This window comes from Rhizobium gallicum bv. gallicum R602sp (assembly GCF_000816845.1).
GTDB classification, from domain to species: Bacteria; Pseudomonadota; Alphaproteobacteria; order Rhizobiales; family Rhizobiaceae; genus Rhizobium; species Rhizobium gallicum.
In genome coordinates, this window is record NZ_CP006878.1 from 57,672 (window position 1) to 114,247 (window position 56,576).

Sequence of the window (56,576 nt, forward strand, 5' to 3'; positions counted from 1 at the left end):
GGGCGTCGACGACGACAATACGCGTGCCGTCGCCGCAAATGGTGGCGGCCCATTCGGCGATGGCGGACGCCCCTTGCCTCACCGTCTCGTAATAGCATCCGGTGATTTCGGCCCGCGACTGCGGCCCGAGCACGCGCAGCAGGTTCGCGTCTATCATCGGCGTCAGCGGATGATTGCGCATGCCCGACTCGTCCAGCGGCACGTCGCCGACGAACAGGTTGCCCTTGTAAACCGTCCGGCCGTTGGCAGGGAAGGCGGGGCAGGCGATCGTTATGGATTGGCCAAGCTCCGCAAGCATCGCGTCGGCGACCGGGCCGATGTTGCCCTTCGCCGTGGAATCGAACGTCGAGCAATACTTGAAGTAGTACTTCTGCGCGCCACGGCCACGCAGCCATCGCAGCGCGACCAAGGACTGCTCTACCGCCATTTGCGGAGGTGTCGTTCGAGTCTTGAGGGCAACAACGATTACGTCGGCGTCAATGTCCCGGTCGTCTTCTGGAACGCCGATCAGTACCGTCGTTTTGAGGCCGGCGCGCGCGAAAATGTTCGCGACGTCGGTCGCTCCCGTGAAATCGTCGGCCACGCAGCCGACCAGCAAGTTTCCGGCGACCACCATGGATCACCTCATGATGAAGGGGTTGGCGACGTCTTCAGCAGTCGAGATCATCACGCTCTTCGTCTGCATGTAGTTCTGGATCGAGGCGATGCCATTCTCGCGACCGATGCCGGAGTGCTTGTAGCCTCCAAGGGGAGACATATAGCTGATGACGCGGTAGGTGTTGACCCAGACCGTACCCGCCTGGATGGCGGCCGAAACTTTCAGGATACGACGCATGTCCTGTGTCCAGAAGCCCGCGGCCAGCCCGTAATTGGTGTCATTGGCAATATGCACGGCTTCCTCATCGCTGTCGAAGGGGATGACCGCCAGAACCGGGCCAAAGACCTCCTCCTGCGCGATGCGCATGTCGTTGCGGACCCCGGAGAAGATGGTGGGTTCAACGAACCAGCCCTTGGACAGCTCGGGATTGTCCGGCCGCCCCCCGCCGAGAACGCATTCGGCACCTTCGCCTTTTGCGATGTCGATATAGCTGAGGATTTTCTCGAGTTGCGGCGGTGTCGTCACCGGGCCAACCTGCGTCGACGTCAATAGCGGATCGCCCATTCTCGCTGTTTTTGCGAGGTTGACGATCTTCTCGAGGAACTGGTCGTGGATCTTGCGCTGCACGAGCAGTCTTGAGCCCGCGATGCATGTCTGTCCGGTGGCAGCGAAGATGCCGGAGATCACCCCGTTCACGGCATTGTCGATCTCCGCATCGTCGAAGACGATGTGCGGGCTCTTGCCGCCGAGTTCAAGCGTAACCTTCTTGAAGTTGCGTGCTGCAAGCTCGCCGATCTTGCGCCCGGTGCCTTCGCTTCCCGTGAAAGCGATCTTGGCGACGTACTTGTGGGTCGTCAGCGTCTCGCCGACGTCCGCGCCGAACCCTGTGACGACGTTGAAGACGCCCGCGGGAAAGCCAGCCTGTTCAACGAGCTTTGCGAACTCAAGGGTCGAAGCAGACGTGAACTCCGAGGGCTTTGCCACGAAGGTGTTCCCTGCGGCGAGAGCCGGCGCCAGCTTGTAGGCGAGCAGCAGGAGAGGGGAGTTCCACGGCGTGATCCCGACGCAGACGCCGAGCGGCTCGTTTCGAGTGAAGTTGAAGGTGTCCGCCTTGTCGATCGGGATGACCGCTCCTTCGATCTTGTCCGCCAGCCCGCCGAAGTAGTAGTACCACTGCGGGATGTACTTGAGCTGAAACAGCATCTCGTTGATGAGCTTGCCGTTGTCCGTAACCTCGATCGTCGCGAGATGCTCCGCATTCTCGGCGATCAGGTCGCCAAGACGCCGAAGAAGATGTCCGCGGGCGCTCGCGGTGAGCTTCGGCCACGCACCGCTCGTGAAGGCGCCGTGCGCAGCCTCGACTGCTCGTTCCGCGTCCTCCCTGCCGCCCTTCGGAATAGCGGCCCAGGTCTGCCCGTTGAAAGGGTTCTTCGTCTCGAACGTGTCTCCGTTGGCAGCGTCTTCCCACTTTCCGTCGATGAACATCTTGTATGTCTGCATTGTCTTTCTCTCTTCTAGCATCCGAGTTGTCGGGCGAGGTCTTCGAGATCGTCGGCGACGTAATCCCAGCGCTGCTCGGCTGTGAGGTCGGTGGTCTGACCCTCGCCGTATTCGGTGGGTCGTGCGATGAATGCGGTTTTAAGGCCAAGGCTGCGCGCGGCGGCAAGGTCGTAATTGTGGGCAGCGCACATCATGACGGCCCCGGGCTCCAGATAAAGGAGTTTGCAGACCCCGAGGTAGGTCTCCGGATCGGGCTTGTAGTGCTGGAAAAGCTCGCAGGAGAACACGTTGTCCCAAGGCAAGTCGGCATGCTTTGCCATGTTGACGAGAATGGCGACATTGGCGTTGGACAGCGGGCCGATGATAAACTTCGACTTCAGCCGGTGCAGCCCGCGCGATGCGTCGGGCCAGCCGTCCAGGCGATGCCAGACCCTGTTGACGTGCATCATCCGGTCGTGCTCGAGTTCGGCCAGTCCCATCTCTGCGAACACTGCCTTCAAGGCATCGAAGTGGAGTTCGTCCAGGTTCGTCCACGGCAACTCGCCGCTGCGCACGCGCGCCTTCTGGGGATTGTAACGGTCTCGCCAGCGGTCGACGAGGCCGGCCCAGTCGATCTGCAGGCCCTCCGCCGCGCCCCAGGCGGTGAGATCGCGGATGATTGAACCCCGCCAGTCGACGACCGTGCCGAACGTGTCGAAGACAATGGCCTTGACGCTGCTAGTCATCTACCGGCCTCCTTCTTGTGGGACGAAACGCGCTCGAACGTTTCCACTCGCTTTTCGGCCACCCAGTCTCGAACCATCGCGTCAAAGCCCAGGAAGTGCGGCGTCTTCAGGTGGAAGTCGAAATCGGCTTTTGAACCGTAGACTTCATAGAGGTAGGTGCGCTCCGGCCGCTCAGGGTCGCGACAGACATCGAAGACTTCGCAGTTCGGTTCGTCGCGCAGCGACGTCGCCGCATTCTCGGTCATCGCCGAATGGAAATTATCGGCGAATTGGGTTCGAACGACGAATTCTACGACTACGACAAAGCCTGTGGATGCCGAACTCATGCGACCTCCTTGCGGACGGCACCTAGAGCGCCGATCACGCTGCGCGTCATCTCCGCGCAATTGGCGCTCCCGCCATACTCCATGGGAACCGCGGTCTTGGTCGACAGGGTGCGCTCAACCGCCGCCTCGATCAGCCTGGCGGCGTCAGCAAGCCGCTGCTCGCCGTGCTTCACCGCCAGCCAGTCGAGCATCATCGCGCCCGACAGAAACATTGCGCTTGGATTGGCGACGCCCTTGCCCGCGATGTCGGGAGCGGTCCCGTGTGCCGGCTGGAATAGGCCGTGGGTATCACCGATGTCCGCCGAAGGGGCCATCCCCATGCCGCCAATCAGGCCGGCCGCAAGATCGGAAAGTATGTCGCCGAACATGTTCTCGGTCACCAGAACGTCGAGCGTCCAGGGCTTCTTCACCATGTTGAGCGCCAGCGCGTCGACATAGGCATAGTCCTTCTGCAACTCGGGGTGCTTCGCGGCGACCTCGTCGAAGACCTTCCGGAAGAAAGCCATCGAACTGAAGACATTCGCCTTGTCGACGCAGGTCACCGTGCCGGGCTTGCCGCGGCGTTTGCGCTGCGCGGCCAGCTGGAAAGCGAATTCGGAAACGCGCTCGGTGCCGGCCCGCGTGATCTGCATCGTGTCGTAGGCCTCCTGGTCGTTCAGGACCTCGCCACGGCCACGCGCATAAAACAGGCCTTCTGTCTGCTCGCGGACCAGCACGAAGTCGATTCCTTCGGCGCGAGGATCGGAAAGCACTTTCGGGAGACCGGGAAACCACCGGATCGGACGGACACCCGCAAACAGGCCGAACTCCATGCGCAGGTCGAGCTGCGGAATGATTTCCGTTCCGTCCGGGAAGCGGATGTCGGGCCAGCCCATCGCGCCGAAGAGGATTGCGTCGGATGTCCGGCAGGCCTCGAGCGCGGCGGCGGGCAGGGCCTCGCCGGTCTCCGCGTAGTGCTGCGCACCGGCCTGATGCGTCTCGAACACGAGCGGTGGCGCGCCCGCCTGGCCGACCGCGGCGTCGATCAATTCCAGGCATGCAGGCATGACTTCCCTGCCGATCCCGTCGCCGGGAAGGACTGCGATCTTGAGAGTGTTGTTCAACGATGACATTTGAAACCTGTCCTAGAGGTGGTTGAGGCCGAGGCGCTCGAGGAGGTCAAGCAGTTCCTTGCCTGCCCGTTCCCGGTGCGCCTTGTGAATGTTTCGTGCCTTTTCGCGGTCGCCTTCGCGGATTGCTTGCACGAGTTCTGCATGTTCGCGGGTTGAGTTAACCGGCTTGGGACGCATCTTCAGCGTCACCATCCTGACGCGATGTGCGCGGTCGATGAAATTGAGGACGACCGACTTGAGCATCTGGTTGCCGCCAAGTTCGAGCAGTTGCTCATGAAATCTCGCGTCCGCCTGCGCCCAGCGCTCCAAGTCATCTTGCGAAAGCGCATGGTCCATGTCGGCCGTCGCCTTTTCGAGACCCCGGAGTTGATCCTCGGAAAGCTGGCGGCTGGCGGCCAGCTCTGCTGCCGTACTTTCCAGCGACGTCAGGATTTCGTAAATTTCCTTCATGTCAGAAATAGAAATCGGCAGGACCCGCATTCCATGCCTCGGGATCACCGAGACAAGTCCGTCCTGCTGGAGGCGCATGAGCGCCTCCCTCACGGGCGTCCGGCTCATTCCCAACTGGGACGCGACTTCCTGTTCGGTTGCCTGGTAACCGGGTGCCCACTTGTTATCCAGGATGAGCTGCCGCAACCGAAGGTGCGCTGTCGCGGTCATTGTTTTCGCGAAGGCGTCCTCTTTGATCTCGGAGACCGGTGCTGTCTGTTTCCTGGTCGGCATTTTCTTTCCCTTCAAGCAGGCTGATTTCTCAGGAGCCTACATATTTTCGCCAGCTATGTTCAGGCTGGTATCCGAGAACGCTCTTTGCTTTGTCGATGGACAGCAAGGTTTCGTTCTTCCCGATCTGCTTCTTGAACGAGACCCCCGGATACCACGTCCTGACGAGTTCCTCGTTGGAGGTGGTCATGACCCCATCGTCGTTTGCGATGATGAAGACCTCGGCACCTTTGCCGCTCCACTCGAGCGAGCGTCGGATCGCCTGTGCCCCGTCGCGGGCGTCGATATAGGTCCAAAGGTTGAAGCGTCTGCTGCCAGGGTTCTGCTCGAAGGCCGGGAAGTCGGCATACTCGCTCTCATCCATAACGTTGGAGAAGCGTAGGCAAACGATCTTGAGCTGGCTGTCCCATCGGCAATACTGCTTTGCCATCTCCTCGCCGAGATGCTTCGAGAGGGAATAGGACGTTTCCGGGCGCGACTGGTAATTCTCGTCCGCCGGCAGATAGTCAGGCTTGATCTCGTAAGGAATGCCGAGCAGGGTCTCGCTCGACGCCCACACGATGTTCTTGATGCCGAGCAATCGGCATGACTCGAAAACATTGAAGGTCGAGATGGTGTTGACCCGGAAAACGTCAGCAGGTGCAACTCGTCCCGGCATCGGCACAGCGGCCAGATGCACGACGGCTTCAGTGTTGCGATTGTGGTCCCAATCAAAGCCACTGATCGCCTCGATCGTGGCGCGCATGTCCTCGAAATCGACCTTGACGAAGGGGCAGAGGTTTTCTGGCGGCGCGATCGTATCCGCGTTGATGACGTCGTGGCCGCTCTCAACCAGATGCTTGATCGTGGCTCTACCCAGTTTGCCGCTGCCGCCTGTTACTAAAACTCTCATATCGTAATACCTCCGTAGAACCTTCCAGGTTAGCGGCTTCGGCCGACCGCCACAGCCAGGATGATGAGCATTCCGCGCGCGATGAGCTGCTGGCTGTAGTCGAGGCCGCCAAGAATAAGACCGTTGTTGATGACACCGATGAGCAGGGCGCCGACGATGGAACCGATTACGGTGCCGCGTCCGCCGAATAGGCTGGTGCCGCCGAGAACCACGGCTGCGATGACAGATAGCTCGTCGCCTTCGCCAAGCTGGAAGCGTCCAGACTGCAGGCGTCCAGCATAGAGCATGCCCGCGATCGCAGCGGCCATCCCCGTCAGTAGCAGCACCTGGAACTTGATTTTCCGGACATCGACGCCGCTGTAGCGAGCTGCGATCGAGTTTCCGCCTGCCGACATGACCTTGCGGCCGAACGGTGTCTTGCGGAGCGCGATATGGGCGATGATACCCAGAATGGCGACCCAGACAACGAGGACGGGAACAGGGCCGATGTTGCCGGAACCAAAGATGAAAATGAACGTGTCGTTGATGATCGGAACAGGCGAGGTGCCACTCACCCACATTCCGACCCCTCGCGCGATCCCCATCATGCCGAGCGTCACCAAGAACGACGGGATGTTGAGATAGGCAGTCAGGCCGCCGTTTATGGCGCCTACCAGCAGCCCGAGGCCTAAGCCCGCGAGAATGCCGGGGAATAGACCATACTGGCTCAGCACCAGGCCAGCGACCACCGACGACAGTCCCGCAATGGCTCCGACGGAGAGGTCGATCTCGCCCGCCGAGAGAACGAACGACATTGCCATGGAAACGATGGCGACGATCGCAGTCTGCCGCAGGATGTTGAGCAAGTTGTTCGAAGATAGGAATCCGCGATCCTGCAGCAGGACGGCGAAGACGATGAAGATGACGACGAAGCCGATGTAGACGACGTAGTCGCGCCAGTTGCTGTGCCACGGCCGCATGTGGGTTGCTGCATCCGCCTCTGTATTCAATGTCTTGGCTTCAGTGGACATTTTGAGTTGCCTTCTGAATTGCGACCTGCAGACCGAGTTCGGTGCGGATCAGCGGAGATTGGGTTTCGTCGCCGGCAGTCGTGGCCCAGCTCTCGATTTCGTCGCGCTCGATTTCGCGCGCGAGTCTTCCGTTGTTCATGACAAGGATGCGGTCGCTCGTTGCCAGAAGCTCGGCAGGTTCCGACGAGATGACGATGACGGACTTCCCGGAGGAGGCGACGGTCCGAATGAGTTCTACGATCTCGGCCTTTGAACCGATGTCGACGCCTGCTGTCGGTTCGTCGAGAATGACAACCGAGGGATCAACCGCCAGCCATTTGGCGATAACGATCTTCTGCTGGTTGCCGCCTGAAAGGTTCCTGACCTTGTTGTCAGCGGACGGCGTCTTGATCCTCAGTTGCTTGATGAGATCGGAGGTCAGCGTCCCCTCGCGTCGACGGTCGATGAAGGGACCGCGGACGAGCTGACCGATCTGCGGCAGTCCAAGATTGTCGCCGACGCTGTGCTCGACAACCAGACCTTCCTCGTGGCGGCTCTCCGGAACAAGCACGATGCCAGCCTTGATGGCATCCGAAGGCGACTTGAACTCAACGGCAGTGCCGCCGAGTTCTACGGTTCCCCCAGTTTTCTTATCGACGCCGAAAAGGAGGCGGGCAAGCTCGCTCCGGCCCGCGCCCATGAGGCCTGCTATTCCCACAATCTCGCCCTTGTGGACGTCGAAGCTGACATCGTTGGGTTTTCCCGAGGGGCCCGAAAGGCCACGTACGCTCAGCGCGGGTTTGCCGTTGCGATCAATGGGGCGCGCCTGGTATTGGAAGCCGGTGACACGCTTGCCGACCATGTGCTGCACGATCGAGTCGAGCGTGAATTCGGATGTCTTCCCGGAGGTCACGTTCTGACCGTCGCGCAGTATCGTGATCTCGTCGGCGATGGTCATGATCTCGGTCATGCGGTGCGAAACGTAGATCACGGCTGTTCCCGCCGCAGTGAGCTTCTTCAACATGCCGAACAGAGTGTCGGCTTCCTGTGCGCTCAGCGACGAGGTCGGTTCGTCAAGGATAAGGATCCTGGCGTCCTGGTGGATGGCCTTGGCGATTTCGGTCAGCTGGGCCTGACCGGGGCTGAGTTCAAAAACAGGTGTCCTCGGATCAACCCTGAGGTTGAGCTGGCCGATGATTTCGGCTGCCTGTGCGATTTCCCTGCGCTCGTCGACCAAGATCGACAAGCGTCGGGGCTCTCGGTTGAGGAAGATGTTCTGGGCGACCGAAAGGGTGGGGATAAGGCTGAGGTCCTGGAAGATCATCTCGATGCCGAGCCTGCGGGAATTCTCCGGAGAGCTTGACGACATGTGCTCGCCAAAAACCTCGATGGATCCCTCCGTGGGTGTGACCACACCCTGCAGGATCTTCAACAGGGTGGACTTGCCGGCACCATTTTCGCCGACCAGCGCATGGATTGTTCCGGTTTGGATCGCCAGGCTGACGCCGCGCAATGCGTGCACGCCGCCAAACGATTTCCTCACGTCGCTCATCCTGACGGCGACGACGGTTTCGGTGACTGCTTGAGTGTTCATGGTCGTTGTCCGCCGCTTTGGGACGGGGAGCGGCCGGAGCCGCTCCCGCGCACCGTTAGTTCATTGCGTCGGTGAGAATCGTCGGTGCCTGGTCGCCGTTAGACTGCGGCCACGCTTCGATCAGGTTATCGCGGGTCACGGCAAGGGCCGGGAGCACGACGTAGGGAGGTGCGTCCTTTCCGAGAAGGGCGTATCCCGCAAGGATGCCCTCGGCATAGCCGGCGCCGTACGGACGCTGCGAGCCCGTTCCCTTGACGTAACCCTTCTTTGCCATGTCGATCGAGATGTTGACGCCAAGGTCGCAAGTGGTGATGACGAGGTTCTTGGACGCGCCCGCTGCGCGCGCCGCTGACAGAACGCCTTCCGTTGGAACGTCCCACACCGCCCAGATGCCATTGAGGTTCGGGTGCGCCGTCAGCATTGCGGAGGCGACGCGCTCGGATTCGCTTGAGAAATCGGGGCCTCCGACTCCGGTCTCCTGCACGACCTTGATATCGGGATAATCCTTGATCGCTTCCTTGAAGCCGACAACGCGTTCTTTGGTGGCAAAAAGGTCGGACGCATGCGGGATGAGACCGATTTCGCCCTTGCCGTCGAGCGCCTTGGCCATGAGCAGTGCGGCGACCTTTCCCATGCCACGGTTGTCGGAAGAGACGAGGCTCACATAGTCTTTGCCAGCCTTCATCCCGGCGCCGGTCTGGTCAAGGAATATGATCTTGATGCCAGCGGCAGCAGCTTTCTTGTATGCTGCGGCCGTGGCTGACTGTTCGGCGGGAACGGTGATCATGACGTCAGGTTTGAGCGCCATGACGCTTTCGATGTCTGAAACCTGCTGCTCCGCGCGATATCCAGCATCAGTCGTCGCAACGATCTCGACGCCGAGCTCTTCCAGAGCCTTCTTTTGCCCGGCCATCTGGGCCTTGGCCCAGTCAGACGCCGTGTAGTGCATCACAATCGCCGCTTTGGCATGCTTCGCCTTGATCTTTTCGATCTCTTCGGCAGATAGCTTCAGGTCGCTCGCGAGGGTCGCTTTCTCGCCATTGGGCCCGTTTGCCGGGTGACTTTCAATATCCTTGATCTGTTTATCGATATCGACCGCGAAAGCGCTCGGCGCATAGGCTGCGCTACCGCCGAGGGCAGTGGCAAGGGCGATCATCTGTAGGGACTTGCGCATGGTCAAAGGCATCTTGGTTCCTCCCATTAAGGCCTATTGAGCTCCTCGAATGCAATAACGTATACGTTAACGCATTTATAAAAGGTGTCAACTGAAGAAATGTCCAGAAGCATAGCGAACCGGCTCGGGCATCCCGGATTTGGGGTTTCAATCATCATCGAATGCCCAAGGCGGTTGCTGTTACGTGATCATGTCGTCCGTTCGCCACCAAATGAATCAAAGCAGCTCGCCCTGTGAAAGCGACTTGGGCTGATCCCTCCGGCTCCCGACAGCCAACAAATGATATTGCGCAGATCCGGAGGTATAAGGTATGAGGTATGATGCCTAACGACATTTTGGCGACGCCGGAATGTGATTTTGTCGGGTTTCTGAGGGAGGAAGAATTGACAGCAGCAGTTTCGATCCGCGATCTCGCGAGCGCTATCCGAGTCCTGTCAATCGACGCGGTTGAGGCCGCAAAGTCCGGGCACCCCGGAATGCCCATGGGTATGGCTGATGCGGCGGCGGTGCTGTTCGGCCGGCACCTCAAGTTCGATCCAATCGAACCTGGCTGGCCGGACCGCGATCGTTTCGTCCTGTCGAACGGCCATGGCTCGATGCTGCTCTACAGCCTTCTGCACCTCACCGGGTACGAAGACATGACGATTGAGGAGGTTCGCAACTTCCGCCAATGGGGCTCCAAAACGCCAGGTCATCCCGAATACGGCCACACCGCTGGTGTCGAGGCGACCACCGGGCCGCTCGGACAGGGGATCGCGTCGGCTGTCGGAATGGCGATCGCGGAGCGGCGCCTATCAACGGAATTTGGCGCAGCACTTGTCGATCACCGGACCTACGTCTTCTGTGGAGATGGATGTCTCATGGAAGGCGTTGGTCAGGAAGCTGCTTCGCTGGCCGGCCACCTTCAGCTCGGCAAGTTGATCGTCCTTTACGACGATAACTCCATTACCATCGACGGCTCGACCGCAATCGCGTTTTCGGAAGATGTGCTCGCGAGGTTCGACGCATACGGATGGCACACACAGCGCGTTGACGGTCATGATCCGGACGCGATCGACGCGGCGATCTCGCAGGCGAAGGCGGAAGCATCCAGACCATCCCTCATCGCTCTGAAAACCATCATCGGATACGGCTCTCCGTCAAGGGCGGGAACAAGCTCCGTACATGGTGCACCGCTCGGCGCCAGCGAAGCCGTCGCGACAAAGGCAGCCTATGGCTGGACGGCGGACGCTTTCGAGATTCCTGCTCCGATCCTCAAGACTTGGCGCGAAGTCGGCGCGAAGGGTGCCAAGGCGCGCAAGGACTGGCAAGCGCGGCTCGAAGCAGCGGGCGCAGATGTCAGAAGTGAGTTTCAACGCCGCACCGCCGGCTCATTGCCGGCGCGATACGAAGAAGCGGTGAACGCCGCCAAGGCAAAGCTACTCGACAAGCCGCAATCAGTGGCAACGCGTAAGGCAAGCCAGATCGCACTGGAAGCGCTGACGGAGCTGCTTCCCGAAATGATCGGCGGTTCCGCTGACCTCACCCACTCTAATCTGACCCGGGTTCCGGCCGTGGACAGCGATTTCACCGCCGCTGCAGGCGGGCGGTATGTCAGCTATGGCGTGAGGGAGTTCGCCATGGCCGCCGCGATGAACGGCATGGCGGCTCACGGCGGTGTCATACCCTATGGCGGCACGTTCCTTGTCTTCTCCGATTATTGCCGCAACGCCATTCGTGTTGCGGCTCTGATGGGCGTCCGCTCTATCTTCGTGATGACGCATGACTCGATCGGTCTTGGCGAAGACGGTCCGACGCACCAGCCCGTCGAGCATCTTGCCAGCCTCAGGGCAATGCCGAACTTGCATGTATTTCGGCCCGCCGACACCATCGAGACGCTGGAATGCTGGGATCTTGCAATAACCAGCAAGAACACGCCGTCGGTTTTGGCGCTCTCGCGGCAGAATGTTCCGCAACTGCGCACCGAGCGTGACGGCATCGCTGCGCACGGGGAGCCTATGTGCTGCGGGAAGCCAGCAGCGAACGTGCCGTCACAATCATCGCCACCGGAACGGAAGTCGCGCTTGCGATCCAGGCTGCCGAGGAGCTTGAGGCGAGAAACATTCCCGCCGCTGTCGTCTCGATACCGAGCTGGGATCTCTTCGAACAGCAGCCCAAGGATTACCGCAGCTCGGTCCTCGGCAACGCGCCGCGCATTGCCGTGGAAGCGCTCTCGAAGTTCGGGTGGACCAGGTATGTCGACAGCGAAGAGGACGTGATCGGTATGTCCGGCTTCGGAGCGTCTGCGCCGGCCGAAACGCTGTACGAGCAATTCGGGATCACGCGTGACGCAATCGTCACGCGCGCCCTAGCAAGGATAAGGGGCAAGCAATGAGCGCGCCGGCGACACTCGGAAATGATGAAGCGCGCGTCCAGTATGGTTCTGTCGATGCGTACCTCTCGGCCTGGGCTGGTGAGGATGTGGCCCGTCAGGGGGTGGCGGCTCTAATCAACGGTGTGTTGGATGCCGCCTGTCTTTTATCCGCGCGCATCGCAGCGGGTTCCCTGGAGGGCGATCCGGCCCGCCTTGTCGGATCAAATACCGACGGTGATGCGCAAAAGGCAATCGACATCGCGTCGCACGAGTTGTTCATCGAAATACTCGCACGCGCAGGCGCTGCCAGGGTCCTGTCCGAGGAGGCTGACGCGCCAGTCATGCTCAGTGGGCATCGTTTCGCGGTCGCGATCGATCCGATCGACGGTTCAGGCAATGTCGGGCTTGGCACGCCCGTCGGGACGATCTTCTCGATCATGCCTCTCAACGAAGCTGATGATCCCTTTTTAGCCCCTGGAAATCGACAGGCCGCGGCCGGTTATGTCTCATTCGGCAACACGGTCGATTTGGGCTTGTCGGTCGGAGAGGGTGTGCTGCTGGCGACGATGCATCCCCAAACCGGCGAGTTCCTGATCGTCAAAAGGCAGGTACAAATACCTCGCGAAACGTCCGAGCTTGCATATAACGCTTCCAACCACCGTCACCTTCACCCTGCCATGAGCCTGTATCTTCAGGATTGTCTTGCTGGCAAGGAGGGAACGCGCGGCCGCGATTTCAACATGCGCTGGCTCGGATCGGCAGTCGGAGAGCTCCACCGGATCCTGATCAGGGGTGGTGTGTTCTTCTACGCCGGCGACAAGCGGCCGGGTTTTGAAAATGGGCGCCTTCGCCTGGTGTATGAAGCAAACCCGATCGCGTTCCTGATGGAGCAGGCCGGCGGACGGGCCACCGACGGCACGACCGCAATTCTGGACAAGATCCCAACCTCTCACCATTGCCGCACGCCGCTCGTTTTCGGTTCGGCGACGGAGGTCGACCTGATCGCAAGCTATCTCGATTCCAATCCAACCAGCGAGTGACACGTCATGGCCAGGATCACTCTCCGCCAGCTGCTGGATGATGCCGCCGATCACGGCTACGGCGTCCCGGCATTCAATATCAACAACATGGAGCAGGCGCTTGCCATCATGGAAGCGGCCGACGAAACGGATTCGCCCGTCATCCTGCAGGCGAGCCGCGGGGCGCGGGCATATACTAACGACATCATGCTCAAGCACATGATGGACGCTGTGACGGAGATCTATCCCAATATCCCCGTTTGCGTACATCTTGACCACGGAAACGAACCAAGCACCTGCGTCACTGCGATCCAGCATGGCTTTACGTCCGTGATGATGGATGGGTCGATCCGTGCCGACGGCAAAACCGCGGCGGATTGGGACTATAACGTCAAGGTCACAAAAAGCGTCAGTGAAACCGCTCATTGGGCGGGGGTTTCGGTGGAAGGAGAGCTCGGCGTCCTGGGCTCGCTTGAGACCGGCACGGGCGATGCAGAAGACGGTCATGGTGTAGAGGGCAAGCTCGATCCGCATCAGCTTCTGACCGATCCGGAGGAAGCCGCGAAGTTCGTCGAAGAGACCAAGGTCGACGCGCTTGCCGTCGCAATGGGCACCAGCCATGGCGCCTACAAGTTCTCACGCCGACCGGACCGGGACGTGCTGGCAATGGATGTTATCGAGGCGATCCACCGGAAACTTCCAAATACCCATCTCGTCATGCACGGTTCGTCAAGCGTGCCGGAGGAGCTGCAGGAAATCTTCAATCGCTTCGGCGGGCGGATGAAGCCGACTTGGGGCGTGCCGCTCGAGGAAATACTGCGCGGCATCCGTCATGGCGTGCGAAAGGTCAACATCGACACGGATTGCCGCATGGCAATGACCGGGCAGGTGCGCAGAGTGCTGGCCGAAGATCCGACAGAATTCGACCCTCGCAAATATTTGAAGCCCGCAATGACGGCGCTTTCGAAGCTGTGCCGCGAAAGATTCGAAGCTTTCGGAACGGCAGGGCGCGCAAGCTCCATCAACGTTGTGCCGCTCGCGGAAATGGCGAAGCGGTATCGAGCCGGCTCGCTCTAGTCGGCAAACAGCAATTTAAACGCAAATGTGGTGAAGCGGGACATGACCGATAAGAAAACCCTTTGGATTGGCACTAGCTGGAAGATGAACAAGACGCTTGCCGATGCCGTGCAGTTCGCCCACGGTCTCAGGGCCGCAGACACCACGTCCCATCCGCGCATCCAGCGCTTTGTCATCCCTCCCTTCACTGTTGTCCGAGAAGTGAAGACCACGTTGGCGGGCACGTCGGTGAAGGTCGGCGCGCAGAACATGCACTGGGACGACGAGGGCGCCTGGACGGGCGAGATTTCCCCCGTGATGCTCAAGGACTGCAGCCTCGATATCGTCGAACTTGGTCACTCCGAGAGGCGTGAACATTTTGGCGAGACGGACGTGACGGTAGGGCTGAAAGTCGAGGCGGCGGTTCGCCACGGCTTGATCCCGCTCATCTGCTTAGGGGAGACACTCGACGAACGCGAGGCCGGGCGAGCGCGCGAGGTCCTTGAGCGCCAAGTTCGCGGCGCGTTAGGAAGCCTTTCCACCCTCCAGAAGGACAAACCCATATTGCTCGCCTATGAGCCTATTTGGGCCATTGGCGTCAATGGGATCCCCGCGACAGCGGACTACGCCGACGCCCGCCAAGCCGAGATCATTGCGTTTGCCGAAGCCGTGCTCGGCCGGCGCGTTCCCTGCCTCTACGGCGGTTCGGTCAACGCGGACAACTGCGAAGAGCTCATATCCTGCCCTCATGTCGATGGGCTGTTCATCGGCCGCTCGGCTTGGAAGATCGAGGGCTACCTCGACATCCTCGAAAAGTGCGCGGCCAAAATCTGAGGAGTGATGAAGATGAAAGTTGCAGTAGCAGGCGACAGCGCGGGCGAAGGCCTCGCTAAAGTCCTCGCCGATTATCTCAAGCACCGTTTCGAGGTGTTCGAAGTCTCCAGGACCGATGCCGGTCTCGACGATTTCTATGCGAACCTCTCCGACAGGGTCGCCAACGGAGTGCTCGACGGCACCTACGACAAGGCCATCCTGGTGTGCGGCACCGGGATCGGCGTTTGCATTTCGGCGAACAAAGTGCCGGGTATAAGGGCAGCCCTCACACACGATACCTACTCCGCCGAGCGGGCGGCGTTATCGAACAACGCCCAGATCATTACCATGGGCGCCCGCGTCATTGGATCGGAACTTGCGAAGACGATCGTCGACTCCTTCCTCGCCCAGACGTTCGACGAGAATGGTCGCTCGGCGAGCAATGTTGCCGCGATCGACGAGGTCGATACGAAATACCACGCTCGCTAGCGGAGAACATGTGCAAGCATCTGCTCGCGGTCGACGCGCCAGGCGCAATCAGCCTGGCGATTGAGCGTTTTCCGGCAGTTTCCAGAACCAGCAATCAGGCCGGGCGGCTTACGGTATCCGGGGCTTGGCGTCCGCCTTCAGATGCAGCGCCAGTGATGATCGCAGTGCGACCTGCGCGCTGTCATTTCAACAGGGACGTGCGGAAGTGTTCCATGTTTTCCTCGACGCTCTCGCGGCTGAGGTCACCGGTCTTTCTGTCCCGGATCATCTCAAACATGTGTTCGTGGAGATCGACTGCGCGCCATTTGCCACTGACCTCCAGCGATTTTTGCACCCAAGGCGCGACCATCGTCAGCACGAAGTCGGCGATCACGACGATCAACGGGTTTCCGGCAGCTTTGTATATTGCTCGGTGGAAATCGAGGTCGGCCTTGAGGAGATCTTCGATCGCGGAGTTCGCATCCTCCGACAGCCTTTTTAGTCGGTCGATGCACTCTCTCATTGCGGCGAGGTCTTCGTCCGTACGCCGCAGGGACGCGAGTTCTGAACAGTTGCGGTCGAAAACATATCGCAGCTCCATCAGCATCTCAGGCGTCGAGCTCTGAAGATAGAGCTGAAACATCGCGAGCGGCATCGCCGGAAGGCCTTCGTCCTTACGGATGTAATTTCCAAAGCCATGCCGCGTCTCGACAAGACCCGACACCGCGAGCGTCTTGATCGCCTCTCGGATTGGAGTGCGGCTGATGCCGAGAAGCTGGGCCAGCTCCTTTTCATTGGGAAGCTTGTCACCAGGCCCAAGGTTGCCTTTGGCAATTTCGCCCGTAATGTAGTCGAGCGCTATGTCCAGCCGGCTTGGGATTTTCTTTGGCTCAACAGACAGCATTCCTGGTCACGCTCCAATCAGAAATCGAGAAGGTACGAGGTCATACCGCGTTTTGCCGCTTGCGACAAATGCCGAACGTCGAACTGGCCACTTCTCCAGGTTATTCGCTGATTTGTCCCAGCCGCTTCGAGGCTTTCGGATCGAATGGGAACATGAGGCCAGCGGCCAGGAAGCCGCCGTCGACGTTCAGGGTGTGCCCCGTGATATAGGCTGCATCGTCGCTCGCCAGGAACACTGCGGCGTCAGCGATTTCCGATGGTTCGCCATAACGGCGTTGCGGAACGAGCCGATGATAGGCGTCACGCGTTTCGACCGTGTGCATGACTTTTGAGACCTCGGTCAATATCGGACCCGGTGCGATGTTATTCACGTTGATTCCCGATTCGGCGAGTTCCACGGCCATCACCTTCGTGAGAAGTTCGACGCCGGCCTTCGAGGCACCATAGGCCGAACGCCCGACACCGCCCTTTTGACCGGACAAGGAAGCGATATTGATGATTCTCCCGTAACCCTTGGCGGCCATGATCCGAGCGAAGGCTTGCGCCACGAGGAATGTTCCGGTCAGATTGATCCGGACGACGCGTTCGAATTCCTCTCTTGAGCTTTCGAGAAACAGAGTGGTTGCGCCCACGCCAGCGTTGTTGACGAGTATGTCGACCGTGCCGAACCGGCCAATCGTTTCCCTAACGATCGTCTCAACGTCTTCGTTGACGGAAATATCAGCGCGGACGGCGAAAGCCCGCTCGCCAAGCCGCTCGGCGGCATCGTTCGCCACTTCCAGATCGCGGTCGACGATAACGACATTTGCGCCTTCGCGAACATAGGCTTCAGCGATCGCCAGTCCGATCCCCCGGCCAGCGCCTGTCACCACGGCAGTGCGTCCAGAAAGTCTCATCTCGTCGTCCTCCAATTTTCTCGATATGAGGTATAAGGTATAAGGTATGACCTTGACAGCGTTATGAGCTGCTTCTATGAGTATTGTCAAGAGTGAGGCCCGGCTGATGTATGGAGGAAGATATCATCGGCCGGGATATTGGGAGGATCCGATGACATCAGCTGGCAAGCTTAAGACCGTGTTTTACGGTGACGACTTCACGGGTTCTTCCGAAAACCTGGCGCAGTTCCATCGCAGTGGCGTGAAGGGCAAGCTGTATCTGGCGCGCCCCTCAGCACAGACGGCGGTGACGGACTCTCGGTCTTATGATGTGCTTGGTTTTGCCGGCACCGCACGGGCGTTGTCCGGCGTCGAGCTCGACGAGGAGCTTGACAGTGCGTTTTCGATCATGCGCACCCTCGACAGTCCGCTTATCCAATACAAGATCTGCTCGACGTTCGACTCATCGCCCACCGTTGGAAGCTATGGTGCTGTCCTGGCGCGTGCTGCGGCTCACTTCGGCAAGAGGGACGTTCCAGTGCTCGCCGCGACCCCGGACTTCGGTCGCTACACCTGTTTCGGAAACCATTTCGCGCGCTTTGCCGACAGGATAGAGCGGCTGGACCGGCACCCGAGCATGTCGCGCCACCCCAGGACGCCGATGCAAGAGGCGGATCTGCGCATGCATCTGGCTGGGCAAACGGATAAGGAATTCGTCAACGTCACGCTTCCCGCGATCCGGAACCGCTCGGCAATGGACGAGAGTGTGTTCAAGGCCTTCCAAGAGGGGGCAGGGGTCATTTTCGATGGGCTCGAAAACGCGGATCTTGCGGCTGTCGCCGATCTGCTCTGGGCGCGATATCCCACACGTCCCATGTTCGCGCTTGCGGCTCAAGGCCTGGCGCAACAACTCGGAGCTCTTTGGGCCCGCTCGGGGCTGCTATCGTCGGCCGAGCCTGTAAAGACGGAGATCGTCGGAGTCGAAAATCTCCTGGTGTTATCAGGCAGCTGTGCTCTGCAAACCGGGCGCCAGATCGCTGTGGCCGAAGCTTCCGGGTGGAAGCTTGTCCACTTGGATGTCTCCAGGATCGCGTCCGACGAACAAGCTACGGCGATTGCCCGGGAGGCTGCTCTTAAGGCGATCGAAGGCCTTGATCGTGGCCGCCCCACAATCATCTACACGGCTCGCGGGGAGACCGGCCGCGTGGCCGGCGGCGATGTTCCCGCGGAACGCTTGGGAGCCATCTACTGCGACGTCGCACGTGCCGTGCGCCGCGCGGTTTCCTTGCCGCGGATCGTCTTTTCAGGCGGCGACAGTTCGAGCTATGCGGTGCGGACAATTGGCGCCGAAGCGCTCGAGATTGCCGTTTTTGACGAGGTTCAAAATTGCCATGTCTGCCGCCTGGATGCGCCGGGCGACGCCGAAGTCGATGGCCTCGAAGTCATGCTGAAGGGCGGGCAGATTGGTGCCGATGACTTCTTCCTCCGGGCAAAGGCGGGCACCTCGGGTTATCTGGCGGCGTAAGGAGCGAAAGATGCAAAAGAAAATCATCCTCGAAGCCAGGGTCAACGAATACGCGCCGCGCACATCCAACCCTAATATCCCATACACCGCCGACGAGATCGTTGAGGCCGCCGTTGCAGCCCGCAAGGCGGGAGCGGCGATCCTGCACTATCACGCCAGGACAGCCGACGGCGGTGCGACAAACACCGTTGAGGCAAACGCCGAAATCATCCGCGAAGTCAGGCGGGCGACCGATCTACTCATCCTTCCCACGCTCGGCTTTATCTCGAATGATGCCGACGCCATGAAGCGCATCGACACGGTCGCAACCCTGGCATTGGACCCTGCTACGAAGCCCGACATTGCGCCCATCGATACCGGTTCGGCCAATCTCGAGCTTTGGGATGCCGAGACGCGCAGGTTCGAAAATCCAGAACGTTTGTATCTCAACACGACCGAAAGTCTCGCGCACTACGCGCGTACCTTGGCCGAAAAGGGCGTAAAGCCGAAGCTGGTTTCCTGGTCTGTTGGGTTCACGCGCCGCGCGATCGCTCTGATGGACGCGGGCCTTGTGAGAGGGCCTGCCTACTTTCTCCTGCACCTAACGGGAGGGCGATACATCACCGGGCATCCGCCGACCGAGGCGGGGCTCATGGCGCATCTTGCATTTCTGCCTGACGACCGGCCGATCGAATGGACGGTCAATTGCCTTGGGGGCAATCTGTTGAACATCGCTCCTGCGATCTGCCGCCTGGGCGGCCACATGGCTATAGGAATAGGCGACTATCCCTATCGCGAGTTCGGTATGCCCACGAACGCGGATGTCATATCGCGCGCTGTCGAGATCGCCCAAAAAGTCGGACGTGAGCCCGCTACACCCCAAGAGGCACGCGCGATCCTCGAACTGGACGGCGCGTAGAACCAATACGGCATGCGGCCCGCACAGACGCGGCATAGATTTGGATTTTATGAGGTATGACGTCATATCATGGTCGACGCAGCTGATAAGATAACAGTTCAGGCAACCGCGCAGTCGTCGTCGGCACGCGTGCTTCTGCGGGCCGAGGGCGTGGAAAAGTCATTCAACGGCGTCCCAGCGCTCGTTGATGGCCGACTGACGCTAAAGGCCGGGACCGTCCATGCTTTGTGCGGCGGTAATGGCGCCGGCAAGTCGACATTCCTCAACATCACGATGGGACTGCTCCGCCGCGATGGCGGGATAGTGGAGGTCGATGGCGAGCAGGTCGACTTCAAAAGCGCCGCTGACGCTCTGCGTCACGGCATCGCGATCATCACTCAAGAGCTTTCCCCCGTCCCCGAGATGACCGTCGCCGAGAACCTATACCTTGGCCGCGAACCGAAGCGGTTTGGTGTGCTCGTCAATTTCAGCCAGATGCGCAGGGACGCCCAGGCATTCCTCGATGATCTCGGTTTCGACGTCGATGCGACCAGAAAGATGGGCGAACTAAGCCTCGCCCAGATTCAGCTCGTCGAAATTGCAAAGGCTCTCAGCTATCGGGCGCATATCGTCATCATGGACGAACCGACATCGGCTATCGGCGAACACGAAGTCCATGTCTTGTTCAACGCGCTCCGCAAGATCACTGCCCGCGGTTCCGCCATCGTCTACGTCTCTCACAAACTCACTGAGATCTTTGAGATCGCGGACGAATATACCGTGTTCCGCGACGGCCGCTTCATCGAGACCGGAAACATCAAGGATATCGACCGCCGTCATCTTGTGACGCAGATCGTGGGCCGTGAAGTCAAACTGGTCGAGAAGGGAAAACCTCTCGAAGATGCACCGATCCTGCTTTCCGTCTCGAACTTGGCGCGCGGCTCTCATTTCCGGGACATTTCGTTGGACGTGGCGTCAGGCGAAGTAGTCGGCATCTATGGATTGCTTGGATCCGGGCGAACAGAATTTCTGGAAACAATATTCGGGCTTCATTCGCCGACGAGAGGCGAAATTGTCTTCGACGGCGGCAAGGTCAGGCCAGGCAGTCCGAAGGACGCAATCCAGCGTGGCATGGCGATGGTGACCGAGGATCGCAAGGACAGTGGCCTCGTGCTGTCGGCATCGATTGCCCACAACATCACGCTTTCTTCGCTCGCCTTGATGGCCATCAGCGGTTTCATCCGCGGGGACAAAGAGCGCAGCGCAGTCCAAGACATGATCGTCTCACAGAGGATCAAGTCGGCGTCGCCGGATGTTGCTGTCGAAACTCTGTCAGGCGGAAACCAGCAAAAAGTGGTGCTGGCTCGATGCCTTCTGACGAATCCAAAGCTGCTCATTTGCGACGAACCGACGCGCGGCATCGACGAAGGTTCCAAGCAGGAGATCTACGCGTTCCTGCGGGACTTCGCGGCAAAGGGTAACGGCGTTCTGGTGGTTTCGTCGGAGGCACCGGAGATCATGCAGCTCAGCGACAGGATCGCGATTTTCAAACAGGGACAGCTCCTCAACATCATCGACGGAGCCCAAGCAACGCAACAGACGCTCATGGACATGGCGAGCTGATGAGCGGTCACAGCCCCATCCACGGGAGGATTTGAGTAATGAATACCATCGCTGCGGCGAAACCCGGAAACTTCCGCGCCGGGGAAATGATCAGGCAGTTCAGCATCGTTCTCGTGTTTTTCCTGATCGTCGCGTTCTTCTCGTTCGCAAACCAGTACTTCATGACATGGTTGAACTGGCTGAATCTCGTTCGCCAATCGTCGATCAACGGCATTCTGGCGATCGGAGTGACCTTCGTCATCCTCACCAAGGGCATCGACCTCTCGGTCGGCTCTGTGATGGCGATCGCGGGCATGATCGCCGCCAGCCTCGTGACGGAGACCAACGAGCATTTCGTGCTTTTCGGTATCTTTGCGGGCCTGGCGGCGGGAGCCGGCCTTGGCCTGGTGAACGGCGTGCTTGTTGCCGCGGTCAAGGTCCCTCCGTTCGTCGTAACGCTCGGCATGTTGAGCGTTGCCCGCGGGCTCACCTTGATCTTCTCGGAAGGACGTCCCATCCCGAATCTGTCGGATCCCTTCAAGTGGATCGGCTCCGGGCAGATCATGTACATACCGGTACCGATCGTCATCCTGTTCGTTGTCTTCCTGATTGGCTGGACCGTTCTGAACTATACGACTTTCGGCCGCTATGTGTACGCGGTCGGCGGCAACGAGAAGGCGGCTCGCACGAGCGGCATTTCCACCAAAGTGATCGTCGGCGCGACCTATGTGATCTCGGGTCTGTTGGCTGGTCTTGCGGGACTTGTCCTGACGGCTCGCACCACCGCTGCGCTGCCGCAAGCGGGCATCGGTTATGAGCTTGACGCGATCGCCGCCGTCGTGATCGGCGGGACGAGCCTTGCGGGCGGCCGCGGATCGCTGCTCGGCACACTGATCGGCGCGCTCATCATCGGCACGATCAACAACGGCATGGACCTCATGGGCGTGTCTTCATACTACCAGCAGGTCCTCAAGGGCACGATCATCGTGGTCGCGGTCATCGCCGACCAAATCCGCAAATAAGAAATTTCGGAATTGCCGCCGACGTGGTCGGCGACAATGCCCGGCCATGCAAGGCGTGTTCGGGCGCTTTTAAACCAGAGGAGAGCAAGAAATGCAGATGTTTAGGAGGAGCCTGCTCAGGGCAGGTGCGGGACTGGCACTCGCTGCGGTGACACTGACAGGACCGAAACTGGCGTTCGCGGAAGACAAGATCCGCATCGCGGCGTTGTCGTTCGGCGAGTCCGGCGAATACATGAAGGCTTGGTCGACGGAAATCCAGAACCATCCCGCCGTCAAGTCGGGCGAGGTCGAGATCACCGTTTTCGACGGCAAGTACGACCCGCTGACACAGTCGAACCAGATCGACACTGCGATCACCCAACAGTTCAACGCGATCATCATGTCACCGTTCGACCTTGAGGCCTCGGCGCCGCCGATCGAAAAGGCCGCCGAAGCGAATATCCCGCTGATCGTATCGGCGCTCAAGACGAAGTCGACGAAATACACCGCGTCCATCATCGTTAACGACACCGAAGGCGGCCGGATCATCGCTGAGGAACTCGCCAAGCGCCTTCCGAACGGCGGCAACGTCGTCCTCATGGAGGGTCCGATCGGCCAGTCGGCCCAGATCGAGCGCCGCGCAGGCATCGACGCTGGTCTCGCCAAGTTCCCGAACCTCAAGCTCATCGAAGACAAGACAGGCAACTGGAGCCGCGCCGAGGGTCAGGCGCTCATGGAGAACTGGTTGCTCGCGCACCCGGGTGAGATCAACGGCGTCCTTGCGGAAAACGACGAGATGGCGCTGGGCGCGATCGAAGCCATGAAGAGCGCCGGCATCGATCTCAAGACCGTTCCCGTTCTTGCGATCGACGGCATCCCGGACGCAAAGCGCGCCGTGAAGAAGGGCGAGATGGCGGTCAGCCTCTACAAGTACGCCCGCGCCGAAGGCCAGGGCGCGGTCGACCTCGCACTGCGGGCGATCAAGGGCGAGAGCTACAAGCCGCAGTCCGAAATCTGGGGCTCGCTGATGGAATGGAAGGGCGGCACCGAGAAGGACTACGTCGTGCCGTGGCTCGTGCTCGATTCCACCAATGTCGAGAAGTACATGTAATCGGACAACGGCGGACGGCCCATACAGCCGTCCGCCTTACACCAGGGAAATAGGATCGACCATCATGTTGAAGAGAAAAGTTGGAAAGACCGATGTGACGCTGACCTCGCTAGGGCTGGGTACCTCGCCGCTCGGCGGATGCAATGTCGATGTGAGCTTCCAGACTTTCGAGGCGGTCGTCCTCAAGGCATACGACTTGGGTGTCCGCTATTTCGACACCGCGCCCCTTTACGGCCTTGGAAAGTCCGAGCATTCCCTCGGCCATGTCCTTCGCAACAACGATCTCATCGGCAAGGTCGTGGTCAGCACCAAGGCGGGGCGGATACTCAAGCCGGAAAGCCGCGCAAAGCGCGCCGAGAGCCTTTACGGCATCGACTGGGTGAAGGCGCTGCCATTCGTCGACGACTACGATTATTCCTATGACGGCATCATGCGCGCTTTCGAAGATAGCCAGCAGCGCCTGGGTATGGACCACATTGACATCCTCTATCTCCACGACGTCAGTGGCGAATGGCATCGCGAGGCTTATGACACCCACCTGTCGGCGCTGAGATCGAGCGGCTACAAGGCGTGTGACGAGCTGCGCAGCACGGGCTCCGTGAAGGCCATCGGCCTCGGCGTCAACGAGACGGCGTCGGTCCTGCAGGTGGCGGAGGAATTTGACCTCGACTGCTCCATGGTCGCCGGGCGCTACACCCTGCTCAACCACGGTGCTCTCGACCATTTCTATCCAGAAATGCAGCGTCGCGGCATCGGTATCATTGCGGCTGGCATCTACAACTCCGGCATCCTCGCCGAGGGCAGCAAGTCGATGACAACCACCCGCACCTACGATTGCCAGCCCGCGCCTGAAGCGATCGTTCGCAAGGTCGAGGCGCTCGAAGCCGTCTGCGAGCGCCATGGCGTCTCGCTTGCGACTGCAGCGACACAATTTGTCTACGCACATCCTGCAGTGACCGCGGTGGTGCAGGGAGCGCTGGCGCCCGAACACGTCGCCGCAAACGTCGCCGCGATCTCGACGCCGGTTCCGGCTGCGTTCTGGGCCGACCTGAAGTCGTCCGGTCTCATCCCTGAAGCCGCGCCAGTTCCGGAGGCATGATAGCGATGGATCTGGCTGAGCGCAGGCCCTCGGACATTCTGGTCACCTATCGGATTGAGACCGCCGGGAGCGCTGAGGCCTTGGCGGTCAAGATCGGAAGCGACCAGTCGACGGGTACATTTGTTGACTTGCCCGGAGAGACGCCGCAACTGAAGGCGCGCGCGGCCGCGCGCGTGGTCGCTTTCGAGAAACTGGACTCTGTCGAGGTTCCCTCGCTCCCTGCAGCGGGCGAAGTCTTTAACCGGGCGGAGACAACAATCGCCTATCCCCTGGAGGCCGTCGGAACTGACCTTGCGGCAGTCACCACGGTTGCATTGGGCGGGGTCTGGTCGATCAAGGAATTCACCGGGCTGAGGGTCGTCGGCCTGCAGCTGCCTCCAGAGTTTGAAGGCGTCTACCCGGGGCCTCAATTTGGGATCGAAGGCTCCCGGCGTCTGACCGGCGTCTACAATAGGCCAATCATCGGCACGATCATCAAGCCCGCGCTCGGCCTCACCCCGGACGAAACGGCGCAGGTGGTTGCTGAACTCGTCGCGTCCGGTGTCGACTTCATCAAGGACGACGAGAAACTGATGTCGCCACCATACTCCTCGTTGGAGGCGCGCGTGAAAGCGATCATGCCGATCATCCGGGATCAGGAGCAGCGCACCGGCAAGAAGGTGATGTATGCCTTCGGCATTTCCGACGTCGATCCCGACGAGATGGTTCGCAAGCACGACCTGGTCGTGCGCGAGGGTGGAAACGCCGCCGTCATCAACATCAATTCGATCGGCATGGGCGCTTTTCTGTTCCTGCGTCGGCGGTCGTCCCTTGTCTTGCACGCCCATCGCAACGGCTGGGATCTTCTCACCCGACATCCTGGTCTTGGGTTCGATTTCTCGGTCTACCAACAGCTTTGGCGACTTCTCGGCGTCGACCAATTCCAGATCAACGGCATTGCCGCCAAATACTGGGAGCCGGACGCCTCTTTCGTTCAGTCGTTCCATGATCTCCAGAAACCGATCTTCAGTGCTGCCGACCGCCCGCTACCGGTCGTTTGTTCGGGTCAATGGGGTGGACAGGCGCCTGAGACCTATCGAAGGACGGAGCAGACGCTTGACCACCTTTACCTTTGTGGTGGTGGCGTCGTCAGCCATCCCGGCGGGCCGTCGGCTGGTGTAAGAGCGGTCCGTGCGGCCTGGGATGCCGCGGTCGCCGGAATCGATCTCCATGAATATGCCAAATCTCATCCAGAGCTGGCGCAGTCGCTCGCCAAGTTCGGCTCTAAAACCGTATCAGAAGGAAGATGACAGATGGAATATCGTCAGCTTGGCCGGTCAGGTCTGAAAATTTCGCAACTGGTTCTTGGTTGCATGAGTTTCGGCGTCGCCGATCGCGGCAACCATGCTTGGACCTTGTCCGAAGACGACAGTAGGCCCTTTATCAAAGAGGCACTCGAACAGGGCATAAACTGCTTCGACACGGCCAATGCCTACTCGGACGGCACCAGCGAGGAGATCGTCGGCAAGCTGCTCAGGGAGATGGTGCAGCGTGATGAGGTTGTCATTGCCACCAAGGTCTACGGCAAGATGCGCAATGGAGCGAATGCGGTCGGACTTTCCCGCAAGGCAATCATCGCGGAGGCTGAGGCCAGCCTCAAGCGGCTGGCGACCGACTACATCGACCTCTACCAAATTCATTTCTGGGACAATTCGACCCCGATCGAAGAGACGCTGGAAGCGCTGACCGATCTCGTTCGAAGCGGCAAGGTTCGCTACATCGGAGCCAGCAATTGTTACGCATGGCAATTTGCGCGCGCGCTCTACAAGTCGGACGCTGCCGGATGGTCGCGTTTCGTTTCGATGCAAGCTCAGATGAACCTCCTTTATCGCGAGGAAGAGCGGGAGATGTTGCCGCTCTGTAAAGCTGAAGGGGTGGGGATCATCGCGTTCAGTCCGCTGGCTCGCGGGCGCCTCAGCCGGCCTTGGGAGGAAAGCAGTTTGAGGTCCGAGACCGACAATGTCACCGCTCGGTTCTACGGTCACGCGGACGAGGCGGATCGCCGCGTCGTAGACGTCGTCGCAAAGATTGCAGACGACAAGAATGTTCCACGATCCCTCGTTGCGATGGCGTGGCTTAACACAAAGGCGGGCGTGACGGCTCCTATAATCGGCGCCACGAAGCTACAGCATCTGAAGGATGCCGTCGCTTCCTTGGCCGTCAAGCTAAGCGACGACGAGGTCCGCGAACTCGAGGAGCCATACGTGCCGCACAGCGTAGTCGGCTTGAACTGATTTGGCTCGGCGGGACGACGTTGATACTGTCAGCAGGCACGCGGAGCCGGGCCTCCTGAACCAATGGCATTGGCCGTATCGATCTCTGCTCCGTTCCGGAACCAGCGCGAGGAAAAAAGATGACCGCCACCCGTCGTTTTGACGTCAGCGACAGCGCGATTGAAGCTGCCGCCCGGCTCATGCGAAATGGCGAAGTTGTCGCGTTTCCGACGGAGACGGTGTACGGGCTCGGCGCGGACGCCAGCAGCCCCGCCGGGATAGAGCGCATTTATGAAGCCAAGGGACGCCCGCGGCATAACCCGCTCATTATCCACGTTTCGGACGTGGAAATGGCGCGCAGGATGGCACATTTCAATCCGGAGGCAGAGTTGGCTGCTGCCAGCTTTTGGCCGGGACCTCTGACATTGCTCCTGCCAAAGCGGGAAGACGCGGGGCTCGCAACCGCAGTTACCGCGGGCATGAAAAATGTCGCAATCCGATTTCCGTCGTCAAGCGTCGCCCAGCGGCTGATCCGAGCCGTCGGATTTCCGGTGGCAGCGCCTTCGGCCAATCGCTCCGGGAAGGTCACGTCGACGCGCTTTGCGGAGGTTGCCCGCCAGTTGGACGGACGAATTTCGGGGATCGTAGAAGAAGACACATGCTATCATGGCCTTGAATCGACCATTCTATCTTTGGTCGGTTCTCCGACCATTCTACGCCACGGGTCGGTTACACGGGAGGCGCTCGAAGCATTGCTCGGTCCGATTGACGAGGACAGCGCTCCCCAGAAAGTCTCGGCTCCAGGCCAGCTAAAGAGCCATTATGCTCCGGAAGCCGCAGTTCAGATGAATGTCGATCGTCCTTCCGGCAACATGGTCTGGGTCGGTTTCGGTCCAGAAAGCGAGGGCTGTCAGTTCACGCTGTCTTTTTCTGGTGACCTTCATGAAGCTGCCCGCAACCTCTACACCGTCATGAGTGAGGCCGACGCTTCGGCTGGGCCAAATGATGTAATTGCGTTCGCTCCAATCCCGCTGACTGGCCTTGGATGGGCGATCAATGATCGTCTGCGAAGGGCCGCGGCACCGCGCCCAGCTTAGGCTAACAATTTTCAAATAGTTCGAAAATCTGGATGCCGTTGCATAAAAAAACTTGCTCGAATAGGTATGACCTTATACCTTACACCTTGCCGATTGAGGAGTCGCTGCGGGGGTTCATCAAGAGTTTTGGTGGCGCTAGGGGCAAACGCCTCAACGTTGCATGCAAGTGGACCGGGCCTTACCCGAACAATGACGGCATCGCTGGGGTCAGATCCTCGCGACGCCTCCCATCGACATCTAAGGATTACCACATGACCGAACTCGAAATTAGACCGCTCGGAAAAAGCAAAGTGCAGGTGACTTCGCTGGGGCTTGGCACTGTGCCGCTCTCTGGCTTCAACGCGGATGTCTCCTATGACGAATTCGAAGCAACGATCCTCGCCGGGTACGCGGCCGGAATCCGCTACTTCGATTGCGCGCCGATGTACGGCTTTGGCAAGTCGGAGCATTATCTTGGCCATGCCCTCCGGGCGAACAAGCTGCGCGAAAACGTGGTGGTGAGCACAAAGGTCGGTCGCGTATTGAAGCCCGCCAGCAGGACGAAGAAGCTTGAGACCGTCTACGGCATAGAGTGGATCGACCCGCTTCCGTTTCTCGACACCTACGACTACACATATGACGGCGTGATGCGCGCATTCGAAGATAGCCAACAGCGCCTCGGCCTAGACTATATTGACGTTCTTCTCGTGCATGACGTTGGTCGGGCATGGCACGGCGACCAAAGCGAGTTCTACTGGAATCAGCTGCGGGCCTCAGGTTACAAGGCACTGGACGAACTTCGCTCCAGCGGAGCCGTTTCGGCCATTGGTTTGGGTGTCAACGAGACCGAGTCCGTCGTGGGTGTCGCCCGTGAATTTCCGATCGACTGCTCGTTGATCGCGGGCCGCTACACCCTTTTGAACCATGCCCCGCTTGAGGCCGCGTTCGACGAGTTGCTCCAGCGGAACGTCTCCGTGATCGCCGGCGGGATCTTCAATTCCGGGATCCTGGCGACCGGCATAAGCGGTCCTGCGGCCACTTACGATTACGGCAAGGTTCCTGCGGCCGTCGTGGAAAAGGTCAACGCCATCGAGAGCATTTGTTCGAGATATGCGGTGAGCTTGCCTGCAGCGGCGATGCAATTCGTCTATGCGCATCCGGCAGTGGCGACGCTGGTCATGGGGGCAAAAAGCGCATCCGAAGTCGATCAGAACGTCAAGGCGATCAACGAGACAATACCCGCTGCATTTTGGGACGCTTTGATTGAAGCGAACCTTCTTCCGTCGAATGCTCCGCTGCCGATGGCTGCACGATGATGGCGAGCGGAGGCACCGTTTTCGGCGGCTTCCGCTGTGAAGCGCTCGTGGGCTCGGTTCCATCGCCGGATGCACGCGCATGCCTCGAGGCGCTCGTCAGGACATATGGCGAGCTCCTCGCGATCTATTCCTTCATGCATATGGCATTGAAGGAGAAGAGCATGCGCCTCTTGATGGGCGAACTCGCCGATCGCGCCTCAGAGATAAAGCGATCCGTCCGTCACTCGCTCGCGGGCTCACCCGTTCTCGCGGGGCAGGGCCACGCACTCTCCCATCTTGGACGGGCAGATCGCCTGCTTGTCGAGGCGGAGGAGCACCTGCAGCGCGGTGTCTTGGTTTCGAATGCGGCCCTGCTGGGGTTGCTTTCAAACGCGGCGATCGAGCTGAAACGATCGGCCGCCATCTTAGGCACGTCGACCTTCGACACGACAGCATGCTGTGGAGGGTCCCTTGGACATGGGGAGGAAGACCATGGGAACGCATTCGATCTGGGTGCTTGAATACTCTCGAAGCCCAGTGCACCCAGTCAGCGGGGTTTTTTACGGCGCCCATAATCAGGGCACGATGAACCTGCCGTTCGCATACATTCTCATCAAGACAGGAGATGCAGTCGTTCTGGTTGATGCCGGTCACGACGCCGCCGATTTCGGAGGCCAGATCGCCAATTCGATTGGCGTTACCGGTTGGACGCCTCCGGAAATCGTTCTCGGGGAATGCGGGATCAGGCCCCAGGACGTCACGCATGTCATCCTCACGCACGCGCACTTCGATCACATTGGCGGCCTAAAGTTCTTCCCAAATGCTAAGATTTTCATTCAGAAGAAAGAATTGGAATCCTGGATGTGGATTCTGGCAAAGGGTCGGCGCTTCCGTTCATTGCAGGCCGGACTGAATCCGGCGGATATCTGACCCGGGCAAACATCGAAGGCCGCCTGGAACTGGTGGAGGGAGAGCGGGAAAACCTGGTGCCAGGCGTTCATGTCTATCCGGCATTCGACACCCATACCGCAGGATCGCAATATGTGGTGGTGGAGACCGGCGGTGGAGACGGCAAGTTTATCCTGTCCGGCGACGTCATCTACACCTACAGCAACCTCACGGGTGAGGACGCCACCGATCCCTGCTTTGTGCCGCCGGGCCTTGCCAATGGCAGCCAGTCACGTCTGATCGAGTCCGCCGAGGAGATGCTCAAAATCGTTGGTATGAACGAACGACGAATTGTTCCCATGCACGAGGAGCAGCTGTCAAAAATCTATCCGTCGCGCCTGACGGCTCGCCAGCTCATGCTCGTGGAGATTTGTGTGGCCGACGGAGACGTATCAAGAGTTTGATCGATTTGAAGCAGCGCGAACGCTAAGCTCCATCGTTCACAATCGTCCTCCCAAGGCGATAAGCAGAGAAAAGGCCGGGTGTCAGCGACTCCGGCCTTTTCCAAACACCTTGCCCGCAGCGGTGATCTGCGCGGTGAAGAAGCCCTATATTCCCGCTTTGATGACGGCCCGGTAGTCCGCGATGTTTGCCATGGAGGACAAGGCCTCCATCTTCCGTGCGCGGCTGACGCGCGGGACCATTCTCCATGGCGATGACATTTGCGCTTGAACCTCCAACCCATCCTGTTTCGTTAGAAAATGAGCGCCTTCGGCCATGCATGGAGCGGTGCAATCGCGCCATCATGCGTCTTCACGTGTCCCATCATGCCAGCAGCGTCAGGGGCGTTGTCGAATAGAGCAACACAAACTAACGAAAAATGATGTTTGCATGTGATTTGTAGCGTCGGATCTTGATGTTAAAGGATCGGATTAGTGCGCCGGAGGACTAGAATATGAAGAGAGATGATCGGAGGCAGGCCATTATGGACCTGTTGGTCGCGCAGAGGGTGGTGGATCTGGACGACCTATCCGATCGGTTCGCTGTATCCAAGATGACCATCCACCGGGATCTGGATGATCTTGAGCAGGCAGGGATGCTTCGCAAGGTCCGTGGCGGGGCAACGATCGAGGCAGGAGGCCATTTCGAAAGCGATTTCCGGTTTCGCCAGCAGCAGGAGGGCGAGGCCAAGCGCCGGATGGCCGAGGCCGCCCTTGAACTCGTCGAGCCCGGCATGACGGTGATGGTCAACGACGGATCTATGGCGTCGGTGCTCGGGGAATTGCTGCCACAGAGGAGGCCGCTGACGGTGATCACCAACAATGCGGCGGTCATCGATCGGCTCAAGACGGAATCAGGGATCAACCTGATTGCAGTCGGTGGACGCTATTCGATGAAGTTCAATGGTTTTTTCGGCGTCGTCGCCGAACAGGCACTGTCGCGTCTCAGCGCCGACATCGCCTTTATCTCAACGCCGGCAGTTTCTGGATTGCGCGTCTACCATATGGATGATGACGTTGTCCGCTCGAAGCGAGCGATGATTGCAAGCGCCGCGCGCCGCTGCCTGCTCTTAAACCATAAGCGCTTCAATCATACTGCTCTTCATGTCCTGGCCACCATTGACGAGTTCGAAGTTATCATCACCGACCAGGAGCCGTCAGTCGACATCCGCGCGGCTTTGGAAGGATCCAATGTGCAGCTTAGAGTGGCATCGCAGGAGAGGAAGTGAATATGGCCAACGATCCTTCGGGTAGTTGCCGCGCAAGGCGGCACCTGTCCCCGAATCTCAAGTTGGGCCCTTGATGGGGGAGCCCTTCCACAATCTTCTCCTGTGGGCGTCTCCTATGGACGTTCAACGCGATATCTCAGATGGACGGAGCCGAGGCCAGCGGCTTCGGCGCTGATAAACGTGAGCCTCGCCCCGCCGGCAAGCCCATCCTCGCCGCCCTCAAATATGGCCGGTGTATTCGACTTGCCTCCGATCGCAGGGAAGATGACTAGGCTGACCTCGTCAACAAGACCCGCATTCAAGAAATGGCCATTGGTTCGCGCCCCGCCTTCCAGCATCAAGCGCTTCACACCGAATTCGGTGCCGAGAACATCGAGCGAGTTTTTCAGATCGACGCCATCTTTCTCCGAGACGATATAGGAAACGCCAGCTTGGGTGAGGCCCGCCAGGTAAGCATCATCCACGTCAGATCCTGTCAGGACGACAAGGTGAGCTCCCTCAATGTCGCTCTTGTCCCAGCGTAGCCGACCGTCCTTATCCACGATGACAGCGAACTCCCCGGCGTCCGGGTTGGCGATAGAGATCGGTCGCGCGGCCGTGCCGGTTGCTTGATAGGGGCGGTCGACGGCGTCCGCGAACTCTTCTCCCGTCGCTCTTCCCGAAAGCCAGGCGTCGGCGCCGATCTTCTCATGCAGGCCGTCATAGATCTTCACGAGCTCATCGACCGAATGGCCGGTTGCCTCGGCCCAATCATTGACGATCAATCGGCCATCCAGCGGCGACATCATGTGACAGATTACATAGGGTCTGGGCATTGGATTACTCTCCTCTACAAACATTTCACCGTCAGTGGCCTGCCTTCAACCAGGCTGCGAATTTATCCATCCAGTCGGGGTGCCAGCGTGAAAGCGCCGGCCGGTTCAGGATCATGTCGTCGGCCGCCCAGCGGATCCGTCTGGCGTCTATCTCCGGCGTAACCGCGTTATCAGGACAAATGATGTAAAAATCTTCGTCGAGCAGACGGGCCAGGAAGTATTCCACCAGCTGTTCGGCGGTCCATGCCTCATCGGGCTTGATAGCGCCCTGCGGCTTGAGTGCGATGTTCATGGGCGTCCACGTGTAGCCCGGGACGAGGAGATGAGCCGATACACGACCTCCCGTCTCCTTCAAAAGCTCGTGCGACAGCTGTTCGGTCAGCACCTTGACAGCTGCCTTAGCCACCGAATAGACGGCATTGCCTGGAGGAGTTGTAATTCCTTCCTTGGAGCCGAGGTTGACGACCGCCGAGGGTCGGGCTGCCTTGATCATGTAGGGCACGAAGACGTGTTGTGCGGCTAAAACACCTCCGAAGTTTACATCGATCTGGCGTCGCCACTTTGCAGGATCATCCCAGGGGCCGGCTCCTTGCGTAATGCCCGCGTTGTTTACAAGGATGGCCACGTCGCCAAACCGAGAGGCTGTTTCGTCCTGCAACCTCTTCAGTGCCGATATGTCCGAGACGTCGCCGCTCACAACCAGAGTGTCCGTATCGAGTGACGAGGTAACATCCTCAAGTGCGTCGGCGTCGAGATCCAGCAATGCGAGCTTCATGCCGCGGTCCGCGAGAGCCCTCGCGATTGCCAAGCCGATGCCCTTCGCTGCTCCCGTGATGACCGCAACGCGGCCAGGAGCAACGATGCTGTTCATTCTCTCGCTCATCTTTGTCTTTCCCGTCATTGGACGTCACCGCTGGAAGGTGGGCCGGACACGCCGTCGCGTGGATTTTCTCGGCCGACGGCACCATCGCAAGAAGTGCATCAGCGATACACGGGTGCTTGTGTGCTCGGACCATATCTGCTGGCTGCGAACGACAGCTCAACCTCCTAACAACATAGGGCACTCCGCCGACCACTTGAAGTGAGCTGGATCGCACGCACCGATGAGCCGTGCTCACTCTTGGGTGCCTTCGTGACGTCGGGAGTGCCTCGTCAATTTGGCTACGGACGCGACCAAAAGGTCCCTTACTTCTGGTGTCTGCCAGATCGGTGGTTGATTTTTATTCACCGCCCCGATCGATTTTGCTCATGTAACCAACCGGCTCCACGGGCATTAGGTCACCAGCGCCTCGAGGCGATCGTGGTGCTGATAAAACCAAAGGAGTGAAATCATGACTGGTAATAAACCACTCGCAATGGTCACGGGCGGCTCATCTGGAATAGGCTTCGAGCTTGCCAAACAATTCGCCAAGAATGGATTTGACGTCGCTATTTCAGGCTCAAGCGACAAGGTAAACAAGGCCGCCGATGCGCTACGGAGCCTTGATGCCGAAGCATATCCGTTCAAAGCGGATGCCTCGACATACGATGGCGTCGAGGGGTTCTGGACCTTCACGCAGGGGCTGGGGCGCCCACTGGAAGCCGCGGCTCTGAACGTTGGTATCGGTATCGGCGGCGCCTTCGTCGATAACGATCTCGAGGATGAGTTTCGCCTGCTTGCGATCAATGTGACCGGGACCGTCCATATGGCCAAACGCGTCGTCCAACATATGGTCAAGAACGGCCGCGGCAGGATCCTCATCACCTCCTCGGTTTCGGCGACCCTGCCCACGCCATACGAAACCGTCTACGGCCCGTCGAAGGCATTCGGTTACATGTTCGCGGAATCTCTGCGCGAGGAGTTGCGCTCGACCGGGGTCACGGTGACGGCACTCCTTCCGGGCGCCACCAACAGCGACTTCCACGCGAACGCTGGGATGGACGATACTAAGCTCGGTGGCCAGCAGAAAAACGACAAGACGCTCGTCGCCAAGCAGGGCTTCGAGGCCCTCATGAACGACATCGACCATGTCGTCGGCGGAGACCAGAAAACCAAGCGGCAGGTGTTGGAAAACCGGACAACCCCGGAGCCTGTTAAAGCCGCCCGGCAAGCCGAACTGACCCAACCGCAGTGAAGGAGCACATCATGGCACATCTGAAAGACAAGGTCGCAATCGTCACGGGAGCTTCCTCGGGCATTGGAGCAGCGACCGCCAGAGGATTGGCGGAAAAAGGTGCGCGCGTCGTCCTTGCCGGCCGCAATGAGGAACGCCTCAGTCAGATTGTCGAAGACATCGCCGGTTCCGGAGGTATTGCCAGCTACAAGGTTGCCGATGCCACGGATTTTGAGAGTACCAAGGCCCTCGTCCCGTTCGCCACGACGACGTACGGCCCGGTCGATATATTGGTCAACAATGCGGGCCTCATGCTCTTTTCCTATTGGAAGGATGCCGCGGTCGGCGATTGGAACAAGATGATCGATACCAACCTGCGTGGCTATCTGCATGCGATCGCCGCCGTGCTGCCGTCGATGTTGGAGCGCCGGTCCGGCCGCATCCTGAATATGAGCTCTATCGCCGGCGTTCATGTCGGCGAGGCGGCAGGCGTTTATGGAGCCACGAAGTTCTTCATACGCGGTATCACCGAAAGCCTCAGAAAGGAGGTGGGCGTGGGAAGTGGGATCCAGGTGTCTATGATCAGCCCTGGCGTGATCGATACCGGCTGGGCCGACAAGGTTCATGACGAGACGGGCAGAAAGATCGCCGGAGAGCTCAACAAGCAGGGTATTCCGCCGTCGTCGGTGGCTGAAGCCGTGGTCTATGCACTAGATCAGCCCCCGGAGATCACGATCAACGACATTGTCGTCCATCCAACCCGGCAGGACTGGTAGCCGGCGTTTTCGAAAGCTCAGAACTTGAACCTCCGGGACTGTCAGGCCGCCCGCGCGGAGGTGGTATCCGTTCCAACCGGTGCCGTCTCTCGTGGCTGTGGACAAGATGATCTTCATTGCATGACCATCTAATCCCGGAGGTCTCATTATTCAGCGACCCGGCCCATCTCCCGTCGTCGCTCCCAGGATCCAACATGGATCATTTGAGGTCAAATTTTTGACTGCTTCCTTGGTCATCACATACCAAAGACAGGGCCAGTTGAATAAGGATCGAAGACGCCAGCCGCCTGAAGCAAGGTCGGCGTCGGCGAGAACGATCTTATTCAGTACAAGTGCGAGTATCCATCACTCATGGTATCGACGCGGGCCGATCTGGCCGACCTTGAAACTTTCGTCGCGATCGCGCGGGCGGGGGGGTTCCGAAAGGCCGCCGCGCTTCGCGGCGTTTCCGGGTCTGCCCTCAGCCACTCGATCAGGGGTTTGGAGGCCCGTCTGGGCGTCCGTCTGTTTCATCGGACAAGCAGGAGTATCAGTCTCACCGCCGCCGGCGAAGTACTGCTTGCCGAACTGGAGCCCCGTTTCCTCGGCATTCAAGCTGCGATGGATCTCCTGGACAGTTTCAGGAGCGGGCCCACGGGCAGAGTGAGAGTGACCACGCTGCGTGACGCCGCCGAGCTGTTGATCGCTCCTCGACTGCACAGTTTTCGCAAGAACTACCCAGATGTCGAGGTCGAGGTCAGCGTCGAGGACCGCTTTATCGATATGGTCGCCGAAGGTTTTGACGCGGGCATCCGTTATGGGGGAACAGTTCCCGAGGGGATGATCGCGTCGCGTCTGACATCCGAACTCGAATGGATCGTGGTCGGTTCTCCGGCCTATCTCAACGAACGAGGGCGGCCCGCGCGGCCGGAAGATCTCTTGACGCACGAGTGCATTCGGATCCGAACCGGTACAGACCACGTCTGCAAATGGGAACTTGGCGACGGAGACCGCATGGTTACCCTAGACGTCCCTGGACTGCTCACGCTCGGAGATTCGGAACTATCCATCCGCATGGCGCAGGAGGGAGGCGGTCTCTTTTATTGCCTGCGGGCCCGGGTCGAGGACAAACTTGCGGCCGGTTTGCTCGAAGTCGTGCTGCCGGACTGGTCCTCTACTGGGCCGGGTTTTCATGCATACTACGTTTCGCACCGACAGGTGCCGTCCGCCCTCCGGACGTTTCTCGACCACCTTAAGGCGCCGCTTCCGGACGATTGAAATGACGGCTCGACGGGAAAATCTCAGCGGGCGGAAGTTCGAGTTCCGATAGAAAGTGGCTGCTTGCACCCAGCCTCAGAACGCCTCGAAGCTCTCGATCGCTATGACGGGAACAAGTTTGCTAAGCCAGACGCTACTTGAGTTGTTGTACCGGCGGTGCGAGACCCGCTCTAAATTTACAGCAGACGCCTACAGGGTAGTGGAAACTCGCCGAGGTCCATTCTTGCCTCCGCCTGCGCTTCAAACATAACGAATTCAGATGAAAAAAGCTCATCTATTTTATGAAATATTGCGTTTGAATTAGGAGCTGAAAGCGGAGATGGTTCATTGCGTGGAGGGCATCTGAACCTAGATCGCCTTAGCGCGTAAGATGAGACGCAATACGGTTTACGAGGTCGCCGGACTATGTTCGGCGAGGGAAGAAGTATTGCTCAGATGCTGTATTGGGAGGAGGGCCGAATGAGTTTCCCCGCTGGAAAAACTGTAGATAAACGCGACAATTCTATTCTTGCTGGTCTCGAGCCGGCGATCTTCTTCGGTTTTTTCGAAGAGCTAAGCGCCATCCCGCGCGGTTCTTACAGCGAGAAGCAGGTTAGCGATCACATCGCCGATTTTGCCCGGGCGCGCGGCTTCGAGGTTTACCAGGACGAGATCTACAATCTCCTCATTAAGAAGCCGGGCACGCCCGGCTACGAAAACTCTCCGACCGTCATTCTTCACGGGCATACCGACATCGTCTGCGAGAGCGATGAGGGTGTTGACCACGACTTTAAAAACGAAGGCATCAAACTTCAGGTTATCGGCGATTTCATCCATGGTACGGGGACAACCCTTGGGGCGGACAACACCGTTGGTGTGGCCTTCGCAATGTCGTTGCTGGCATCCGACGATGTCCCACATCCGCCGCTTGAAGTCGTCCTGACGGTTCAAGAAGAAGTCGGCAAGGGCGGCGCGCAACACTTCGACGGCACAAAGCTTAGCGGTAAGCGCCTTCTCGACATGAACTGGCACGATCCCAAGTCGCTGTTCGCCGGCTGCGCGGGCGATATTTCAGTGCGATTTAAGATTCCGGTTCAGTGGGAACCGCGCGTTTCGGAGCAGACCGCCCTTTCGCTGCGGATCTCCGGCCTGAGCAGCGGTCATTCCGAATTTGACATCCATCTTGAACGCGCTAACGCGATCGTCCAGCTCGGACGGCTGCTTCGGATTGTCATCCGGGACACTGGTGCCAGGGTAGCCGAAGTCAAGGGTGGCGTGAACCGTTACGTTATCCCGGGTGAGGCGGAGGCGATCATTTCGATCGATGCCTCGCGGATCGTCGATCTCAGACAGAGAATTGAAGCGGAAGCGGCTTCGATTGCGCTTGAGTACAATGCAAGCGATCCCAACCTCAAGGTCACAGTCAGCGAGTCGGGGAGACAGTTTACTCAAGTCTTCTCGGCTCAGTCCGCCCGGGCGCTGGTCGATGCCCTGAACCTTCTTCCCAACGGCGTCCAGAGCAAGAGCCTTCAGGTCGAGGGCCTCGTTGAGAGCTCCAACACCGTGGCGCTGCTTTCAAGCGATGAAGAGGCCATCGAAATCGTCAATACGGTTCCAAGCGCCGTTAGCTCCCGTCGCTACAACATTGTCGACAAAATTAGGCAGCTGTCGGAACTCATCGGCAACGGCGCGAGCGTGGAGACATTCGCGGATTGCCCGGAATGGCCATACAATCCTCATTCGCGAATGCTTAACGCCGCCAAAGCCGCTTACGAGCGTGAGTTCGGCGAGCAGCCACATGTAGAAGTCTCTCACTCCAGTCTCGAGCTCGGCCTTTTCCGAAAGAAGGTTCTTGACATTGACATGCTGTCGATCGGACCGGAAGCGTTCGACGTCCACACCACGCGCGAGCGCCTCAACCACACGACAGTCGATTTGACCTGGCGGCTTCTCAAGTCGCTGCTCCGCGAACTCCGGACCTAAGGTATTGAAATGCCAAAACTGCCAAGCTACTTCGGCAATTTTCCACATCCGCCCAGCGAAAAGAAGCCTGTCCATCTGACGCGCGATAGCTACAAGATGTTCATCTATACGGGGACGAAGCCGTATTCTAGCGACCTCAACTACCTGCTCGCCAGCACGGACCAGCAGACGACCGGCATCTATCAGCTCGCGCCGGGAAGCAACTTCGACCCGGCGGACATTCACGCGGGTGACGAGGTGTACTATGTCCTCGAAGGTGTCGTGCATCTCCTAAACCCCGAAACCGGGCAGACCGAGGAACTCGGACCCGGTGACGCGGTGCTTATCCCCAAGGGCGCTCCGCATCGCGGCTATAACTTCAGCGACAAGGCTGCAGTTATCCTGTTTTGCATCGCACCCCGTATCTGGGACGAGAATGGCCCTCCGACCGGTTATGACGGGCCGACGCGTCTCTATAAGCACGAAGGGAGAGCGTGATGAGCCTTGAGAAACTCGGAACTTATCCGGTAGACGGCGCACAGGCGCGCAAGAGGGGCGACCTGGTGAAGGTCGCAAAAAGCGATCGTCTGCACATCGTCTCCGGCCGCGATCATCCCGTTCTTGTCCAGTTCTGCGTCAGCAACGATTACATGCACGTCGGAGAGCTAACTATCCCCGTGGGTGGCGTTGGACCGCGCGCGAGCGAACCCGACAGCCATGAAGGGGACGCAGTCTTCTACATCCTGCAAGGCCCCGCGACCTTCTATTTGGCGGATACCGACGAAACCTTTCACATCCGTGACGGCGAGTCTTTCTTCCTGCCGGGCGGCATCAGCTACCAGTGCCTAAACTACGGCTCTAACCCGATCCGGGTGGTCTTCACGATCGCACCGGGACTTTAAGCCGAAAATTTGAATCTCAGTTTGCCAAGTTTCGCCGCGGACCCGTTCCGCGGATGGGAAAGCTTTGTCTTGTCACCACCAGGGAGGATCATGTGACAATTTTTAGACGGACGTTAATCTTCGGTGCTGCTCTCGGGCTCACCGCTTCGCTTTCCTTCAGCCCAGCGCTTGCACAGCAGGCGGACTATTCGAAGGTGTTTCCTGGCATCTTGATGGACAAGGACATTAAGCCCACAGGCCAGGAAGTGAAACCTGTTAAAAAGGATAACCGCCCGCTCAAGGTCGGTTTCCTGCCGACGGCGATGGACACCTACTATCAGCGTGTTCTAGCCGGCGTGAAAGAAGAAATCGACAAGCGCGGTGGCGACGGCGCTATCCAGCTTCTCGTGCAGGCTCCGAGCAGCCAGTCTGCCACGGACGACCAGATCAGAACAATGGAAGCCTGGATCAACGACGGTGTCGATGCGATCGCGGTTGCCCTATACAACGAAGGCGCATTGCTCCCCTCGATCCGGCGCGCGACCGAGGCGGGCATTCCGATCTTCCTCTTCAACTCACCCGTCGCCGATAATCCATATTATGTCAGCGATATTGGCTACGACCAGAGTGACGGCGGTCGTGCGCAGGCGCAGTGGCTGGTTGACACCTATGGCGACAAGGAAGTCAAGCTCGGGATACTGGAGGGCCTGCCCGGTCCGCATACGAGCCAGCGCATGAAGGGCTTCAACGAGATCATCTCGAAGCATCCCAACTTCAAAATCGTCGCTCAGCAGCCGGCTGGCTGGGTTCGTGCCCAGGGCCTGTCGGTGACCGAAAACATGTTTACCGCCAACCCCGACATCGAAGTCCTCGTCGCGCTCTACGACGAGATGGCCCTTGGCGGTCTGCAGGCCCTCAAGGCTAAGGGGCTGAACGGCAAGGTGGCGATCGTCGGCTACGAAAATATGAAGGAAGCCAACGACGCGATCCTCACCGGCGACTTTGCAGCAACGGTCGACACCGGGGCCAAGGAAGAAGGTCGCAACATCATTCGAGCGGTGGATGAGTTCGCGATGAAGGGCAACGCCCTGCCGAAGAAGATCTTCGTGGCGCCCAAAACCTACGATGCGAAGAACATCAAGACCTTCGATCAGAACGACTACGTCTACGTTCAGCAGAAGTAGACGTGACAATACGCGGCCCTGCCTTGCGCGGGGCCGTCCACTAAAAAAGGGCGACCTGAATGACAAACGCTCCGCTGCTCGAGATGAAAGGCATCGCCAAACGCTTCGGCAACACGAAGGCGCTTGATGGCATCGACCTCGTACTCAAACCCGGCGAGGTTCTCGGCCTGGTTGGCGAGAACGGCGCAGGCAAGTCGACGCTGATGAAAATCCTCTCCGGTGCATATGCACGCGACGAAGGCACCATTGCTGTCAGAGGTAAGGTGGTCGATCTGAACAATCCCAAAGACGGGTCCAGGGCAGGCATCGCGATCATCTACCAGGAACTGAGCCTGTTTCCGGACTTTGATGCCGCCGAAAACATATTCGCTGGCAGGGAGCTGCGCCGCGGGCGCTCAAGTGCATCGCCGCTTGACCATTCGGCCATGCGGGCAGCCGCCTCGCGTATCCTGAAGGGCGAGTTAGGCGTGGACGTGCCTCTCGACAGGCCAGTTCGAGAGCTCAGCCTCTCGCATCGGCAGATGATCGAGATCGCCAAAGCCATCAGCAGCAATGCCGATATCATCATCATGGACGAGCCGACCGAAGCGCTCGAGGAGGTCGAACGCAAACAGCTGTTCGCCATCATCAAGAAGCTTCAGCAGGCAGGCAAAGCTCTCATATATGTGTCTCACCGAATCCAGGAACTCCTCGGCATCGTCAGCCGCGTGATGGTCCTGCGCGATGGCAGCACGGTCGCGGACCTGCCCGTATCGGACCTCGACGTAGACAAGGTCGTCGGTGCGATGATCGGCGGGTCTCTCGCAAAACAATTTCCTCCCCGCGTCCCGGCAAGGTCCGAACCCTCGTTGGACGTTCGCGGTTTGACGAAAAGGGGTGTCTTCGAAGACATCACCTTCTCCGTAGCCAAGGGTGAAATCCTCGGCGTCACGGGCCTGGAAGGATCAGGCAAGAGCGCGCTTCTGCGGGCGATCTTCGGGCAGATTCCTCATGATACCGGCTCGATTCTGATCGAGGGAAAGCAAGCGGCAATTACGGACCCGACTGACGCTATTCGTCAACACGTCGCCTTCTTGCCCGCTGAACGTAAAACCGAGGGGATTTTCCCACAACATAATGTCGGCTGGAACCTCTCGATCGCCAACCTTCGAACGCTCGGCAAAATCACGTTGATGCCGAAAAAGGAGCGCGAGATTGCCTCCGGCTACATCTCGAAGCTCGGCGTGAAATGCGATGGCGCCGCTGCCGACATCACATCGCTGAGCGGCGGTAACCAGCAAAAAGTCATGCTTGCTCGCTGGCTGCTCACCCAGCCAAAGGTGCTAATGCTTGAGGAGCCAACGCGTGGCGTCGACGTGCGTGCCAAAGCCGAGGTCTACACCCTCATTCAGGCTGCTGCGAAAGACGGCTGTGCTGTCATCGTGGTGTCCGCCGACAACGCGGAACTGCTTGGACTGTGTCACCGGGTCGCGGTCATGTTCGAAGGACGGATCTCGGCGGTCGTCGATGCGGCGACCTCCAAGGAAGAAACACTTGCTCTTCATTCGGTAAGGCCGCCGCAAGGCCATCATCTTCAGGGAGGTACCCATGGCTGATATTGCTGCTACACGCCCGCGCTCGCCCCTTACGCTCGCTCGCAGCGGCGGCAATGCCGGCGTTTACCTGGCCTTCGTCGTTCTTCTGGTGGCGCTCGGCTTTGCCGCTCCGCGGTTTTTCACCTTCGGCAACCTGACTGACGTTCTTCGTCAGGCTGTACCCATTGCCGTGATCGCATTTGGAGCAACCTTTGTGATCGGGATGCGGGGCATTGACCTCTCCGTCGGTTCGACACTCGCTCTCAGCGGTCTTGTGACCGCAAACCTGATTGTGCTTGGCTATCCCGTTCCCCTGGCATGCGCAGGGGGGATTGCGGTCGGTGCGGTGATCGGACTGGTGAATGGCATCCTGATCACCAAGGTCGGTATCACCGACTTTATCGCCACGATGGCCATCATGGTCATCAGCCGCGGTATCGTGATGGTCTACACTCAGGGTATTCCAATCGTGGGCGCCTCCGACCCCGCCTTCCGAATGATCGGCCAGAGCTATGTCGGCGGTGTTCCCGTTCCGGTCATTCTGACCGCCATCGTCTTCGCGATCGCCTTCTACCTTCTCTATTACACGCGTTTCGGCCGTTTCGTTCTCTCGATCGGCAGCAATCCGGACGCTGCCCGGCTGGTCGGCATCCCCACGGACAAGATCAAGATCGCCGTTTACGTACTGGTCGGGGTATTGTCGGCCTTCGCGGGCGTTCTGCTCACCTCGCGCCTTGAAGCCGCCATGCCTGAAGCCGGCCAGGGGTACGAGCTAGATGTCATCGCCGCCGTCGTTATCGGCGGAACGGGTTTGTCCGGCGGACGCGCCACTCTCTTTGGAACTGCCGTGGGTGCCGTTTTGATGGCGGTCGTCCGCAACGGGCTCAACCTGCTCAACGTGAACACCTTCTGGCACCAGGTCGTCATCGGCACGATCATCCTGATCGCCGTGGCAGCCGATCGTTTCAGTCGCCGCCAAAAGGCCTGAGGAGACGATGATGAAATATTCCGAGTTCCGCAAGTCCGTCCTTGATGCAAACGCCGCACTCTACGATAGCGGCCTTGTCATCTCGACGTTCGGAAACGTCAGCGCTATCGACCGCGAGAAGGGCGTTGTCGCCATCAAGCCGAGTGGCGTTTCCTACAGTGCAATGCAGGTCGCAGACATCGTTGTAACCGACCTCGACGGCAATATCCTAGAGGGCACGCTGCGGCCATCGTCTGATCTCGATACGCACCTGGAACTCTACAAGAGCTTCAAGTCCATCGGTGCCGTGGTCCACACGCACTCGTTCTTCGCGACGGTGTGGGCCCAATCCGGCCGAGGAATTCCTGCCATGGGAACGACCCATGCGGACTATTTCAACGGTACGATCCCCGTCACTCGCAAGCTGCGCGACGACGAAATCAAAGACGGTTACGTTCGCAACACGGGCAAGGTCATCATCGAGGCACTCGGAAACAATGACCCGCTCTCCGTCCCCGCAGCCCTGGTTAACGATCACGGTCCCTTCTGCTGGGGCACGGACGCAGCCGACGCCGTTCATAACGCGGAGATGCTCGAGGCTGTCGCCAAGATTGCCTTCCACTCCCGGCAGCTGAACCAGGACGATCCAGAAATTTCCGGCGCGTTGCTGGACCGCCACTATCAACGCAAGCACGGCCAGTCGTCGACCTACGGCCAGCCAGACGGTTCCAAGTAGGGTTTATCATGTCGATTGTAGCAGGTGTTGATTTCGGAACTTTGAGCGTGCGGGTAACGCTGGCTGATTCTGAGAAGGGCTCCCTTGGAACCTGCGTCGCGGAATATCCTCTCGAGCGGCGGCGTTCCGATCCCGACCTGGCAACCCAGTCCCACTTCGATCATATGGAAGCGCTTGTGCTCGCCATGAATCGAGTAACCGTTAAATGTGGCGTAGATTCCAAGGCAGTCCGTGCGATTGCGGTCGACACGACGGGGTCCTCGGTGTTGCCTGTCGACGAAAATATGCAGCCTCTTGGGGACTACTACCTCTGGTGTGATCACCGCGCCAAAGCCGAAGCCGAAGAAATAACGGCCATGGCGCACGATATGCATATCGAGGCAATTGAATGGTGCGGGGGGACCTATTCCCACGAATGGGGCTTTGCCAAGCTTCTCCACTGGATGCGCCACAACCCCGACCAGCGCGAACGCTTCGGGACCGCCGTGGAACATTGCGACATGGCTGCCGCGGTCCTCACTGGGGTGACCGACACGGCTCGCATGGTGCGCAGCGTCTGCGCCATGGGACACAAGTGGATGTGGAACCCGAAATGGGGTGGCTTGCCCTCGCAGGCTTTCTTGTCCCGCGTCGATCCGCTTTTCGACGGCGTGCGCGAGAAGATTGGCGGAACATATCAGACTTCTGCTTCGATCGCAGGTGGGCTCAGCACATACTGGGGCGAACGACTCGGCCTAACCCCCGGGATCCCAGTTCCCACGGGTGCGTTTGATGCCCATTGGGATGCAATTGGCGCTGGCTGCCGTCTGGGGGACGTCGTCAATGTCATCGGTACGTCGACCTGTATCATTGCCGTGAGTGAACGTGTGAGACTCATCCCTGGTGTTTGCGGCGTCGTCCCAGGGAGTGCCCATCCAGACCTTGTAGGAGTTGAGGCGGGCCTGTCTGCGACCGGCGACCTGTTCGATGCAATTGCACGACGTGCGGGCACAACGGTATCCAAACTCGCTGAAGGCCTCGAAAGCATCGAAGGCGGAAAGACCGGTCTGATGCGTCTCCCCTGGGACAATGGGGACCGGACGGTTCTCGTCCGCTCTGATCTTGGTGGAATGACGCTTGGCTGGCATCTCGGCCATACCGCACAGGACGAACTGTACGCCGCGATTGAAGGAACGGCTTTCCACACACGGGTTATCCTGGAGCGGATGGAGCAACACGGCGTTCCGGTCAACCGCGTCATCAATGGGGGAGGTATCCCGCAAAGGAACGACATCCTCAATCAGATCTATGCCAATGTCATAGGCAAGCCGATATTGGTCCCTGACGGTATCCCGACGGGTCTCGGTTCGGGAATATTCGCCGCTCTTGCGTCCAAAGATCATGGATCGATCGAGAGCGCTCAGGCAGCTATGTGCGTGGGCTACAGAAAGTTTGAGCCCGATCCGAGCACGCGCGGACGTTATGAGACCCTCTACCAGCTGTTCAAGCAGGTCTATATGGGCTTTGGCACCTCAAGCCTCGGAGACTTCTCGCAAGTTCTCGGAGACATCAAGCGGATTGCTGCAGGTGAGAGTATTCGATCCGAGTTTGGCCACCGTTCCGCGCGGAAGATGGCATTGCTATGACCCGTTGCGCTCTTAGATCAGATTGCTATGGATCGAGGACGTTATGACGTCACTTCCATCCATTCGTGCAATACAGTCGTTTGTCGCAGCCGGCAGAAAGGCGTCATTTCTGGAGGCGGCTGCCCAATTACAGCTTACGCCGTCGGCGATCAGCCACCAGATCAGACTGATGGAAGAAGACCTTGGGGAAAAGCTCTTTCACCGCATTGGAAGAAACGTGTCTCTCACCGAGATTGGCGAGCGATACCACCGGGATCTTTCAGAAGCGCTTTCGATGATTGAGCAGGCGACCGATGAGGTTTGCCGGCGCAACAGCGTCGACGTCCTGAGCGTTGGCTGCGCTTCAAGCCTGGCTTCGCTATGGCTTATGCCAAGATTGCCTCGGTTCGAGGAGTTGTATCCCTCGATCGAAATCAGGCTTCTTTCGACATCGGACCCTGCAAAATTGTCCGATGGCTCGGTCGATGTCGATATCTGCTACGGTAGCGTTCCTCGACTGGGCTCTATCGCGGCGGAGGAGTTCCCCCTTGAGACAATCGTCGTAGCCTGCTCTCCCGAGGTCGCTAATGGCGAGCGGCCCATACGCAAGCCATCCGACCTGGTGGGCCATACCCTCATCAAATCGGAGCAGACGCTTTACAGCTGGCAGCAATGGGCGAAGGACCACGGCTTGGCGATTGACGTCAATCGCGGCTCTCGATTTCGCGACGCATTCATGGCGATCGCAACCGCTGTCGAAGGACGCGGCGTGTGCCTCGAGAGCTACCGGCTTCTTCAACGGGATGTGGAAAGAGGTAACCTCGTCCTTCCATTCGGAATGACGGGCCCCAACCTCCGTTGCCACACGCTCACATATGTCCGCTCGCGGCTCAGGTCGGAAAAGGTCAACGCGTTCAAGCAATGGCTGGAAAATGTATGGCTTGAAGACACTGCCTCGGCTGAAATGCGGGCGCGAGGCTGATCGAACCTCTGACGGGCAGCAAGATCGCCCGGCTCCTTTGAAACGCCGGGACAGCAATATGCGTGATGCCCAACCTTCGATCTTAGCCATGCCTCGCAATTTTTTCGAAGTTTTTCTGATTGCGAGGCAAGCGGCCACCGAGCGCGATATGCGCCATCTTCAGCCTTCATCACCGGTGTCTGCGCTGACGATTTCAAGGCCGCAGCTTTAGGAGCGCGTCGGATCCCTCTCCGGGCCACGCAATCGGCGACCTTAAAACTCCGCAAGTCTACGGCTGTCTAACGCGATGAGCCGATCCTCTGCACCCGCTTTTCGTCTCTTCTAATTGACTATACACACGAGCAGGCAAAGCTGTCGCGAAGGGATCAACTGAGACTGGCAGCTCTCAGACAATCTGGATTGATATTAAGAGCGAATGCCTCCATATGTAGAGAATGATTTAGCGCGGCGTGAGCCGATTACAGGTGTTGGCGGGCGATGCAGACGGACCTACAGATATCCAGACAGAGTGCGACTTTACGCGTAAAAGTTGAGGAGACTCTACGTCAGGCGATAGCCAGTGGGCGATTTAAGCCCGGCCAGCGACTGGTAGAGCGCGAACTTTGCGAAATGCTGGGCGTCGGCAGGACCTCGGTTCGCGAGGCCATGCGACAGCTCGAGGCTGAAGGCATCATCACAAGCTATCCCCATAAGGGACCGGTCGTCAGTACGATCACCTACGAGGAAGCGCAGCAACTCTATACTGTTCGGGCTCTTCTTGAAGGATTCGCGGGCCAGCAGTTCGCTGAGCATGGCACTGCCGCCGACATAGCAACACTTCAAGCCGCGGTGGTCGAATTCGAAGCCGCTGCCGAAAGTGGCGTCGGTGCGCGGCTCATAGATGCGAAAAACGCGTTTTACAACTGTTTGATGGACGGCAGCAAAAACGTGTTCGTAAGGCAAATGCTGACAGCTCTGCACAATCGGATCAATCTCCTTCGAATGACAACCATGACGCAACCGGGACGCCTTGCGCACAGCATTGCCGAAATCAAGGATATTGCGAACGCAATCCAGAATCGCAACGGGCCGTTGGCGGCGGCGGCTTGCAAATTCCATATTGACCAGGCTGCGAAGGTCGCACTTGAATACCTGCGGAAGAACGCAGCGCCAGAAACTTAAAATTTCGATTGACAGATTGTCTGATAATCTTTTTAATCCTCTCTAAAGGAACGCGGGCTTCATCGCTCGCACGCGTCCGGAGGAAAAAATGTCATCGACACTCAACGCAACGCGCGTGGCCTTTATAGGGCTGGGCGCGATGGGCCAACCTATGGCTCAGCATCTCATTTCGGCAGGCTTCGATGTCGTCGGTTTCGACCTCTCGAAAGAGGCCAGGATAAAGCTCGATGATGCGGGCGGGCAAGCCGCCCAAACGATTTCTGACGCCATGGTCGGGGCCAGTTTCGTGATCACCATGCTTCCGAACGGCAAGATCGTGCGCGAGGCGCTGCTGGGCGAAAACGCCTGTGGCGGCCTCAAGCAGAATGCCGTCGTCATAGACATGAGTTCGTCTGCTCCAAATGACACAAGGGAACTCGGTCTCGAACTTGCTTCTCGTGGCCTTCGGCTGGTTGACGCCCCGGTCTCCGGAGGCGTCAAGCGCGCCGTTTCTGGCACCTTGACAATCATGGCCGGTGGGGAGGATGCTGATATCGAGGAGGCCGAGCCGCTGCTGAAGGCAGTGGGACAACAGGTGTTCCGGACGGGGCCAGTTGGCTCGGGTCACGCGATGAAAGCGATTAACAATTTCGTATCCGGTGCAGGTGTGCTCGCGGCGATCGAGGGTGTCCTTCTGGGACGTGCCTTCGGCCTGGAGCCGGCGACGATCGTCGATATTCTCAACTCGTCGTCTGGAAAGAACAATGCCACCGAAGTGAAGATGAAGCAGTTCATCCTCTCTGAGACGTTCGGGTCGGGATTTGCCATTGGCCTGATGGCCAAGGATATCCGCATCGCCGCCGATCTCGCCAAGACGCTTGGTCTTCGCCTAGATGCTCTCGCCAGCACCGCAGACGCCTGGGATGCTGCACAGAAGGCGCTGGGCCCTTCCGAGGACCACACCCGCATCATCCGATACGTCGAAGATCACAACTAGCCTCGGAAACTCGCGAATATAGCGATATAGACAGATTGTCTGATAATCAGTTTATCTCGCCGCAAACAGTAAAGCTAGGAGCGTTGTCGAATGACCGCAAGGAAAGAAGCGAAAGTGAAAACACACGGCAAGGAGCGGCCTGTCCCTTCGGAACAGTTCGCTCAAGGGCTGGCGACGCGTCGTGAAGTCATGGGCGATGCCTATGTCGACGCAGCACTCGGTAAGGCGACCGACTTCACTTGGCCTATGCAGCAGCTCGTCACCGAGTATTGCTGGAACGAGATCTGGAACCGACCAGGCCTCGACAGGCGCGCGCGGTCCATTCTGAACCTTGGAATGATCTCTGTTCTTAATCGTCCGCATGAGCTCAAGGGCCACGTGCGCGGCGCGATCAACAACGGCCTCACCAAGGAGGAAATCCAGGAGATTTTCCTGCAGGTCGCGATCTACGCCGGCGTACCGGCGGGCATTGACAGCTTCCGAAACGCCCAGGAGGTCTTCAACGAAATGGGCATCTGAAGCCGCCGCTGGGCATATTGGCAACGTTTGAAAGGCGTGGATCGGCCGCGCCGTTATAACTAGGGAGGAGCCGAACATGGCCATCGACCTCGAGAAGTTCAAAAAACTGGCGCTGGAGGACTTCGAGTTCAAGCGCGAAACCCGTTATCTCAACGGCATTATCAAATGCGATTTTCCGACCCGAAGCGTCGCACTTCACTTTGAAGACGGCAAGATGGTGAAGGTCGAAGAAGCCGCCTACGACGACGAGAAGTGCAAGATCGTCATCCGCGGCACGGGTGAACAGTGGGACGCGCTTCTCCAGAAGAAGCCGCAGCCGTTTTACCAATGCCTGCAGTCGTCGAATATCAAACACGGTCTGTACCTTAGCAACAATCACGAAACCTTCGCGTATCTCCCTGCGCTCAATCGCATGACGAACCTGATGCGCGAAGCCCGTCCGGAAGGAGTAGCAGCATGACAAGGCATGATCCGATCACCGGCCGTTACGTCTACCTGACGATCGAAGGCATCGAATATCGCGTCTATTACGAGGAAGCCGGACAGGGCATTCCCTTGCTTGTCGGTCACACGGCGGGCTCGGACGGCCGCCAGTACCGCCACACGCTCTGCGACGAAGAGGTGACCAAGAACTTCCGCGTCATCGCGTTCGACCTGCCCTATCACGGGAAGTCTCTTCCCCCGCATGGCGTTCGCTGGTGGGAGAAGGAATACAACATGACCAAGAAGTTCATGATGGACTTCCAGCTGGAACTCTCGAAAGCCCTTGGTCTGGACCGCCCCGTTTACATGGGTAGCTCGATGGGCGGACATCTGGCCATCGATCTGGCGTCCAATTACCCTGACAACTTCCGTGCGACCATCTCCGTCGAAGGGGCACTGCGCTCGGCTGCCGAATATGTCGATGTCGGCATGGCAGGCATCAGGAAGGAATTCGACAACCCGAACGTCAATCGTACCTCCATCGGCGCGGCCATGATGCTCAATATCTCGCCCTACTCACCAGAAGCCAATGTCCGCGAAATCCAGTGGGAATATAGCTGCGGCGGTCCGGGCGTCTTCGCAGGTGACCTCTATTACTACTACTACGACCACAATGTCTCGCCCGAAGAGGCGAGCAAGATCGATACGTCGAAGTGCATGCTGTACTTTCTGACGGGCGAATACGATCCGAATACCTCCCCGGCCGACACCAAGATCGCCGCCGATCTCGTCAAGGGCAGCAAGTTCTGGACGATGGAGAAGCTCGGACATTTCCCGGTCACTGAAGACTACACCGAGTTCAGAAAATACCTGCTGCCGATCCTCGAGGAAATCCAGCAGGCATCCGCAACCAGGGCGAAAGTCGCCTGAAACAATCTCTTGGGAGGAGCATCCAATGAGACGCCGTTTAACCGCAACCATGGGGGCGCTGATCGCGGTCGGCGCCCTGACGACCACGACGTGGGCTGACGGCGTCGACCAGCTCCCCGCCAACGAGAGGAAAATCTACGAGGTTGTCGACCCGCAGGTCCCGCTCGGAGCGAGTGCCTATAAGGACTTCAAACCAAAGAAGGGACCGCCCTGGAAGATCGGCTACGCCAGTAGCTATGCCGGCAACACGTGGCGCGCAGCGGCCCTCGATGCCGTCATGAATGACCTCTTGCCGCGCTCCAAGGAAGCAGGGCTCGTATCCGAAGTCGTGGTCACCCAGTCCGACCTCAAGGACGCCGTCCAGATTCAGCAGATGCGCCAGATGGTTGATGATGGGGTCGATGCCATCATCATCTGCTGCTCGAACGTCACCGCCCTCAACCAGACGATCGAGTACGCCTATAAGGCAGGCGTTCCTGTCTTCTCGTTTTCGGGATACGTGACGTCGCCTTACGCGATCAACGGCGCTGCCAATCACGCGCAGGGCGGCGGCGAGATGGCGACCTGGCTCGCAGACAAGATCGGCAAGAAAGGCAACGTGCTTCTCGTGTCGGGCATCCCTGGCTTCGCCTCATCCGATAGCTTCGATAAGGCCGCCAAAGATGCGCTGGCAAAGTATCCCGACATCAAGATCGTCGGCGAAGTGGCTGGCAAGTGGACCGACCAGGTAGCACAGGTCGAGGTGCAGAAATTTCTGGCGACGAACCCCACCCAGATTGACGGTATTCTGACACAGGGCGCGCAGGAGAACGGCGTGTTGAACGCCATGCTCCAGTCGGGCCGTGACATGGTGCCGATTACGCTGGGCGGCGAGGCTTCGGCGGCATGTTACTGGCGCCAGAATCCAGAATGGATCGATGCCGGCTTCCATATCTGGCCGCCGCGCCGCGAGATGCAGCAGATGTGGGAGATTATGCTTCGTACGCTCCAAGGGCAGGGGCCAAAGGTGCAGTCCGTCCTGCGCCCAGTCCTGCCGTTCGCAATCGATGACGTTCGCGCGGCGATCCCCGAGGATTGCGATTTGAACTCGACTGATTTCGTCGAACCGAAGGCGGACGGATGGTTCCCAAGTGCGATTGCCGACCAGTACTTCGAGCGTCCTGCCGATCCCTGGAAGCCGGTAGCCCAGTAAGCCGGATCCGCCCGGTGGCTTAACCGCCGGGTGGGACCGTTGGATGATCGTAAAAGCCGCCTTGGCGGACGTTGCGGGTGGGAGGTCTGCGATGGGCAGCGAGATAACAGTCAAAATGGTAGATGTCGCCAAGGCGTTCGGGGAGACGAGGGCACTCAAGAAGTGCGACTTCGAGGCCCGCGCCGGAGAGGTACACGCCATCGTCGGCGAGAACGGCAGCGGCAAGAGCACGATGGCCAAGATCATGTCGGGCGTTTTGCACCCGGACGCAGGGAAGGTCACGATCCTGGGTGAAAAGGTTGCCTCGCCCGTCGACGCCAAACGGGTCGGCCTGACCACCATTTTCCAGGAAGTCCTGGTTGCCGACGAGGCCAGCGTGTTCGAGAACCTCTATGTCGGTCGTGACGGTGTCTTTCGTTCGCAGTTGACCGGCGATCGGCGGACCGAAGCGGCTGAAATCCTGGCGCGGCTCGTTGGAAAATCCGTAGACCTCGATCAACTGGCAGGCAGCCTGCCGCTCAGCATCAAACAGTGGATCGTCATCGCACGGGCTATTCTTCGCAGGCCGCAGGTGCTGATCCTCGACGAATCTTCGGCCGCGCTCGACCTCGACTCGACCCTCCGGCTCCACGCGGAAATCGACCGCCTTCGTGCCGAGGGCGCGACGATCCTCATCGTAACCCACCGGATCGCGGAACTCGTGCGTATCGCCGACCGTGCGACGATCCTGCGTGATGGGATAACTGTCGGTACGCTCGGAAAGGACGAGATTACCGAGGAAAACCTGCTGTCCATGATGACGCCGGCAGATCGGCGCGCCAGCGATGCGACAGAATACGCCTCCCGAAAGAAGGCGCTATTGGCCCCTCTCATACTAACCGCGACGGGTCTCGCCGCGCACAGGTCGGCGCGCCTATTCGATTTCGACCTTCCCAAGGGGAGCATCGTCGGCGTAGCCGGGCTTGATGGGCAGGGGCAGGACGCTTTTATCCGCGTCTTGGCCGGCATCATCCAGCCGTTCGGTGGCGAGGTGAAGGTCCGCTCGGTTGATACGGACAAGATGATCGCGCTGCAATCGCTCGACGATGCTGCCAAGCTCGGCGTTTCCTACGTCTCCGGGGATCGCAAGCGCGAGGGTATCTTCCCGCAACAAAGCATCTTCGAAAACCTCGCCATCGGTGTCTACAGGAAGACGCTCGGACCCCTGGGCGTGATCCGCAAGCCCACGCTGAAACCCATGTTTAAGCGCGAAGTGGATCGTCTGCGCATCAAGATCGGCAGCCCGTCGAACAGGATCACCTCACTGTCGGGCGGCAACCAGCAGAAGGTGCTTATCGGGCGCGCCTTCGCAAACGATCCCCAAGTCATCCTCCTGAATGACCCCGCCCGCGGTGTCGATCTCGGCACTAAGCGCGACCTCTACCGGGAGCTACGTCTGTTCGCTGAAAAAGGCGGCAGTGTCATCTACGTCTCGAGTGAGATCGAGGAGTTCATCGGGTTTGCCGATCGCGTCGACGTGTTCTTCGGGGGAACGTTGTTTCGATCCCTGACCGGCGAGGAAATCGCCGAGGCACCAATCCTCGCCGCTATGTTCGGGAAAGCCCGGGACGCTTCCGTTGATTTCGATCTGGAAAGGACCGCATGATGTCCGTAACCGCTTTCCGTCAAGTCACGCAGGACCGCTCGTTGTTCGTTCCGGCCGGGCTTTTCCTCGTCCTCCTTTGCGCTGTCGCCTTCCGGGGCCAGGGTCTGTTCACGAACAATGGTCTGGCCGGAGCCATTCTGGTTGCAACGCCGCTGATCCTGACCACGCTCGCGATAACACCGATCGTCATGGCGGGCCGCGGAGCGGTGGACCTTTCCGTGGGCCCGCTCATGGGCTTCGTCAACGTCACGCTCATTACGTGGCTGGTCGGCAACGGCATCACGCACCCTGTGGCCATCATTGCCTGGGCGGTGGGATTGGGAGCAGCGTTCCAGCTGGTGCAAGCACTTGTGATCATCTATGTGCGCGTCGCGCCCATCATCGTCACGCTCTCCGGTTTCCTCGTTCTGTCGGGCGTCAACCTGATGGTCATGTCGCGTCCCGGCGGTGTCGCTCCAGACTGGATGCTAAGCTGGGGCGCGGGAACGAGCGTATTTTCGCCTGTCCTGTTGCTTCTGCTCGGCGCTTTCGCAATCTGGGGCGTCCTGAGGGGCACGATGTTTTACCGCAACCTGCGGATGACAGGCGCTGACGAGCGGATGGCCTATACCAGCGGTGTGCAGGTCGACGTCGTGCGCATCATCGCCCATATGGTCGGCGGCGTTTTTGCCGGGCTGGCCGCATTGAGCTACACCGCGCTGATCTCATCCGGCGACCCGACCCAGGGCAGCACCTACACGCTGCAAGCGGTGACGGCGCTGGTCCTTGGCGGCGCCAGTCTCTCCGGGGGCCGCGGCGGTGCGCTCGGCTCGACGCTCGGCGCGATCAACATGTTCCTCATCTCGTATCTTCTGTCCACTTTCAACTTCGGGACGGTTTCCGGCTTCGTCACGCAAATGGCCTTTGGCCTGATCCTCGTTGGGTCACTTCTCGTGAACGTCTTCGTCATCAGCCGCCGCACTGTCGCGTGAGGAGTAAGGAAATGATCTCCACTGTCTTGAACACAGAAATCGGCGCGACCCGTGGCGCCAGCCCTTTGCGCAAGCACAAGAGTATTTCGATCGGCTTCTGTCTCCTTGCGTGTCTGCTCATTCTTGGAGCCCTGCTCGTGCCGGGCTTCGTGTCGCCGCAGAACGCGCGATCGATCCTCCTTCTCGCCGCCTTCCTTGGGCTGGCGTCTGTCGGGCAGACGCTCTGCGCGCTCGTTGGAGCGCTGGATCTTTCCATCCCATACATCATCGGTGGCGCCAATATCCTGCTTCCAAGCCTCATGGTGGCGGGTCTTCCCGCCCCCGTCGCCATGATCGTCGTGCTTCTCCTTGGCATTTTGGTCGGGGCTTGCAACGGCGCCCTCAGCTTCCGGCTGCAGGGTCAGGCGCTGATCATGTCGCTCGGTCTTGGTTTTGCCGCCGTCGGGGCGGTCCAGATCTACACCTCGCTCGGATCGCAGTTCGGCGGTACCGTCTTTGCGCCCGTCCCCGGATGGCTTCGCAACCTTTCGGCGTTCAACGGCAAGTTCTTCGGTCTGCCGTTTCCACCGGTTATCGTCATATGGGCTTTCATCGCCGTCGCTCTGGGCTGGATAATGCACAACACCTGGTTTGGCCGGAGCCTCTATGCTGTTGGCGGGAGCCGCACGGCCGCCGGCCGCCTCGGAATCTCGGAATTCAAGATCTGGACAGTGATCCACAGCGTCAGCGGGGCGATGTCGGCACTCACCGGAATGCTGCTCCTCGGTTTCTCCGGCGGCGGTTTTGTCGGGGTCGGTGATCCCTATCTGTTCACCACCGTGGCGGCGGTCGTTATCGGCGGAACGTCTCTTCTAGGCGGTGCCGGCGGGTATGGAGCGACGGTCCTTGGCGTCCTCGTCCTTACTGTCCTGACCTCGCTTCTCGTCGGCCTGGGGCTCAGTTTCCCGGCACAACAGGCCGTTGTAGGGCTGCTGATCGTCCCCATGGTCGCGATCTACGCCCGCTCACCACACATCCGTAATCAGATTTGAACGTTGCATCGAAAGGAATACCAATGGCTATCTCCACCGCTCTACTGGATCGCCTGAAAGACCCCTCCCTGGTACGCGAGGAAATGCTGGTAGGAGGCGACTGGCGAAAAGAGGGCGCGAGCGGCAAGACGATCCAGGTCCACAATCCCTCGACCGGGGACGTGATTGCGAGCCTCCCGAGCGCAGGACTCCAGGACGTCCGCGAAGCCATCGACGTCGCCAAACTCGCCCAGAAAAAGTGGGCCGCACGATCGGGCAAGGAACGTGCCGGCGTCATGCGGAAGTTCTTCGACCTCGTCACGGCCAACACCGAGGACCTCGCGATCATCCTGACGTCCGAGATGGGCAAGCCTCTGGCCGAGGCACGCGGCGAGGTCGCCTACGGCGCTTCCTACATTGAATGGTTCGGGGAAGAAGCCAAGCGCGTTTACGGCGACACCATTCCGGGGCATCAGGCCGACAAGCGCCTGATAGTCATCAAACAGCCCGTCGGCGTGGTGGCGGCCATCGCGCCCTGGAACTTTCCTTCCGCCATGGTCTGCCGCAAGATCGCCCCGGCGCTGGCATCCGGCTGCGCCATCATCTTCAAGCCGGCCGCCGAAACCCCATTGTCGGCCCTTGCTCTTGCCATACTCGCTGAGCGCGCGGGAATACCCGGCGGCCTGTTCAGCGTCCTGCCGACAGACAACGCCCGGATGTTCGGTGAAGAAGTCTGCTCGAACCCCGTCGTCAAGAAGCTGACCTTCACAGGGTCTACCGAGGTCGGCCGCATCCTGATGGCGCAGGGCGCACAAAAGATCATGAAGCTCAGCCTCGAACTCGGCGGCAACGCTCCCTTCATCGTCTTCGACGATGCCGACCTCGACGAGGCCGTGGAAGGAGCGATGCTGTCCAAGTTCCGCAATGCCGGCCAGACCTGCGTTTGCGCCAACCGTCTCTACGTCCAGAGCGGGGTCTACGACCGCTTCATAGAGAAACTCGCGGCGCGGGTTTCCGCGCTCAAGGTCCTTGACGGGTTCGAGGATGGAGCCACCATCGGTCCGCTGATCAACGAGGATGCGGTGGCGAAGCTCTATAGTCACATCGATGACGCGGTCGGTAAGGGTGCGAAGATCGTTGTGGGCGGCGCAAGGGACGAGCGTGGTGGCACCTTCGTCCAGCCGACGCTTCTCTCGGAAGCCACGAAGGAAATGAAGGTCGCACGAGAGGAGACCTTTGCGCCGCTCGCCCCTGTCTTCAGGTTCAAAACGACGGAAGAGGTCATTGAACTGGCCAACGACACAGAGTTCGGTCTCGCCGCCTACTTCTACGCCAACGACCTTCGAAACGTCTGGAAGGTTACGGAG

54 protein-coding genes and 2 pseudogenes (2 of these 56 cut by a window edge) are annotated in these 56,576 nt (G+C 59.3%); 41 read left to right on the top strand and 15 right to left on the bottom strand.

Annotated features, from left to right (window positions below):
* The 10 genes in view from otnK to RGR602_RS20405 are tightly spaced (at most 55 nt apart) and all read right to left on the bottom strand, a layout consistent with a single transcriptional unit that may run on beyond the window.
* Positions 1-616, bottom strand: the 5' end (the start) of a protein-coding gene (gene otnK, locus RGR602_RS20360; protein ID WP_040113964.1) for a 3-oxo-tetronate kinase. Its footprint begins 659 nt before the window's first position; only the first 616 of its 1,275 coding nucleotides appear in the window; its start codon is at positions 614-616; its stop codon lies beyond the left edge, outside the window.
* Between the two features lie 3 nt (positions 617-619).
* Complete coding sequence (locus RGR602_RS20365; RefSeq protein ID WP_040113965.1) at positions 620-2,098, bottom strand: aldehyde dehydrogenase; 1,479 nt, start codon at positions 2,096-2,098, stop codon at positions 620-622.
* Positions 2,099-2,112: 14 nt separating this feature from the next.
* Positions 2,113-2,823, bottom strand: a complete 711-nt coding sequence (locus RGR602_RS20370; RefSeq protein ID WP_040113966.1) for a haloacid dehalogenase type II — start codon at positions 2,821-2,823, stop codon at positions 2,113-2,115.
* Complete coding sequence (locus tag RGR602_RS20375) at positions 2,820-3,149, bottom strand: putative quinol monooxygenase (protein WP_040113967.1); 330 nt, start codon at positions 3,147-3,149, stop codon at positions 2,820-2,822. Before RGR602_RS20375 ends, RGR602_RS20370 begins: the two co-directional genes overlap by 4 nt.
* The gene (locus RGR602_RS20380) at positions 3,146-4,261 is read right to left on the bottom strand and encodes an isocitrate/isopropylmalate dehydrogenase family protein (protein WP_040113968.1); all 1,116 of its coding nucleotides are present in this window, start codon (positions 4,259-4,261) and stop codon (positions 3,146-3,148) included. Before RGR602_RS20380 ends, RGR602_RS20375 begins: the two co-directional genes overlap by 4 nt.
* A 12-nt stretch (positions 4,262-4,273) precedes the next feature.
* Positions 4,274-4,984: a GntR family transcriptional regulator gene (locus RGR602_RS20385; RefSeq protein WP_040113969.1), complete on the bottom strand. Its 711-nt coding sequence runs from the start codon at positions 4,982-4,984 to the stop codon at positions 4,274-4,276.
* Between the two features lie 28 nt (positions 4,985-5,012).
* Complete coding sequence (locus RGR602_RS20390; RefSeq protein WP_018328829.1) at positions 5,013-5,873, bottom strand: NAD-dependent epimerase/dehydratase family protein; 861 nt, start codon at positions 5,871-5,873, stop codon at positions 5,013-5,015.
* A gap of 29 nt (positions 5,874-5,902) precedes the next feature.
* Positions 5,903-6,883 carry an ABC transporter permease gene (locus tag RGR602_RS20395; protein ID WP_040113970.1) on the bottom strand — a complete coding sequence of 327 codons (981 nt, stop codon included), beginning with the start codon at positions 6,881-6,883 and terminating at the stop codon, positions 5,903-5,905.
* On the bottom strand, positions 6,873-8,456 hold the full coding sequence (locus tag RGR602_RS20400) for a sugar ABC transporter ATP-binding protein (protein WP_040113971.1): 1,584 nt from the start codon (positions 8,454-8,456) through the stop codon (positions 6,873-6,875). The genes RGR602_RS20395 and RGR602_RS20400 overlap by 11 nt, the downstream gene beginning before the upstream one ends.
* 55 nt (positions 8,457-8,511) lie before the next feature.
* The gene (locus tag RGR602_RS20405; protein WP_040113972.1) at positions 8,512-9,642 is read right to left on the bottom strand and encodes a substrate-binding domain-containing protein; all 1,131 of its coding nucleotides are present in this window, start codon (positions 9,640-9,642) and stop codon (positions 8,512-8,514) included.
* A gap of 308 nt (positions 9,643-9,950) precedes the next feature.
* On the opposite strand from RGR602_RS20405, the pseudogene tkt reads away from it, so the two are divergent.
* From tkt to derI, 5 genes and pseudogenes are all read left to right on the top strand, one after another.
* Positions 9,951-12,004: pseudogene (gene tkt / locus RGR602_RS20410) on the top strand (transketolase).
* The gene (locus tag RGR602_RS20415) at positions 12,001-13,023 is read left to right on the top strand and encodes a class 1 fructose-bisphosphatase (protein WP_040113973.1); all 1,023 of its coding nucleotides are present in this window, start codon (positions 12,001-12,003) and stop codon (positions 13,021-13,023) included. The pseudogene tkt and the gene RGR602_RS20415 overlap by 4 nt, the downstream one beginning before the upstream one ends.
* 6 nt (positions 13,024-13,029) lie before the next feature.
* Entirely contained in the window at positions 13,030-14,079 is a 1,050-nt protein-coding gene (fba, locus tag RGR602_RS20420; RefSeq protein WP_040113974.1) for a class II fructose-bisphosphate aldolase, read from the top strand.
* A gap of 42 nt (positions 14,080-14,121) precedes the next feature.
* Positions 14,122-14,892: a triose-phosphate isomerase gene (locus RGR602_RS20425; protein ID WP_040113975.1), complete on the top strand. Its 771-nt coding sequence runs from the start codon at positions 14,122-14,124 to the stop codon at positions 14,890-14,892.
* A 12-nt stretch (positions 14,893-14,904) separates the two neighbouring features.
* A complete protein-coding gene (gene derI / locus RGR602_RS20430) occupies positions 14,905-15,360 on the top strand; it encodes a D-erythrulose-4-phosphate isomerase (protein WP_040114072.1) in 456 nt (151 codons plus the stop codon).
* A 181-nt stretch (positions 15,361-15,541) separates the two neighbouring features.
* On the opposite strand, the gene RGR602_RS20435 is transcribed toward derI, so the two are convergent.
* Together RGR602_RS20435 and RGR602_RS20440 are read right to left on the bottom strand one after the other, a co-directional pair.
* The gene (locus tag RGR602_RS20435) at positions 15,542-16,243 is read right to left on the bottom strand and encodes a FadR/GntR family transcriptional regulator (RefSeq protein ID WP_018328838.1); all 702 of its coding nucleotides are present in this window, start codon (positions 16,241-16,243) and stop codon (positions 15,542-15,544) included.
* Between the two features lie 100 nt (positions 16,244-16,343).
* On the bottom strand, positions 16,344-17,138 hold the full coding sequence (locus RGR602_RS20440) for an SDR family NAD(P)-dependent oxidoreductase (RefSeq protein WP_040113976.1): 795 nt from the start codon (positions 17,136-17,138) through the stop codon (positions 16,344-16,346).
* A 151-nt stretch (positions 17,139-17,289) separates the two neighbouring features.
* On the opposite strand from RGR602_RS20440, the gene RGR602_RS20445 reads away from it, so the two are divergent.
* The 13 genes from RGR602_RS20445 to RGR602_RS39260 all read left to right on the top strand — a co-directional run bounded on the left by RGR602_RS20445 (position 17,290) and on the right by RGR602_RS39260 (position 30,307).
* On the top strand, positions 17,290-18,642 hold the full coding sequence (locus RGR602_RS20445) for a four-carbon acid sugar kinase family protein (RefSeq protein WP_040113977.1): 1,353 nt from the start codon (positions 17,290-17,292) through the stop codon (positions 18,640-18,642).
* A 10-nt stretch (positions 18,643-18,652) separates the two neighbouring features.
* Entirely contained in the window at positions 18,653-19,540 is an 888-nt protein-coding gene (locus tag RGR602_RS20450) for a BKACE family enzyme (RefSeq protein ID WP_040113978.1), read from the top strand.
* 69 nt (positions 19,541-19,609) lie between these two features.
* Positions 19,610-21,142, top strand: a complete 1,533-nt coding sequence (locus tag RGR602_RS20455; protein ID WP_040113979.1) for a sugar ABC transporter ATP-binding protein — start codon at positions 19,610-19,612, stop codon at positions 21,140-21,142.
* A 38-nt stretch (positions 21,143-21,180) separates the two neighbouring features.
* Positions 21,181-22,143, top strand: coding sequence for an ABC transporter permease (locus RGR602_RS20460; protein WP_040113980.1), 963 nt, complete (start codon positions 21,181-21,183; stop codon positions 22,141-22,143).
* Between the two features lie 91 nt (positions 22,144-22,234).
* The gene (locus RGR602_RS20465) at positions 22,235-23,233 is read left to right on the top strand and encodes a substrate-binding domain-containing protein (protein WP_063856009.1); all 999 of its coding nucleotides are present in this window, start codon (positions 22,235-22,237) and stop codon (positions 23,231-23,233) included.
* A 64-nt stretch (positions 23,234-23,297) separates the two neighbouring features.
* Complete coding sequence (locus tag RGR602_RS20470; protein ID WP_040113981.1) at positions 23,298-24,332, top strand: aldo/keto reductase; 1,035 nt, start codon at positions 23,298-23,300, stop codon at positions 24,330-24,332.
* A gap of 5 nt (positions 24,333-24,337) precedes the next feature.
* The gene (gene oiaX, locus RGR602_RS20475) at positions 24,338-25,621 is read left to right on the top strand and encodes a 3-oxo-isoapionate-4-phosphate decarboxylase OiaX (protein WP_040113982.1); all 1,284 of its coding nucleotides are present in this window, start codon (positions 24,338-24,340) and stop codon (positions 25,619-25,621) included.
* Positions 25,622-25,624: 3 nt separating this feature from the next.
* Positions 25,625-26,605, top strand: coding sequence for an aldo/keto reductase (locus RGR602_RS20480; protein ID WP_040113983.1), 981 nt, complete (start codon positions 25,625-25,627; stop codon positions 26,603-26,605).
* Positions 26,606-26,724: 119 nt separating this feature from the next.
* Positions 26,725-27,681, top strand: a complete 957-nt coding sequence (locus RGR602_RS20485; RefSeq protein WP_040113984.1) for an L-threonylcarbamoyladenylate synthase — start codon at positions 26,725-26,727, stop codon at positions 27,679-27,681.
* A gap of 251 nt (positions 27,682-27,932) precedes the next feature.
* Positions 27,933-28,976: an aldo/keto reductase gene (locus RGR602_RS20490; RefSeq protein ID WP_040113985.1), complete on the top strand. Its 1,044-nt coding sequence runs from the start codon at positions 27,933-27,935 to the stop codon at positions 28,974-28,976.
* Positions 28,973-29,476, top strand: coding sequence for a hypothetical protein (locus RGR602_RS20495; protein WP_223844043.1), 504 nt, complete (start codon positions 28,973-28,975; stop codon positions 29,474-29,476). The genes RGR602_RS20490 and RGR602_RS20495 overlap by 4 nt, the downstream gene beginning before the upstream one ends.
* The gene (locus tag RGR602_RS39255; RefSeq protein ID WP_246703910.1) at positions 29,448-29,885 is read left to right on the top strand and encodes an MBL fold metallo-hydrolase; all 438 of its coding nucleotides are present in this window, start codon (positions 29,448-29,450) and stop codon (positions 29,883-29,885) included. Before RGR602_RS20495 ends, RGR602_RS39255 begins: the two co-directional genes overlap by 29 nt.
* Positions 29,819-30,307, top strand: coding sequence for an MBL fold metallo-hydrolase (locus RGR602_RS39260; protein WP_267285103.1), 489 nt, complete (start codon positions 29,819-29,821; stop codon positions 30,305-30,307). The genes RGR602_RS39255 and RGR602_RS39260 overlap by 67 nt, the downstream gene beginning before the upstream one ends.
* Before the next feature lie 147 nt (positions 30,308-30,454).
* Here the strand turns inward: RGR602_RS39260 and RGR602_RS38535 are convergent.
* A pseudogene (locus RGR602_RS38535) lies at positions 30,455-30,544 on the bottom strand (hypothetical protein); the annotation flags it as partial.
* Between the two features lie 254 nt (positions 30,545-30,798).
* Here RGR602_RS38535 and RGR602_RS20505 point away from each other — a divergent pair.
* Positions 30,799-31,572 carry a DeoR/GlpR family DNA-binding transcription regulator gene (locus RGR602_RS20505; RefSeq protein WP_040113986.1) on the top strand — a complete coding sequence of 258 codons (774 nt, stop codon included), beginning with the start codon at positions 30,799-30,801 and terminating at the stop codon, positions 31,570-31,572.
* A 113-nt stretch (positions 31,573-31,685) separates the two neighbouring features.
* Here the strand turns inward: RGR602_RS20505 and RGR602_RS20510 are convergent, their stop codons facing one another.
* Both RGR602_RS20510 and RGR602_RS20515 read right to left on the bottom strand, forming a co-directional pair.
* A complete protein-coding gene (locus tag RGR602_RS20510) occupies positions 31,686-32,387 on the bottom strand; it encodes a RibD family protein (protein WP_040113987.1) in 702 nt (233 codons plus the stop codon).
* 31 nt (positions 32,388-32,418) lie between these two features.
* Positions 32,419-33,270: an SDR family NAD(P)-dependent oxidoreductase gene (locus RGR602_RS20515; protein ID WP_040113988.1), complete on the bottom strand. Its 852-nt coding sequence runs from the start codon at positions 33,268-33,270 to the stop codon at positions 32,419-32,421.
* 448 nt (positions 33,271-33,718) lie between these two features.
* On the opposite strand from RGR602_RS20515, the gene RGR602_RS20520 reads away from it, so the two are divergent.
* The 22 genes from RGR602_RS20520 to RGR602_RS20625 all read left to right on the top strand — a co-directional run.
* Entirely contained in the window at positions 33,719-34,501 is a 783-nt protein-coding gene (locus tag RGR602_RS20520; RefSeq protein WP_203226213.1) for an SDR family NAD(P)-dependent oxidoreductase, read from the top strand.
* 11 nt (positions 34,502-34,512) lie between these two features.
* Positions 34,513-35,256 carry an SDR family oxidoreductase gene (locus RGR602_RS20525; protein ID WP_004129750.1) on the top strand — a complete coding sequence of 248 codons (744 nt, stop codon included), beginning with the start codon at positions 34,513-34,515 and terminating at the stop codon, positions 35,254-35,256.
* 351 nt (positions 35,257-35,607) lie between these two features.
* Positions 35,608-36,513 carry a LysR family transcriptional regulator gene (locus RGR602_RS20530; protein WP_040113990.1) on the top strand — a complete coding sequence of 302 codons (906 nt, stop codon included), beginning with the start codon at positions 35,608-35,610 and terminating at the stop codon, positions 36,511-36,513.
* Between the two features lie 459 nt (positions 36,514-36,972).
* Entirely contained in the window at positions 36,973-38,475 is a 1,503-nt protein-coding gene (locus RGR602_RS20535) for an aminoacyl-histidine dipeptidase (protein WP_040113991.1), read from the top strand.
* 9 nt (positions 38,476-38,484) lie between these two features.
* Positions 38,485-38,952, top strand: coding sequence for a cupin domain-containing protein (locus RGR602_RS20540; RefSeq protein WP_004129736.1), 468 nt, complete (start codon positions 38,485-38,487; stop codon positions 38,950-38,952).
* The gene (locus tag RGR602_RS20545) at positions 38,952-39,356 is read left to right on the top strand and encodes a cupin domain-containing protein (RefSeq protein ID WP_040113992.1); all 405 of its coding nucleotides are present in this window, start codon (positions 38,952-38,954) and stop codon (positions 39,354-39,356) included. The genes RGR602_RS20540 and RGR602_RS20545 overlap by 1 nt, the downstream gene beginning before the upstream one ends.
* Positions 39,357-39,448: 92 nt before the next feature.
* Positions 39,449-40,519, top strand: coding sequence for a sugar ABC transporter substrate-binding protein (locus RGR602_RS20550; protein ID WP_040113993.1), 1,071 nt, complete (start codon positions 39,449-39,451; stop codon positions 40,517-40,519).
* A gap of 59 nt (positions 40,520-40,578) precedes the next feature.
* Positions 40,579-42,114 (top strand): sugar ABC transporter ATP-binding protein, encoded by a 1,536-nt coding sequence (locus RGR602_RS20555; protein WP_040113994.1) that lies wholly within the window; start codon positions 40,579-40,581, stop codon positions 42,112-42,114.
* Positions 42,107-43,081 (top strand): ABC transporter permease, encoded by a 975-nt coding sequence (locus RGR602_RS20560; RefSeq protein WP_040113995.1) that lies wholly within the window; start codon positions 42,107-42,109, stop codon positions 43,079-43,081. The genes RGR602_RS20555 and RGR602_RS20560 overlap by 8 nt, the downstream gene beginning before the upstream one ends.
* Before the next feature lie 10 nt (positions 43,082-43,091).
* Complete coding sequence (gene araD / locus RGR602_RS20565) at positions 43,092-43,796, top strand: L-ribulose-5-phosphate 4-epimerase AraD (RefSeq protein ID WP_040114075.1); 705 nt, start codon at positions 43,092-43,094, stop codon at positions 43,794-43,796.
* 8 nt (positions 43,797-43,804) lie between these two features.
* Positions 43,805-45,421: a ribulokinase gene (locus RGR602_RS20570; protein WP_040113996.1), complete on the top strand. Its 1,617-nt coding sequence runs from the start codon at positions 43,805-43,807 to the stop codon at positions 45,419-45,421.
* 43 nt (positions 45,422-45,464) lie between these two features.
* Positions 45,465-46,382, top strand: coding sequence for a LysR substrate-binding domain-containing protein (locus RGR602_RS20575; protein ID WP_040113997.1), 918 nt, complete (start codon positions 45,465-45,467; stop codon positions 46,380-46,382).
* 477 nt (positions 46,383-46,859) lie between these two features.
* Complete coding sequence (locus RGR602_RS20580; protein WP_040113998.1) at positions 46,860-47,543, top strand: GntR family transcriptional regulator; 684 nt, start codon at positions 46,860-46,862, stop codon at positions 47,541-47,543.
* Positions 47,544-47,631: 88 nt separating this feature from the next.
* The gene (locus RGR602_RS20585; RefSeq protein ID WP_040113999.1) at positions 47,632-48,519 is read left to right on the top strand and encodes an NAD(P)-dependent oxidoreductase; all 888 of its coding nucleotides are present in this window, start codon (positions 47,632-47,634) and stop codon (positions 48,517-48,519) included.
* Positions 48,520-48,609: 90 nt separating this feature from the next.
* Positions 48,610-49,038 carry a carboxymuconolactone decarboxylase family protein gene (locus RGR602_RS20590; protein ID WP_203226208.1) on the top strand — a complete coding sequence of 143 codons (429 nt, stop codon included), beginning with the start codon at positions 48,610-48,612 and terminating at the stop codon, positions 49,036-49,038.
* Between the two features lie 76 nt (positions 49,039-49,114).
* The gene (locus RGR602_RS20595; RefSeq protein WP_040114000.1) at positions 49,115-49,498 is read left to right on the top strand and encodes a hypothetical protein; all 384 of its coding nucleotides are present in this window, start codon (positions 49,115-49,117) and stop codon (positions 49,496-49,498) included.
* Positions 49,495-50,391, top strand: coding sequence for an alpha/beta fold hydrolase (locus tag RGR602_RS20600; protein WP_040114001.1), 897 nt, complete (start codon positions 49,495-49,497; stop codon positions 50,389-50,391). The genes RGR602_RS20595 and RGR602_RS20600 overlap by 4 nt, the downstream gene beginning before the upstream one ends.
* 25 nt (positions 50,392-50,416) lie before the next feature.
* Positions 50,417-51,583 (top strand): ABC transporter substrate-binding protein, encoded by a 1,167-nt coding sequence (locus tag RGR602_RS20605; RefSeq protein ID WP_040114002.1) that lies wholly within the window; start codon positions 50,417-50,419, stop codon positions 51,581-51,583.
* 91 nt (positions 51,584-51,674) lie between these two features.
* On the top strand, positions 51,675-53,228 hold the full coding sequence (locus RGR602_RS20610) for a sugar ABC transporter ATP-binding protein (protein WP_040114003.1): 1,554 nt from the start codon (positions 51,675-51,677) through the stop codon (positions 53,226-53,228).
* Positions 53,225-54,199, top strand: a complete 975-nt coding sequence (locus tag RGR602_RS20615; protein ID WP_052451666.1) for an ABC transporter permease — start codon at positions 53,225-53,227, stop codon at positions 54,197-54,199. Before RGR602_RS20610 ends, RGR602_RS20615 begins: the two co-directional genes overlap by 4 nt.
* An 11-nt stretch (positions 54,200-54,210) precedes the next feature.
* Positions 54,211-55,230: an ABC transporter permease gene (locus RGR602_RS20620; RefSeq protein WP_040114004.1), complete on the top strand. Its 1,020-nt coding sequence runs from the start codon at positions 54,211-54,213 to the stop codon at positions 55,228-55,230.
* A 23-nt stretch (positions 55,231-55,253) separates the two neighbouring features.
* Positions 55,254-56,576, top strand: the 5' portion of a protein-coding gene (locus RGR602_RS20625; protein ID WP_040114005.1) for an NAD-dependent succinate-semialdehyde dehydrogenase. Its footprint extends 165 nt past the window's final position; 1,323 of the gene's 1,488 nt are visible here — the first part of the coding sequence; the start codon lies at positions 55,254-55,256; the stop codon falls past the right edge of the window.

Coding starts and splice junctions, on each gene's coding strand:
- RGR602_RS20365 (WP_040113965.1), bottom strand. CDS start 2,098: ATGCAGACATACAAGATGTTCATCGACGGAAAGTGGGAAGACGCTGCC.
- RGR602_RS20370 (WP_040113966.1), bottom strand. CDS start 2,823: ATGACTAGCAGCGTCAAGGCCATTGTCTTCGACACGTTCGGCACGGTC.
- RGR602_RS20375 (WP_040113967.1), bottom strand. CDS start 3,149: ATGAGTTCGGCATCCACAGGCTTTGTCGTAGTCGTAGAATTCGTCGTT.
- RGR602_RS20380 (WP_040113968.1), bottom strand. CDS start 4,261: ATGTCATCGTTGAACAACACTCTCAAGATCGCAGTCCTTCCCGGCGAC.
- RGR602_RS20385 (WP_040113969.1), bottom strand. CDS start 4,984: ATGCCGACCAGGAAACAGACAGCACCGGTCTCCGAGATCAAAGAGGAC.
- RGR602_RS20390 (WP_018328829.1), bottom strand. CDS start 5,873: ATGAGAGTTTTAGTAACAGGCGGCAGCGGCAAACTGGGTAGAGCCACG.
- RGR602_RS20395 (WP_040113970.1), bottom strand. CDS start 6,883: ATGTCCACTGAAGCCAAGACATTGAATACAGAGGCGGATGCAGCAACC.
- RGR602_RS20400 (WP_040113971.1), bottom strand. CDS start 8,456: ATGAACACTCAAGCAGTCACCGAAACCGTCGTCGCCGTCAGGATGAGC.
- RGR602_RS20405 (WP_040113972.1), bottom strand. CDS start 9,642: ATGCCTTTGACCATGCGCAAGTCCCTACAGATGATCGCCCTTGCCACT.
- RGR602_RS20415 (WP_040113973.1), top strand. CDS start 12,001: ATGAGCGCGCCGGCGACACTCGGAAATGATGAAGCGCGCGTCCAGTAT.
- fba (WP_040113974.1), top strand. CDS start 13,030: ATGGCCAGGATCACTCTCCGCCAGCTGCTGGATGATGCCGCCGATCAC.
- RGR602_RS20425 (WP_040113975.1), top strand. CDS start 14,122: ATGACCGATAAGAAAACCCTTTGGATTGGCACTAGCTGGAAGATGAAC.
- derI (WP_040114072.1), top strand. CDS start 14,905: ATGAAAGTTGCAGTAGCAGGCGACAGCGCGGGCGAAGGCCTCGCTAAA.
- RGR602_RS20435 (WP_018328838.1), bottom strand. CDS start 16,243: ATGCTGTCTGTTGAGCCAAAGAAAATCCCAAGCCGGCTGGACATAGCG.
- RGR602_RS20440 (WP_040113976.1), bottom strand. CDS start 17,138: ATGAGACTTTCTGGACGCACTGCCGTGGTGACAGGCGCTGGCCGGGGG.
- RGR602_RS20445 (WP_040113977.1), top strand. CDS start 17,290: ATGACATCAGCTGGCAAGCTTAAGACCGTGTTTTACGGTGACGACTTC.
- RGR602_RS20450 (WP_040113978.1), top strand. CDS start 18,653: ATGCAAAAGAAAATCATCCTCGAAGCCAGGGTCAACGAATACGCGCCG.
- RGR602_RS20455 (WP_040113979.1), top strand. CDS start 19,610: ATGGTCGACGCAGCTGATAAGATAACAGTTCAGGCAACCGCGCAGTCG.
- RGR602_RS20460 (WP_040113980.1), top strand. CDS start 21,181: ATGAATACCATCGCTGCGGCGAAACCCGGAAACTTCCGCGCCGGGGAA.
- RGR602_RS20465 (WP_063856009.1), top strand. CDS start 22,235: ATGCAGATGTTTAGGAGGAGCCTGCTCAGGGCAGGTGCGGGACTGGCA.
- RGR602_RS20470 (WP_040113981.1), top strand. CDS start 23,298: ATGTTGAAGAGAAAAGTTGGAAAGACCGATGTGACGCTGACCTCGCTA.
- oiaX (WP_040113982.1), top strand. CDS start 24,338: ATGGATCTGGCTGAGCGCAGGCCCTCGGACATTCTGGTCACCTATCGG.
- RGR602_RS20480 (WP_040113983.1), top strand. CDS start 25,625: ATGGAATATCGTCAGCTTGGCCGGTCAGGTCTGAAAATTTCGCAACTG.
- RGR602_RS20485 (WP_040113984.1), top strand. CDS start 26,725: ATGACCGCCACCCGTCGTTTTGACGTCAGCGACAGCGCGATTGAAGCT.
- RGR602_RS20490 (WP_040113985.1), top strand. CDS start 27,933: ATGACCGAACTCGAAATTAGACCGCTCGGAAAAAGCAAAGTGCAGGTG.
- RGR602_RS20495 (WP_223844043.1), top strand. CDS start 28,973: ATGATGGCGAGCGGAGGCACCGTTTTCGGCGGCTTCCGCTGTGAAGCG.
- RGR602_RS39255 (WP_246703910.1), top strand. CDS start 29,448: ATGGGAACGCATTCGATCTGGGTGCTTGAATACTCTCGAAGCCCAGTG.
- RGR602_RS20505 (WP_040113986.1), top strand. CDS start 30,799: ATGAAGAGAGATGATCGGAGGCAGGCCATTATGGACCTGTTGGTCGCG.
- RGR602_RS20510 (WP_040113987.1), bottom strand. CDS start 32,387: ATGCCCAGACCCTATGTAATCTGTCACATGATGTCGCCGCTGGATGGC.
- RGR602_RS20515 (WP_040113988.1), bottom strand. CDS start 33,270: ATGAGCGAGAGAATGAACAGCATCGTTGCTCCTGGCCGCGTTGCGGTC.
- RGR602_RS20520 (WP_203226213.1), top strand. CDS start 33,719: ATGACTGGTAATAAACCACTCGCAATGGTCACGGGCGGCTCATCTGGA.
- RGR602_RS20525 (WP_004129750.1), top strand. CDS start 34,513: ATGGCACATCTGAAAGACAAGGTCGCAATCGTCACGGGAGCTTCCTCG.
- RGR602_RS20530 (WP_040113990.1), top strand. CDS start 35,608: ATGGTATCGACGCGGGCCGATCTGGCCGACCTTGAAACTTTCGTCGCG.
- RGR602_RS20535 (WP_040113991.1), top strand. CDS start 36,973: ATGAGTTTCCCCGCTGGAAAAACTGTAGATAAACGCGACAATTCTATT.
- RGR602_RS20540 (WP_004129736.1), top strand. CDS start 38,485: ATGCCAAAACTGCCAAGCTACTTCGGCAATTTTCCACATCCGCCCAGC.
- RGR602_RS20545 (WP_040113992.1), top strand. CDS start 38,952: ATGAGCCTTGAGAAACTCGGAACTTATCCGGTAGACGGCGCACAGGCG.
- RGR602_RS20555 (WP_040113994.1), top strand. CDS start 40,579: ATGACAAACGCTCCGCTGCTCGAGATGAAAGGCATCGCCAAACGCTTC.
- RGR602_RS20560 (WP_040113995.1), top strand. CDS start 42,107: ATGGCTGATATTGCTGCTACACGCCCGCGCTCGCCCCTTACGCTCGCT.
- araD (WP_040114075.1), top strand. CDS start 43,092: ATGAAATATTCCGAGTTCCGCAAGTCCGTCCTTGATGCAAACGCCGCA.
- RGR602_RS20570 (WP_040113996.1), top strand. CDS start 43,805: ATGTCGATTGTAGCAGGTGTTGATTTCGGAACTTTGAGCGTGCGGGTA.
- RGR602_RS20575 (WP_040113997.1), top strand. CDS start 45,465: ATGACGTCACTTCCATCCATTCGTGCAATACAGTCGTTTGTCGCAGCC.
- RGR602_RS20580 (WP_040113998.1), top strand. CDS start 46,860: ATGCAGACGGACCTACAGATATCCAGACAGAGTGCGACTTTACGCGTA.
- RGR602_RS20585 (WP_040113999.1), top strand. CDS start 47,632: ATGTCATCGACACTCAACGCAACGCGCGTGGCCTTTATAGGGCTGGGC.
- RGR602_RS20590 (WP_203226208.1), top strand. CDS start 48,610: ATGACCGCAAGGAAAGAAGCGAAAGTGAAAACACACGGCAAGGAGCGG.
- RGR602_RS20595 (WP_040114000.1), top strand. CDS start 49,115: ATGGCCATCGACCTCGAGAAGTTCAAAAAACTGGCGCTGGAGGACTTC.
- RGR602_RS20600 (WP_040114001.1), top strand. CDS start 49,495: ATGACAAGGCATGATCCGATCACCGGCCGTTACGTCTACCTGACGATC.
- RGR602_RS20605 (WP_040114002.1), top strand. CDS start 50,417: ATGAGACGCCGTTTAACCGCAACCATGGGGGCGCTGATCGCGGTCGGC.
- RGR602_RS20610 (WP_040114003.1), top strand. CDS start 51,675: ATGGGCAGCGAGATAACAGTCAAAATGGTAGATGTCGCCAAGGCGTTC.
- RGR602_RS20615 (WP_052451666.1), top strand. CDS start 53,225: ATGATGTCCGTAACCGCTTTCCGTCAAGTCACGCAGGACCGCTCGTTG.
- RGR602_RS20620 (WP_040114004.1), top strand. CDS start 54,211: ATGATCTCCACTGTCTTGAACACAGAAATCGGCGCGACCCGTGGCGCC.